The 57,671-nt window shown below is 70.9% G+C and carries 46 protein-coding genes and 1 tRNA gene (1 of these 47 running past the window's edge); 16 read left to right on the forward strand and 31 right to left on the reverse strand.

Annotation, left to right across the window (positions count from 1 at the left end):
- Positions 1–10 precede the first annotated feature (10 nt).
- From ACFYWS_RS18835 to ACFYWS_RS18845, 3 genes are all read right to left on the reverse strand, one after another.
- Positions 11–83, reverse strand: a tRNA-His gene (locus ACFYWS_RS18835).
- 122 nt (positions 84–205) lie between these two features.
- Complete coding sequence (gene orn / locus ACFYWS_RS18840; protein WP_389277413.1) at positions 206–808, reverse strand: oligoribonuclease; 603 nt, start codon at positions 806–808, stop codon at positions 206–208.
- A gap of 48 nt (positions 809–856) precedes the next feature.
- Positions 857–2,065: a helix-turn-helix domain-containing protein gene (locus tag ACFYWS_RS18845; RefSeq protein WP_389277416.1), complete on the reverse strand. Its 1,209-nt coding sequence runs from the start codon at positions 2,063–2,065 to the stop codon at positions 857–859.
- A 1,068-nt stretch (positions 2,066–3,133) separates the two neighbouring features.
- Here ACFYWS_RS18845 and ACFYWS_RS18850 point away from each other — a divergent pair.
- The gene (locus tag ACFYWS_RS18850) at positions 3,134–3,658 is read left to right on the forward strand and encodes a universal stress protein (protein WP_389277419.1); all 525 of its coding nucleotides are present in this window, start codon (positions 3,134–3,136) and stop codon (positions 3,656–3,658) included.
- Between the two features lie 216 nt (positions 3,659–3,874).
- Here ACFYWS_RS18850 and glmS read toward each other — a convergent pair whose 3' ends face one another.
- Complete coding sequence (glmS, locus tag ACFYWS_RS18855) at positions 3,875–5,692, reverse strand: glutamine--fructose-6-phosphate transaminase (isomerizing) (RefSeq protein ID WP_389277422.1); 1,818 nt, start codon at positions 5,690–5,692, stop codon at positions 3,875–3,877.
- Between the two features lie 36 nt (positions 5,693–5,728).
- Positions 5,729–5,986: a hypothetical protein gene (locus ACFYWS_RS18860; protein ID WP_389277426.1), complete on the reverse strand. Its 258-nt coding sequence runs from the start codon at positions 5,984–5,986 to the stop codon at positions 5,729–5,731.
- Positions 5,987–6,189: 203 nt separating this feature from the next.
- Here ACFYWS_RS18860 and ACFYWS_RS18865 point away from each other — a divergent pair, with 203 nt between their 5' ends.
- Positions 6,190–7,770, forward strand: a complete 1,581-nt coding sequence (locus ACFYWS_RS18865; RefSeq protein WP_389277429.1) for a purple acid phosphatase family protein — start codon at positions 6,190–6,192, stop codon at positions 7,768–7,770.
- 228 nt (positions 7,771–7,998) lie between these two features.
- Here ACFYWS_RS18865 and ACFYWS_RS18870 read toward each other — a convergent pair whose 3' ends face one another.
- From ACFYWS_RS18870 to ACFYWS_RS18920, 11 genes are all read right to left on the reverse strand, one after another.
- Positions 7,999–8,883, reverse strand: coding sequence for a DUF4429 domain-containing protein (locus tag ACFYWS_RS18870; protein ID WP_389277432.1), 885 nt, complete (start codon positions 8,881–8,883; stop codon positions 7,999–8,001).
- Positions 8,884–8,904: 21 nt separating this feature from the next.
- Entirely contained in the window at positions 8,905–10,680 is a 1,776-nt protein-coding gene (locus ACFYWS_RS18875; RefSeq protein WP_389277435.1) for an IucA/IucC family protein, read from the reverse strand.
- The gene (locus ACFYWS_RS18880) at positions 10,677–11,228 is read right to left on the reverse strand and encodes a GNAT family N-acetyltransferase (RefSeq protein WP_389277438.1); all 552 of its coding nucleotides are present in this window, start codon (positions 11,226–11,228) and stop codon (positions 10,677–10,679) included. Before ACFYWS_RS18880 ends, ACFYWS_RS18875 begins: the two co-directional genes overlap by 4 nt.
- A complete protein-coding gene (locus ACFYWS_RS18885; RefSeq protein WP_389277441.1) occupies positions 11,225–12,499 on the reverse strand; it encodes a lysine N(6)-hydroxylase/L-ornithine N(5)-oxygenase family protein in 1,275 nt (424 codons plus the stop codon). The genes ACFYWS_RS18880 and ACFYWS_RS18885 overlap by 4 nt, the downstream gene beginning before the upstream one ends.
- Positions 12,483–13,925 carry a lysine decarboxylase DesA gene (desA, locus tag ACFYWS_RS18890; protein WP_389277444.1) on the reverse strand — a complete coding sequence of 481 codons (1,443 nt, stop codon included), beginning with the start codon at positions 13,923–13,925 and terminating at the stop codon, positions 12,483–12,485. Before desA ends, ACFYWS_RS18885 begins: the two co-directional genes overlap by 17 nt.
- 171 nt (positions 13,926–14,096) lie before the next feature.
- Positions 14,097–14,951: a siderophore-interacting protein gene (locus tag ACFYWS_RS18895; RefSeq protein ID WP_389277447.1), complete on the reverse strand. Its 855-nt coding sequence runs from the start codon at positions 14,949–14,951 to the stop codon at positions 14,097–14,099.
- Between the two features lie 4 nt (positions 14,952–14,955).
- A complete protein-coding gene (locus ACFYWS_RS18900; RefSeq protein ID WP_389277450.1) occupies positions 14,956–16,002 on the reverse strand; it encodes an ABC transporter substrate-binding protein in 1,047 nt (348 codons plus the stop codon).
- A gap of 141 nt (positions 16,003–16,143) precedes the next feature.
- Positions 16,144–17,304, reverse strand: a complete 1,161-nt coding sequence (locus ACFYWS_RS18905) for an acyl-CoA dehydrogenase family protein (protein WP_389277453.1) — start codon at positions 17,302–17,304, stop codon at positions 16,144–16,146.
- 7 nt (positions 17,305–17,311) lie between these two features.
- Positions 17,312–18,274: a hydroxymethylglutaryl-CoA lyase gene (locus ACFYWS_RS18910; RefSeq protein WP_389277456.1), complete on the reverse strand. Its 963-nt coding sequence runs from the start codon at positions 18,272–18,274 to the stop codon at positions 17,312–17,314.
- Positions 18,271–20,199, reverse strand: a complete 1,929-nt coding sequence (locus ACFYWS_RS18915) for a biotin carboxylase N-terminal domain-containing protein (protein WP_389277459.1) — start codon at positions 20,197–20,199, stop codon at positions 18,271–18,273. The genes ACFYWS_RS18910 and ACFYWS_RS18915 overlap by 4 nt, the downstream gene beginning before the upstream one ends.
- 15 nt (positions 20,200–20,214) lie before the next feature.
- A complete protein-coding gene (locus ACFYWS_RS18920) occupies positions 20,215–21,837 on the reverse strand; it encodes a carboxyl transferase domain-containing protein (protein ID WP_389277462.1) in 1,623 nt (540 codons plus the stop codon).
- Between the two features lie 86 nt (positions 21,838–21,923).
- Here ACFYWS_RS18920 and ACFYWS_RS18925 point away from each other — a divergent pair, with 86 nt between their 5' ends.
- From ACFYWS_RS18925 to ACFYWS_RS18940, 4 genes are all read left to right on the forward strand, one after another.
- Positions 21,924–22,517 carry a TetR/AcrR family transcriptional regulator gene (locus ACFYWS_RS18925; protein ID WP_389277465.1) on the forward strand — a complete coding sequence of 198 codons (594 nt, stop codon included), beginning with the start codon at positions 21,924–21,926 and terminating at the stop codon, positions 22,515–22,517.
- Between the two features lie 130 nt (positions 22,518–22,647).
- On the forward strand, positions 22,648–23,805 hold the full coding sequence (locus ACFYWS_RS18930) for an acyl-CoA dehydrogenase family protein (protein ID WP_389277468.1): 1,158 nt from the start codon (positions 22,648–22,650) through the stop codon (positions 23,803–23,805).
- Between the two features lie 35 nt (positions 23,806–23,840).
- On the forward strand, positions 23,841–24,713 hold the full coding sequence (locus ACFYWS_RS18935) for an acyl-CoA thioesterase (RefSeq protein ID WP_389277471.1): 873 nt from the start codon (positions 23,841–23,843) through the stop codon (positions 24,711–24,713).
- A gap of 20 nt (positions 24,714–24,733) precedes the next feature.
- On the forward strand, positions 24,734–25,720 hold the full coding sequence (locus ACFYWS_RS18940) for a cation diffusion facilitator family transporter (RefSeq protein WP_389277474.1): 987 nt from the start codon (positions 24,734–24,736) through the stop codon (positions 25,718–25,720).
- Positions 25,721–25,858: 138 nt separating this feature from the next.
- On the opposite strand, the gene ACFYWS_RS18945 is transcribed toward ACFYWS_RS18940, so the two are convergent.
- Positions 25,859–26,662, reverse strand: coding sequence for a phosphatase (locus ACFYWS_RS18945; RefSeq protein WP_389277477.1), 804 nt, complete (start codon positions 26,660–26,662; stop codon positions 25,859–25,861).
- A gap of 76 nt (positions 26,663–26,738) precedes the next feature.
- Entirely contained in the window at positions 26,739–28,151 is a 1,413-nt protein-coding gene (locus ACFYWS_RS18950) for a PucR family transcriptional regulator (protein ID WP_389277480.1), read from the reverse strand.
- A gap of 205 nt (positions 28,152–28,356) precedes the next feature.
- On the opposite strand from ACFYWS_RS18950, the gene ACFYWS_RS18955 reads away from it, so the two are divergent.
- The 3 genes from ACFYWS_RS18955 to ACFYWS_RS18965 are packed head-to-tail and all read left to right on the forward strand — an operon-like array spanning position 28,357 to position 32,543.
- A complete protein-coding gene (locus ACFYWS_RS18955; RefSeq protein ID WP_389277483.1) occupies positions 28,357–29,832 on the forward strand; it encodes a sodium:solute symporter in 1,476 nt (491 codons plus the stop codon).
- Positions 29,833–29,877: 45 nt separating this feature from the next.
- Complete coding sequence (gene speB / locus ACFYWS_RS18960; RefSeq protein ID WP_389278816.1) at positions 29,878–30,873, forward strand: agmatinase; 996 nt, start codon at positions 29,878–29,880, stop codon at positions 30,871–30,873.
- A complete protein-coding gene (locus tag ACFYWS_RS18965; RefSeq protein ID WP_389277486.1) occupies positions 30,870–32,543 on the forward strand; it encodes a thiamine pyrophosphate-binding protein in 1,674 nt (557 codons plus the stop codon). Before speB ends, ACFYWS_RS18965 begins: the two co-directional genes overlap by 4 nt.
- 12 nt (positions 32,544–32,555) lie before the next feature.
- On the opposite strand, the gene ACFYWS_RS18970 is transcribed toward ACFYWS_RS18965, so the two are convergent.
- Complete coding sequence (locus ACFYWS_RS18970) at positions 32,556–33,350, reverse strand: endonuclease I family protein (RefSeq protein ID WP_389277489.1); 795 nt, start codon at positions 33,348–33,350, stop codon at positions 32,556–32,558.
- Positions 33,351–33,504: 154 nt separating this feature from the next.
- On the reverse strand, positions 33,505–35,775 hold the full coding sequence (locus ACFYWS_RS18975; RefSeq protein ID WP_389277492.1) for an ArnT family glycosyltransferase: 2,271 nt from the start codon (positions 35,773–35,775) through the stop codon (positions 33,505–33,507).
- A gap of 134 nt (positions 35,776–35,909) precedes the next feature.
- Here ACFYWS_RS18975 and ACFYWS_RS18980 point away from each other — a divergent pair, with 134 nt between their 5' ends.
- From ACFYWS_RS18980 to ACFYWS_RS18990, 3 genes are all read left to right on the forward strand, one after another.
- Positions 35,910–36,923, forward strand: a complete 1,014-nt coding sequence (locus ACFYWS_RS18980) for an esterase-like activity of phytase family protein (RefSeq protein WP_389277495.1) — start codon at positions 35,910–35,912, stop codon at positions 36,921–36,923.
- A 72-nt stretch (positions 36,924–36,995) separates the two neighbouring features.
- Positions 36,996–40,712 carry an ABC transporter ATP-binding protein gene (locus tag ACFYWS_RS18985; protein ID WP_389277498.1) on the forward strand — a complete coding sequence of 1,239 codons (3,717 nt, stop codon included), beginning with the start codon at positions 36,996–36,998 and terminating at the stop codon, positions 40,710–40,712.
- 102 nt (positions 40,713–40,814) lie between these two features.
- A complete protein-coding gene (locus ACFYWS_RS18990; protein ID WP_389277501.1) occupies positions 40,815–41,246 on the forward strand; it encodes a hypothetical protein in 432 nt (143 codons plus the stop codon).
- A 6-nt stretch (positions 41,247–41,252) separates the two neighbouring features.
- Here the strand turns inward: ACFYWS_RS18990 and ACFYWS_RS18995 are convergent, their stop codons facing one another.
- The 5 genes from ACFYWS_RS18995 to ACFYWS_RS19015 all read right to left on the reverse strand — a co-directional run bounded on the left by ACFYWS_RS18995 (position 41,253) and on the right by ACFYWS_RS19015 (position 46,698).
- Complete coding sequence (locus ACFYWS_RS18995; protein WP_389277504.1) at positions 41,253–41,873, reverse strand: hypothetical protein; 621 nt, start codon at positions 41,871–41,873, stop codon at positions 41,253–41,255.
- 127 nt (positions 41,874–42,000) lie between these two features.
- Positions 42,001–43,809: a glycoside hydrolase family 3 protein gene (locus tag ACFYWS_RS19000; RefSeq protein ID WP_389278819.1), complete on the reverse strand. Its 1,809-nt coding sequence runs from the start codon at positions 43,807–43,809 to the stop codon at positions 42,001–42,003.
- 374 nt (positions 43,810–44,183) lie between these two features.
- Complete coding sequence (locus tag ACFYWS_RS19005; protein WP_389277507.1) at positions 44,184–44,984, reverse strand: sugar phosphate isomerase/epimerase family protein; 801 nt, start codon at positions 44,982–44,984, stop codon at positions 44,184–44,186.
- Positions 44,985–45,001: 17 nt separating this feature from the next.
- Positions 45,002–45,937, reverse strand: a complete 936-nt coding sequence (locus ACFYWS_RS19010) for a GNAT family N-acetyltransferase (RefSeq protein WP_389277510.1) — start codon at positions 45,935–45,937, stop codon at positions 45,002–45,004.
- Between the two features lie 128 nt (positions 45,938–46,065).
- Positions 46,066–46,698 (reverse strand): TetR/AcrR family transcriptional regulator, encoded by a 633-nt coding sequence (locus ACFYWS_RS19015; RefSeq protein WP_389277513.1) that lies wholly within the window; start codon positions 46,696–46,698, stop codon positions 46,066–46,068.
- A gap of 120 nt (positions 46,699–46,818) precedes the next feature.
- Between ACFYWS_RS19015 and ACFYWS_RS19020 the strand changes: the two genes are divergently transcribed.
- Positions 46,819–47,130, forward strand: a complete 312-nt coding sequence (locus ACFYWS_RS19020; protein WP_389277516.1) for an HGxxPAAW family protein — start codon at positions 46,819–46,821, stop codon at positions 47,128–47,130.
- Between the two features lie 155 nt (positions 47,131–47,285).
- Here the strand turns inward: ACFYWS_RS19020 and ACFYWS_RS19025 are convergent, their stop codons facing one another.
- Positions 47,286–48,332, reverse strand: a complete 1,047-nt coding sequence (locus ACFYWS_RS19025; RefSeq protein ID WP_389277520.1) for a LacI family DNA-binding transcriptional regulator — start codon at positions 48,330–48,332, stop codon at positions 47,286–47,288.
- A gap of 207 nt (positions 48,333–48,539) precedes the next feature.
- Between ACFYWS_RS19025 and ACFYWS_RS19030 the strand changes: the two genes are divergently transcribed.
- From ACFYWS_RS19030 to ACFYWS_RS19040, 3 genes are read left to right on the forward strand one after another with little or no spacing between them, the layout of a single operon-like run.
- A complete protein-coding gene (locus ACFYWS_RS19030; protein WP_389277523.1) occupies positions 48,540–49,697 on the forward strand; it encodes a Gfo/Idh/MocA family protein in 1,158 nt (385 codons plus the stop codon).
- Positions 49,694–50,848, forward strand: a complete 1,155-nt coding sequence (locus tag ACFYWS_RS19035; protein WP_389277526.1) for a dihydrodipicolinate synthase family protein — start codon at positions 49,694–49,696, stop codon at positions 50,846–50,848. The genes ACFYWS_RS19030 and ACFYWS_RS19035 overlap by 4 nt, the downstream gene beginning before the upstream one ends.
- The gene (locus ACFYWS_RS19040; RefSeq protein ID WP_389277530.1) at positions 50,845–51,690 is read left to right on the forward strand and encodes a sugar phosphate isomerase/epimerase family protein; all 846 of its coding nucleotides are present in this window, start codon (positions 50,845–50,847) and stop codon (positions 51,688–51,690) included. The genes ACFYWS_RS19035 and ACFYWS_RS19040 overlap by 4 nt, the downstream gene beginning before the upstream one ends.
- 177 nt (positions 51,691–51,867) lie before the next feature.
- On the opposite strand, the gene rbsD is transcribed toward ACFYWS_RS19040, so the two are convergent.
- The 5 genes in view from rbsD to ACFYWS_RS19065 are tightly spaced (at most 58 nt apart) and all read right to left on the reverse strand, a layout consistent with a single transcriptional unit that may run on beyond the window.
- A complete protein-coding gene (gene rbsD / locus ACFYWS_RS19045) occupies positions 51,868–52,257 on the reverse strand; it encodes a D-ribose pyranase (RefSeq protein WP_389277533.1) in 390 nt (129 codons plus the stop codon).
- A complete protein-coding gene (locus tag ACFYWS_RS19050; RefSeq protein WP_389277536.1) occupies positions 52,254–53,153 on the reverse strand; it encodes a ribokinase in 900 nt (299 codons plus the stop codon). Before ACFYWS_RS19050 ends, rbsD begins: the two co-directional genes overlap by 4 nt.
- A gap of 58 nt (positions 53,154–53,211) precedes the next feature.
- Positions 53,212–55,158 carry a substrate-binding domain-containing protein gene (locus ACFYWS_RS19055; RefSeq protein WP_389277539.1) on the reverse strand — a complete coding sequence of 649 codons (1,947 nt, stop codon included), beginning with the start codon at positions 55,156–55,158 and terminating at the stop codon, positions 53,212–53,214.
- A complete protein-coding gene (locus tag ACFYWS_RS19060) occupies positions 55,148–56,701 on the reverse strand; it encodes a sugar ABC transporter ATP-binding protein (protein WP_389277542.1) in 1,554 nt (517 codons plus the stop codon). Before ACFYWS_RS19060 ends, ACFYWS_RS19055 begins: the two co-directional genes overlap by 11 nt.
- A protein-coding gene (locus tag ACFYWS_RS19065) for a LacI family DNA-binding transcriptional regulator (RefSeq protein WP_389277545.1) crosses the window boundary here: on the reverse strand, positions 56,698–57,671 show its 3' portion. The gene runs 55 nt beyond the window's last position; 974 of the gene's 1,029 nt are visible here — the last part of the coding sequence; its start codon lies beyond the right edge, outside the window; its stop codon occupies positions 56,698–56,700. Before ACFYWS_RS19065 ends, ACFYWS_RS19060 begins: the two co-directional genes overlap by 4 nt.

Genomic DNA, 57,671 nt, shown 5'->3' on the forward strand with positions numbered 1-57,671 from the left:
GATCATTCAGGGTGAGTGACGGGACTTGAACCCGCGGCCACCTGGACCACAACCAGGTGCTCTACCAACTGAGCTACACCCACCATGTCCGGTCGTTTGTCTTTCTTCCGACCGGCCGAGAAAAAGTGTACAGGGTCCGAAGGGGTGCTCGCGCACACCTTTTCCCGAGCGGGTCCGGACCCCGTACACAGGGGCTTACGAGGGGTTATTCCGCAGGCAGGACGTACTTTGCCGCGATCGACTTCGCGGTGTCCGAGTCGGGCCCCGGCTGCGGGACGAAGACCGCCTCGCGGTAGTAGCGGAGCTCGGCGATGGACTCGCGGATGTCGGCGAGCGCCCGGTGGTTGCCGTTCTTGTCCGGACTGTTGAAGTACGCCCTCGGGTACCAGCGCCTGGCGAGCTCCTTGACCGAGGACACATCGACGATCCGGTAGTGGAGGTACTCCTCCAGCGTCGCCATGTCACGCAGCAGGAATCCGCGGTCGGTACCGACCGAGTTCCCGCAGAGCGGGGCCTTGCCCGCGTCCTTGACGTGCTCACGTACGTAGGCCAGGACCTGCTCCTCGGCGTCCGCGAGCGTCGTGCCGCCCGCCAGCTCGTCGAGGAGACCCGAGGCGGTGTGCATATTGCGCACCACCTCGGGCATCGTCTCCAGGGCCTCGTCCGGCGGGCGGATCACGATGTCCACACCGTCGCCGAGTACGTTCAGCTCCGAGTCGGTGACCAGTGCGGCCACCTCGATGAGCGCGTCGTTCGCCAGCGAGAGACCGGTCATCTCGCAGTCGATCCACACCATGCGATCGTTCATGCGCCCAACCCTACGGGTCCGACCTTCCCACTGGCAGACGGCGGGCGTCTACGAAGCCGTGCGCGGGCCCGGCAGGCCCGAATGGCCCGTCGGCATCGAGGCCGCGTGCGGGCCGAGCGCGGAGGCGGCCGCCGTGCGCCGGGACTGCGCGGGGACCGGCGGCCCCTCGGCGCCCGGCACGCCCGCGAGCTCGATCGACCTGTCGGGCCTCTCCGGTTTCGCCTGGCTCTCGCCCTGCTGCGGCCTGCGCGCCCGGTACGCCGCCCGGTACGCGGCCGGGGACGAGCCCAGCTGCCGCCGGAAGTGCCCGCGCAGTGCGACGGGGGAGCGGAAGCCGCAGCGGCCCGCCACCTCGTCGACCGAGTAGTCGGAGGTCTCCAGGAGCCGCTGCGCCTGGAGCACCCGCTGCGTGATCAGCCACTGGAGCGGGGCGGACCCCGTCAGCGACCGGAAGCGGCGGTCGAAGGTGCGGCGGCTCATATAGGCGCGGGCGGCCAGCGTCTCCACGTCGAACTGCTCGTGCAGGTGCTCCAGGGCCCAGGCGACGACCTCGGCCAGCGGGTCCGCACCGATCTCCTCGGGTAAAGACCTGTCGAGGTAGCGCTCCTGGCCGCCACTGCGGCGCGGCGGGACCACCAGTCGGCGGGCGAGCGCTCCGGCCGCCTCGTTGCCGTGGTCCGTGCGCACGATGTGCAGACAGAGGTCTATTCCGGCCGCGGTGCCGGCGCTCGTCAGTACGTCGCCGTCGTCCACGAAGAGCTCGCGCGGGTCCACGTGGACCGACGGATAGCGCTTGGCGAGCGTCGGCGCGTACATCCAGTGCGTGGTCGCCGGACGGGCGTCCAGCAGGCCCGCGGCGGCGAGCACGAAGGCCCCCGTGCAGAGGCCGACGATGCGCGCGCCCTCCTCGTGGGCGCGGCGCAGCGCGTCCAGCGCCTCCTCCGGTGGCGGAGAAGTGATGGACCGCCAGGCGGGCACGACGACCGTGCCCGCTCGCGATATCGCCTCGAGCCCGTGCGGCGCGGTGAGTTCGAGTCCCCCCGTGGTCCTCAGGGGTCCCTCTTCGCCGGAGCACACGAGCAATCGATAGCGCGGAACTCCCGCGTCCTGCCGGTCGATGCCGAACACGGAGAGTGGAATGGAACTCTCGAAGATGGGTCCGCCGCTGAACAGCAGCACCGCGACGATCTCTCGTCGACGGCGCCCCGACAGCTTGCGAGCCGCCGCCTCCGGCGCGGTGGTGGCGTCGTGGCTCATGCTGCTAAGCCCCCCTCGGTGATCCCGGCTCCCTCAATATTCTGACGGGTTGTTCGCTCCTGCACGTTTCCCCTCGGTGATGCACGAAGTCCCCCGCCGCCTTCAGATCAGACAGTCATGATCGAATCTACTGCGTCCCATGGTGCCGTCGTGACCAGTTAAGAACCTGACAGATTGTCGACAAGGCAACTTGGCGTGAAGCATTCGATCACGAAGCGTCGCACTCAGGGGCGTTGCTGGGAAGTGGGCCTCAACTCCGTGGCCGGTCCCCGTAGGGCGGAAGCGGCTTTCGCCGTGCTTTCCGCCCTGGTGGCACGGGGGTTGGGGGAGGCGGAACGCAAGGGAAGGCCCGCTGAACCAAGTTGGCTGAAAATTATCGGAGCGTCGCGTTGAATCCGGTCAGCCAACCGGCGTATCCCACCCGGCCGGACGCCCGCGGTCCCGCGCGTCAGGTCCGGTCCCGTCGTCCCGAACACGATGCGCCCGGCAATGTTCACTGTGCAACTGTGCAGCCCCGCGCTCCGACTGCCGAAGGAGCACCCGGCACGCCGCGGTGACCGCGGCGAGACCCAGGGCCGCGCCGGCGCCGCCCGCGGCGGAGGAGCCGTACCAGACGAGTGCGAGCGGCACCAGCACGCAGCTGAACGCGGCCCAGCGAGCGGGCAGGGGTGTGTCGGGGCGGGCCGCGACGCTGGGTCGCCGGGCGGTGGTCGATCCGGGCACTGAGCGCTCCCTGTGTCTTTCGGTACGCGAGTTCAACGCCGCCGATCGGCCGGGGTCACTTGGCCGGAGGACGGCAGACGCCCAGTTGAGTGCGCAATCCGCCTGTACGGGGCAGCAACCATTGCCATACGGGCCACCCCTCGGGCATGCTCCCCTGAACGTGGCGGAGCGAGACCATCGACGAACGAAGGCGCGGCTCTGGGCCCAGGAGCAGAGTCTGGGCAGAGGAGGAGTGTCGCCGTACCCTTGGGGGTATGGGGTTGGGAAGATGATTCCCGGACACAGCTCCGCCGATCAGTTGTCGTCCCCTCTTTTGAGGCCCACGAGGTACACGCCGAGACACTCATGGCCGGTCACGAAATCCCCGAACCCGCGGACCGCAAGCGGCAGGTCGCCGACCCCAAGGCGACGCCCCGAGCGGCGGAAGAGACACGTCAAGCCTGTGACCCCGCGTTCAAGCACGGTGTCGTCGTCGGTTTCGACGGCTCGATGTCGAGCGAGCGGGCGCTGGCGTACGCGATCGGCATGGCCCACCGTTCGGGCTCGGGGCTGATCATCGTCCATGTGGCCAACCGGCTGCCCACCACGGTGTGGGCGGGCTGTGAACCGCCCGTGTTCGTGGACGTGCCGGACCACCGGACGGAAGTCCTGGGGCTCGAACTGGCCTGTGCGGAGTATCTGTCCGAGGTGCCGTGGATCCTCGTCGAGCGTGGTGGCGACATCTGTCACGAGCTGGAGGAGGTCGGGCACGAGTACTCGGCCGACGCCATCGTCGTGGGCTCGACCCACGGGCTCGTCGGGCGGCTCTTCGGCTCGGTCGCGGGGCGGCTCGCGCGGCGCGCGCAGCGGCCCGTCATCGTCATCCCGTAAGTCCCCCAAGTCTCCGAAGGGGACCGGGAGTTGGATAAATCTACTCCCGCGTAGAGGTGCTTTGTGCCCTTGTGAAGGGTACATACGGGTTGCCGGTCGGTGGGTGACGGCTACCGGCTGAGGCCAAGGACCGGGGCAATGGGCGGCCCCGGTCCTCACGAAACGGGCCCCGTGCGCATGGTGGCGCGTACGGGGCCCGTTTGCGTGTCGTGATGCCTACTCGACCGTGACCGACTTCGCCAGGTTGCGGGGCTTGTCGATGTCGCGGCCGAGGGCCAAGGCCGTGTGGTAGGCGAGGAGTTGGAGGGGGATGCCCATCAGGATGGGGTCCAGCTCGTCCTCGTTCTTCGGGACGACGATCGTGCGGTCGGCCTTCTCCTGCTCCTGGTGGGCGACCGCCAGGATGCGGCCGGAGCGGGCCTTGATCTCCTCCATCGCGGCGCGGTTCTTCTCCAGCAGGTCGTCGTCGGGGACGATCGCGACCGTGGGGAGGGCCGGCTCGATGAGGGCCAGCGGGCCGTGCTTCAGCTCGGACGCCGGGTACGCCTCGGCGTGGATGTACGAGACCTCCTTGAGCTTCAGGGACGCCTCGCGGGCCACCGGGTAGCCCCGGACGCGGCCGATGAACATCATCGAGCGGGCGTCCGCGTACTCCTCGGCGATCTTCTTGATCTCCGCTTCCTGCTCCAGGATCTCGGTGATCTGGGCCGGCAGCTTGCGCAGGCCCTCGATGATGCGCTTGCCGTCGGCGACCGAGAGGTCGCGGATGCGGCCGAGGTGCAGGGCGAGCAGAGCGAAGGCCACCGTGGTGTTGGTGAAGCACTTGGTCGAGACGACGCAGACCTCGGGGCCCGCGTGGACGTACACGCCCGCGTCCGACTCACGGGCGATGGCCGAGCCGACGACGTTCACGACGCCGAAGACGCGGGCGCCCTTGCGCTTCAACTCCTGGACCGCCGCGAGGACATCGTAGGTCTCGCCGGACTGGGAGACCGCGATGTAGAGGGTGTCGGGGTCCACGACCGCGTTGCGGTAGCGGAACTCGGAGGCCGGCTCGGCGTCCGCGGGGATGCGGGCCAGCTCCTCGATCAGCTGGGCGCCGATCAGACCCGCGTGGTACGAGGTGCCGCAGCCGAGGATCTTCACGCGGCGGACCGTGCGGGCGTCGCGGGCGTCCAGGTTGAGGCCACCCAGGTGCACCGTGGAGAACCGGTCGTCGATGCGGCCGCGCAGCACGCGGTCCACGGCGTCGGCCTGCTCGGAGATCTCCTTGTGCATGTACGTGTCGTGGTCGCCCATGTCGAAGGAGGCGGCCTCGAGGTCCACGGTGGTCGGCTCGTTGGCGGTGCGGGTGCCGGCCGTGGTGTACGTACGGAAGTCGTCGGCCTTGAGCGTGGCCATCTCGCCGTCGTCGAGCGTGACGATCTGGCGGGTGTGGGTGATCAGCGCGGCGATGTCCGAGGCGACGAACATCTCCTTGTCGCCGATGCCGAGGACGACCGGCGAACCGTTGCGCGCGACCACGATGCGGTCCGGGAACTCGGCGTGCACGACCGCGATGCCGTACGTGCCCTCGACCAGGTGCAGCGCCTCGCGGACCTTGTCCTCCAGCTCGGGCAGCTGGGAGCGGGCGATGAGGTGGGTGAGGACCTCGGTGTCCGTCTCGGAGCGGAACTCGATGCCCTCGGCGGTCAGCTTCGCGCGCAGTTCGGAGGCGTTGTCGATGATGCCGTTGTGGACGACCGCGACCAAGCCGTCGCCCGACATGTGCGGGTGCGCGTTCTCGTCGGACGGGGCGCCGTGCGTGGCCCAGCGGGTGTGGGCGATGCCGGTGGTGCCCTTGAAGCGGGCCGGGACCTTCGCCTCCAGGTCGCGCACCCGGCCCTTGGCCTTGACCATCTTCAGGCCGGTGGCCTTGGGGCTGGTGATGACGACGCCCGCGGAGTCGTAACCGCGGTACTCCAGGCGCTGCAGCCCTTCGAGAAGGAGCGGCGCTACGTCACGCTTGCCGATGTAACCGACGATTCCGCACATAAGTGGTGTTGATCCCCTCGGGTAGTGGGTCCGCGGTCAGCCGTAGACGATGCGGCGCAACTGCCGGAGCGAGAGCTCCGGCGGCGCCACCGCCCGGTACCGCAGGTCCGCCGTGATCTGTTCGAAGATCTCCGCGTTCACCAGGCCCTGACCCTGGAGTTCGCGGTGCCGGCGGCGGACGTAGTCCTCCGCCGACTCGTCGAAGTAGGCGAGCACGTCCTGGATCACCCGCAGCGCCTCGCCCCGGCTCAGGGCGCTGCTGCGCGTCAGGTGATCGACAAGTTCCTCGTGCACGCAGCCGATCCTCGGGGGTGCGGGGTGGTTTTGCAAGAATCCTGCCCGATATCGGGCAGAGATTCGCTCGGGTGGAGGTGGTTGGGGTCGCGGGGCTCTGCCCCGGACCCCGCTGGCTCTCGTCCCCAGAGCGGGCTTGATTGTGTGGCCGTGTTCATGTGGCGTCTTCCTGGTGGATAGGTGGCTCGGCCATCTTTCCGGGCATGGACATTCCACGTATGGGCGTACCCGCCGAGCTCGCCGACCGGCCCCTCGCCGAGCAGCACGAGTATCTGCGCGGCCGGTTCTCGCGGCGCACCGTGATGCGCGGCGGGGCCGTCACGCTCGGCGCGGTCGCGGGCGGGATCTTCGTGCCGGGCGCCGCGAGTGCCGCCGCTCCGGCGAGTCCGGCGGCGGCCGTCACGGAGGCCGTCGACGGCGCGCTCGTCGCGCCCTTCGGCCGGCACCTCGCGTACGGCGACGACGCGCGCACCGAGATGACCGTGTCCTGGCAGGTGCCGGTCGCGGTGAAGGACCCGTTCATCCGGATCGGGGCCAGTGCCGGTGAGTTGTCGCGGAAGGTCCCGGCGGAGCTGAAGGCGCTGTACACGCCGGCGGGCGTCGGGACGAGCGCCGACCACACCCAGTACTACGTGCACGCCCGGCTGAGCCACCTCAAGCCCGGCAAGACGTACTACTACGGGGTCGGCCACAAGGGCTTCGACCCGGCGTCGCCGAGGTTCGCGGGCACGATCGGCACGTTCACCACTGCTCCTGCCCGTTCGCAGCCGTTCACGTTCACCGCCTTCGGTGACCAGGGCGTCAGCTACCACGCGCTCGCCAACGACAGCCTGATCCTCGCGCAGGGCCCGGCCTTCCATCTGCACGCGGGCGACATCGCGTACGCGGATCCCTCCGGGCAGGGCAAGACCAGCGACACGTTCGACGCGCGGACCTGGGACCAGTTCCTCGCGCAGACCGAGACCGTCGCCAAGTCCGTGCCGTGGATGGTGTCGTACGGCAATCACGACATGGAGGCCTGGTACTCGCCGAACGGGTACGGGAGCCAGGAGGCCCGGTTCGCGCCGCCGGCCAATGGGCCCGACCCGAAGAACCTGCCGGGCGCCTACTCCTTCGTGCACGGGAACACGGCCGTCGTCTCGCTCGACGCGAATGACGTGTCGTATGAGATTCCGGCGAATCTGGGAGTGAGCGGGGGGACCCAGACGACGTGGTTCGAGCGGCAGTTGAGGAAGTTCCGGGCTGCCGGGTCCGGGATCGACTTCGTTGTTGTCTTCTTCCATCACTGCGCCTACTGCACCGCCACCGCGCACGCCTCGGAGGGGGGTGTGCGCAAGGAGTGGGTGCCGCTGTTCGAGCGGTACACCGTCGACCTCGTGATCAACGGGCACAACCACGTCTACGAGCGTACGGATGTGTTGAAGGGCGACAAGGTCAGCAAGGAGCTGCCCATTGGCGGGACGGCCTACCCGGAGACGGACGGGGTCGTGTACGTCACGGCGGGGGCGGCGGGCAAGGGGCTCTATGAGTTCCCGGTCGAGGACTCGTACGAGGGGCACGAGAAGCGGGTCGATCCGTTCGCGTCGTATGTGACGCGGGACGGGGGCGGCAAGGAGGCGGTGACCGTCGACTGGTCGCGGGTGCGGTATACGGATTATTCGTTTCTGCGGGTGGATGTGGAGCCGGCGTCCGTGGGGCGTACGGCGAGGTTGACCGTGCGGGGGCTCTCCGAGGCGGGGGTGGAGGTCGACCGGTTCGTGGTCGCGCGTCGGGTGCGGGCGTAGGGGTTGCGGTCGCGGGGCTCTGCCCCGGACTCCGCTGCTCAATCGCCGCAGGGGCTTGAAGTACGGACTCCGCTGCTCAATCGCCGCAGGGGCTTGAAGTACGGACTCCGCTGCTCAACCGCCGCAGGGGCTTGAAGTACGGACTCCGCTGCTCAATCGCCGCAGGGGCTTGAAGTACGGACTCCGCGCCTCAATCGCCGCAGGGGCTTGAAATACGGACCCCGCGCCTCAATCGCCGGCGGGGCTTGAGAGGCGCTTCAGGACCGCTGCCTTCGCCAAAGAGAACTCCTCCTCCGTCAGGACGCCCTGGCGGTGGAGGTCGCCCAACTCGCGGAGGCGGCGGAGGAGGGCGTCGTGGGCGTCCTCGGTCGGGGCCTGCTCCACGGCCGGTGCCGCGGCGGGCTCACCCGCCGGTCCCGGATGGGGGAGGCGGGCCTGGACCGCCGCTGCCACGAGGGACATCAGGGGGTCCTTCTTGAAGCCCCACAGTTCGATGGAGTTGGGGTCGTACTTCGGTGGCGCCTTTGTCGGTGACGAGCGGACCGTGAAGCGCAGGCAGCCGTTCTCCAGACCGATCGCCGGCTGCCACTCGACCGCCGTGATGTCGCCGAGCGCGAGCACCCGCGTGCCCGCGGAGGACTTCGCCTCCTCGGTCTTCCAGTTCCACTCCAGACGTACGCGCTCCCCGTCGAAGCTCGCCGTGCCGTCCCCGGCGGAGACGGAGAGCGGCACGGCGGGCCCCGGCAGGAGGTACGTGGAGCAGGGCGAGGTGGGCACCTCGTCCAGGAGCAGCCCGTTGCGGACCTCGTCCACGAAGTACTCGGCGACCCCGTACCGGTCGGACTCGACGGCCAACTGGTACGGGTCCGCCCCCTCCGGCAGCTTGCCGCCGGTCGCCTGGAGCAGCGGGTCCGCCCCGTCGCGCAGCCGCAGCCGCAGGCGGCCCGACTTCTTGCCCTGCTCGAAGGAGACGCCCGCCAACGCGGCCAGCGGCACGGTCAGTTCACCCAGCGCACTGCGCAGCAGGTGCACGCCTTTGTCGCGCCCCGGCACGAGCCGCAGCGTCTCCCCGTCGAACGTCCACGTACCGTCGCGCTGGATGATTTCCGCCATGCCGCAATTCTGGCAGCAGGCCTACGCGATCGGGTTCTCCAGGTCGCCCACCAACTGCAGCGCACCCGACGGGTCCGCCAGATCGACCATCTGCTCGTTGTTGCGCAACTGCAGGCGGTTGAGGGCCGAGAGGGAGAACTGCGGGGCGAACATGTCGAACCGCTCGAACTTCTCGGCCAGTTGGGGCATCGCCGCCTGGTAGTCGCGCACGCACTCCGCGACCGCCGACCAGAACGTCTCCTCGGTCACGACACCGTCCTCGACGAGGTTCGCCGCGAGGAAGCGGAAGAAGCAGTCGAAGACGTCCGTGAAGATGGAGAGGAGCTTCATGTCGTCGGGGACCTCGGCCTTGATCCGCTCCACGGCGGGCGGCAGGACCGCTTCCGGGTCCATCACCGCGATCTCCTCGGCGATGTCCTTGAAGATCGACCGCTTGACGACGCCCTGCTCGTCCAGGACCAGGATGACGTTCTCGCCGTGCGGCATGTACACCAGGTCGTAGGCGTAGAAGCTGTGCAGGAGCGGCGTGAGGTAGGACTTCAGGTACGGCTTCAGCCACTCGCGGGGAGTGAGGCCCGAGCGCTCGATGAGGGCGCCCGCGAAGGATTTGCCCTCGCGGTCCACGTGCAGGAGGGACGCCATCGTCGCCAGGCGCTCGCCGTCCGCGAGCGAGTTCACCGGGGACTCGCGCCACAGCGCCGCCAGCATCTTGCGGTACGGCGAGTAGCGGTCCGTGGCGGCCTCGTACTCCAGGTGCCGGTAGCCGACGGCCGCGCGCTCGCGGATGATGGTCAGGCCGGTGTCCTTGAGCACCTCGTCGTTCTCGATGAGCCCGGCCAGCCAGTCGTTGATCGCGGGCGTCGCCTCCATGTACGCCGCCGAAAGGCCGCGCATGAAGCCCATGTTGATGACCGAGAGGGCCGTCTTCACGTAGTGCTTCGAGGGGGCGCTCTTGTTGAAGAACGTGCGGATCGACTGCTGCGCCAGGTACTCGTCGTCGCCCTCGCCCAGCCACACCAGGTTCTGCTGCGCGATCTCGGCCGCGAACGTGACGGACAGCTTGTTCCACCACTGCCACGGGTGGGTGGGGATGAGGAGGTAGTCGGCCGGGTCGAGGCCCTTCTCGCGCAGGACCGCGTCGAAGCGTTCCAGGGTGGCCTCGCCCAACTCGGCGCGCAGGAACGACTCGTAGTCGAGACCCATGCCCGCCGTGAAGGCCGCGCGCTCGCGGCTCGCCGCCAGCCAGACCAGCCGGACGGGGCTCGCGGTCTCGGGGGCGTACGAGAGGTACTCGTGGATGCCGAAGCCGAGCCGGCCGTTGTTCGCGACGAAGCAGGGGTGGCCCTCGGTCATGCCCGTCTCGATCGCCTGGAAGTCGCCGGAGGCGGCGAGTTCGGCGGAGGACAGGTACGGCTTCGTCAGTTTGAAGCAGGTGCCGGAGAGCGTGGAGGAGATCTCCTCCAGGTAGACCGGCAGGGTCGCGTCGCTCAGGCCCAGGCTGTCCTTCAGCTCGATGAAGAACTGCAGGGCGTTCAGGGGGAGTTCGGCGCCGTCGCGGTGGCGGGTGATCGAGTCGGCGGACACCTGCCAGTGGTCGAGGCGCAGGCGCCGGGCGGTGAACTCGTAGCGGGTCAGGCCGTCGTCGCTGAGGACGGAGAACCGGTCGGGGCCCGCGGCGGCCTCGGGTATGAGGAGCCGCTCGTGGCTGAACTCGGCCAGGGCCTTGCGGATGAGGAGGCGGTTGGCCTCGGCCCAGCGCTCGGGGGAGAGGTGGGTGGCGGCGTCGGTGATGCTCATGCTGCGGTGGTCCTTCCCGTGGCCGCTTCGAACTGGGCGCGCGTGCAGAAGCTCAGCAGCGCCTTCTTTTCCGGCTTGTCGATCTCCCGCTCGGGGACGAAGCCGACGGCTTCGTTCAGGGCGTGAACCGCCTTGTTCCCGACGTCGGGTTCGACGACGACGCGCTTGACCGACTGGTCGGCGAAGAGGTGCTCCATCACCGTCGTGATCACGGCGCGCGTGAAGCCCGGGACACGGACGTCGGAGGGCGCGGTGAGGAAGTGCATGCCGATGTCGCCGGGCTCGGGCTCGTACAGGCCGACCAGCTCGACGTACCGCGGGTCGTAGCGCTCCATCAGGAACGCCGGTTCGCCGTCGTGCAGGCCGAGGAAGGCGTCGTGGTGCTCGTGCGCCGCGATGGACATGTACTCGCGCTCGACGTCCTGGAGCCTGGCCTCCTGCATCAGCCAGAAGGCGGCCTTGGGGTCGGTGACCCAGCGGTGCAGCAGTTCGGCGTCGCCCTGGGGGTCGACGGGCCTGAGGGTCAGTTTTCCTACGGTGGTGCTCATGCTGCGAACTCCTGGAACGCGATGGTCTTCTCGACGGGGTAGTACTCGGTGCCGAGCAGCTCGCCGATGATGTAACTGTTGCGGTAGGCGCCCATGCCCAGGTCGGGGCTGGTGATCGAGTGCGTGTGCACGGACGCGTTCTGCACGAAGATGCCACGCCCGGTGGTGTCGATCGAGTAGTTGCGGGCGACGTCGTAGCGGCCCCGGCCGTCCCAGCGGATGCGGTCCTTGACCGGCTCCAGGAAGGCGGGAGTGGCGTACTTGTAGCCGGTGGCGAGGATCAGGCCCTCGGTCTCAAGCTCGAACTCCTTGTCCTGCTCCTCCTGGTGCAGGCCGAGGGTGTACGTGCCGTTGTCGTAACTCGCCGTGCGCAGCGCCGAGTTGGTGAGAAGCCGCGTCGGCACGGGGCCGCTCAGGCCCTTCTGGTACAGCAGGTCGAAGATCGAGTCGATCAGCTCGCCGTCGATGCCCTTGAACAGGCCCTTCTGCCGCTCCTCCAGGGAGTAGCGGGTCTGCTCCGGCAGCTTGTGGAAGTAGTCGATGTAGTCCGGGGACGTCATCTCCAGCGTGAGCTTGGTGTACTCCAGCGGGAAGAAGCGCGGCGAGCGCGTCACCCAGTTCAGCCGGTAGCCGTGCACGTCGATCTCGCCGAGGAGGTCGTAGTAGATCTCCGCGGCGGACTGCCCGGAGCCGACCAGCGTGATCGACTTCTTCTTCTGGAGCTGCTGCTTGTGCTGCACGTAGCGGGAGTTGTGGATGACCCCGTCGCCGCCGAGCCCCTGGCACGCCTCGGGGACGTACGGCGGGGTGCCGGTGCCGAGGACGAGGCGGCGGGCCCGGTGGGTCTCGCCCTTGTCGGTGTGCACGAGGTACAGCTCGGCCGCCTCGTCGTAGCGCACGTCGGTGACGGTCGTCGAGAAGCGGATGGACGACAGCTTGGCGGCCGTCCAGCGGCAGTAGTCGTTGTACTCGACGCGCAGCGGATAGAAGTTCTCGCGGATGTAGAACGAGTACAACCGCCCCGATTCCTTCAGGTAGTTGAGGAAGGAGTACGGCGAGGTGGGGTCGGCGAGCGTCACCAGGTCGGACATGAACGGGGTCTGGAGGTGGGCGCCGTCGAGGAACATCCCCGAGTGCCACTCGAAGTCCGGCTTGGACTCGATGAACAGTCCGTTCAGCTCGTCGATCGGCTCGGTGAGCGCGGCCAGACCCAGGTTGAAGGGGCCGAGGCCGATCCCGATGAAGTCGTACGGTTCAGGATGCGCGGTCAAGGGAGTCTCCCAGGTACTGCTCGGCGTGGCCGGCGATGAGGTCGAGGACGGCCGAGATGTCGTCGAGCGTCGTCTCGGGGTTGAGCAGGGTGAACTTCAGGTATTGGCGATCGCCCACCTTGGTGCCCGCGACGACGGCGTCGCCGGAGGCGAACAGGGCCTTGCGGGCGTAGAGGTTGGCGCGGTCGATCTCCGCGGGGTCGGTGGCATCGGCCGGGATGTAGCGGTAGACGAGCGTGGACAGGCTCGGCTCCACGACCACGTCGAAGCGCGGGTCGGAGGCGAGCAGCTGCCAGCCCTCGTACGCCAGGTCGCACACCTCGTCGAAGAGGGTGCCGATGCCCTGGGCGCCCATCACGCGCAGAGTCATCCACAGCTTGAGCGCGTCGAAGCGGCGCGTGGTCTGGAGGGACTTGTCGACCTGGTTGGGGATCCGCTCGGCGACGGTGCGGCGCGGGTTGAGGTATTCCGCGTGGTACGTGGCGTGCCGCAGGGTGGCTCCGTCGCGGACCAGGATGGCGCTCGAACTCACCGGCTGGAAGAAGGACTTGTGGTAGTCGACGGTGACCGAGTCGGCGCGCTCGATGCCGGTGAGCCGGTCGCGGTTCTTGTTCGACACGAGCAGTCCGCAGCCGTACGCGGCGTCGACGTGCATCCATGTGTCGTACTGGGCGCACAGCTCGGCGATCTGGGGGAGCGGGTCGATGGAGCCGAAGTCGGTCGTCCCGCCGGTCGCGACGACGGCCATGGGGACGAGGCCGTTCTCGCGGCAGCGTCGCAGCTCGGCGGCGAGGGCCACGGTCTGCATGCGCTTCTCACGGTCCACCGGAATGGAGACGACCGCTTCCGGGGCGAGGCCGAGCAGGGTCGCGGACTTCTTGACGCTGAAGTGGCTGACCTCGGAGGCGAAGACGCGGAGTTTGGACAGGTCCTGCGACTTGGCCTCCTCGCGGGCGAGCAGCAGCGCCTGAAGGTTGGACTGCGAGCCGCCGGAGGTGAACACGCCGTCGGCCGCGGGGCCGAGGCCGATCCGTCCGGCGGTCCAGTCGATGAGCTTGCGCTCGATGAGCGTGCCGCCCGCGGACTGGTCCCAGGTGTCGAGCGAGGAGTTGACCGCGGCGAGGACCGCCTCGCCGACCACGGCCGGGATGACGACCGGGCAGTTGAGGTGGGCGAGATAGCGGGGGTGGTGGAAGTAGACGGCGTCGCGGAGGTAGACGTCCTCCAGCTCGTCCAGGGCGGCGATGGTGTCCTGGAGCGGCTCGTCCAGGTCGACGGCGTCGACGGTGGGGGCAAGAGCGTCGGGGGTGACACCGGTGAACGGCCTTGTGGTGGTGGCGAGTCTGGCCGCCACCCGCTCGACTCCCTCGGTCACGGAGCTGCGGTACAGCTCCGCGGTGGTGTCGTTGAGCAGGTGCGAGCGCATGAACGGTTCCTCCGGGTGGGGTGGGGTGGTTCCCGGGTGGGGCAGGAAAGGGGCGGGGTCGCGAACCCGTTGATTAGGTTAGCCTAACCTAACTTTGGCTCGCGACCCCGCCCCCTGTTCTGTGGCTGGAATGGCTGGAATGTTCTGTTGTGAGCAGTGCGGGCGGGGGCGTCACGCGGCGCGCAGCGCGTCCTCGCTCATGCCGCGCCGCCAGTAACCGACGAACCTCACCGCACGCTTGTCGTAGCCGCGTTCACGCACCAGGTGCCGCCGCAGCTCCTTCATCGCCCCGGACTCGCCCGCCAGCCACGCGTACGGGCTCACGGCGTCGGGGAGTTGGGCCGCGCGCACCGCGTCCAGCGCGGAGGGCGCGCCCTCGTCACGCACCAGCCAGGTCACGGAGACATCCGCGAGCGTGATGATCGGCTGGATGTCGTCGCGGTGCGGGACCTCCAAGTACACGTGCGCCGAGACGTGTTCGGGCAGCCAGGCCAGCACGCCGAGCGCCGCGGGAAGCGCCGTCTCGTCGCCCCACATGAGGATGTGGTCGAAGTCGTCCTGGGGCTGGCAGCGCACCGCGGCGTTGTCGGCGATCGCCGGGCCGAGCACGACGGCACGGTCGCCGGGGGCCGCGGCGCGGGCCCAGCGGCAGGCGGGGCCCGAGGTCGACGGGTCGTCGTCGTGCAGCACGAAGTCGATGTCGACCTCCTCCGCGGGGAAGCGGCGCTGGCCGCTCAGCGTGTACGAGCGCATGACCGCGCGCTCGTCGTCCGGGATCGCCCGGTACGCCGCGTGCCAGGCCCGGCCGTCGTCGAGGCCCATCGGCGGGAGCACGGGGGCGTCCTGGCCGGGGTGCGGAAGGAAGAGGGAGAGGGACTGGTCCCGGCCGCCGCCGTGGAAGTCGGCGAGGTCGGGCCCGGTGAAAGTGACCCTGAGCAGCGACGGACCGAGCCGCCGGGTGCGGACCACTCGCAGATCGAAGAATCGGAAAGGGGCTACAGCGGGGGCTTCGGTCGTCGCCGTCATGAGGTCAGGACACCTTCTTCGCCGTCTCGATGGCCTTCGCGAGGTTCTCCAGCATGGGAGCGCACTTGTCGTAGGAGAGGATCGGCTCGGGGGAGCGGGTGATGACCTGGCCCGCCTTGACCGCCGGCAGCTTCTTCCAGGTCGGCTCGTCGATGTCGGCGGGCTGAATCGCCTGGGCACGGTCGTCCATCATGATGATGTCGGCCTTGTGCTTGTTGACGTTCTCCCAGCTCAGGTTCTCGAACCAGCCGCCGGACGCCTTCTTCGCGCCCTCCGAGGGCTCCACGAAGTTCACGCCGAGCGCCTTGAAGTACTCAAGGTCGATGGAGAGGTTCGTGCCCGAGACGTAGAAGATGTCGGGGCTCGCGCTGCCCGCGAGCACCTTGATGTCGGGGTGTGCCTTCGCCGCCTTGCGCAGCCGGGCGGCGGCGTCCTCGAAGCGCTTCTTGGCCTTGACGACCTTGTCGGCCTTCAGGTCGGCGCCGAGCGATTCGGCCAGCTTGTAGACGTGCTCGAGCGGTGTCGTCAGCTGGCGGTCGTAGACGGAGATGCCGGCGCTCGGGGCGAGCTTGGCGATCTTCTTGGCGGACTCCTCGGGGACGTACCAGAGGGTGCCCGCGCCGTCGAAGATCGTGGTGATGAGCACCTCGGGGGCGAGCCCCGCGTACTTCTCGATGTTGAACTGGCCCCACTCGTTGCCGATGACCGTGACCTTGTCGACGGGCATGTCGCCGGCCTGGACGTCGGGCTTGCCGCCCTTCGTGGTGGTCGGGCCGAAGACGCCCTTGACCTGGATGCCGTAGTCGTAGAGGGCGGCGCCCACGCCGGTGAAGGCCACGATGTTCGTCGGGATCTTGTCCAGCTTCACGGTCTTGCCGCGGTCGTCCTTGTACGACCAGGGGCCGGACTTCTTCGCGGTGTCCGCCGAACTCGAGCCGCCGTCTTTGGAGCCCCCGTCGCCGCAGGCGGCGAGCGCGGCGCCGAGGCCGATGGCGCCGGTCGCGGCGAGGATGCCGCGGCGGGTGGGGCGGGACAGTCGGGCGTTGGGCATGACGGACAACCTTTGGACGTGCCGTAGCGGCGACCGGGCGGGTTCGTAAACTCAGGGTAGGTTAACCTAAGTTCCCCGGTTTTAATCAAGCCCCTGCGGCGATTGAGCAGCGGGGTCCGGGGCGGAGCCCCGTGGCCTGGCCTACGTGGTCAGGCCCAGCTCCCGCGCGATCAGCATCCGCTGCACCTCGCTCGTGCCCTCGCCGATCTCCAGGATCTTGGAGTCGCGCCACATGCGGGCCACCGGGTACTCGTTCATGAACCCGTACCCACCGTGGATCTGCGTCGCCTCCCGCGCGTTGTCCACCGCGACCGTCGACGAGTACAGCTTCGCGAGCGCCGCCTCCTTCTTGAACGGCTCCCCGCAGACGAGGCGGGACGCCGCGTCCCGCCAGGCGAGCCGCGCCGTGTGCGCCTTCATCTCCATGTCGGCGATCTTGAACTGGATCGCCTGGTAGCCGCCGATGGTGCGCCCGAAGGCGCGCCGCTCCTTGGCGTACTTCACCGACTCGTCGACGCAGCCCTGCGCGAGCCCGGTGGCAAGGGCGGAGATCGCGACGCGCCCCTCGTCGAGGATCCGCAGGAACTGGGCGAAGCCCCGGCCCTCCGTGCCGAGCAGATTCGCGGCCGGCACCCGCACATCGTCGAAGTGCAGCTCACGCGTGTCCGACGCGTTCCACCCCACCTTCGAGTACGGGGCCGCCACCGTGAAGCCCGGCGTCCCGGACGGCACGATGATCGAGGAGATCGCCGGGCGGCCGTCCGCCGTGCGGTCGGTCACCGCCGTCACCGTCACCAGGCCCGTGATGTCCGTGCCCGAGTTGGTGATGAAGCACTTCGTGCCGTTGATGATCCAGTCGCCGGTCTCCTCGTCCCGCACGGCCGTCGTGCGGGTGCCGCCCGCGTCCGAACCCGCCTCGGGTTCCGTGAGCCCGAACGCGCCGAGGACCTCGCCCGCGCACAGCTTCGGCAGCCACTCCCGCTTCTGCTCCTCCGTACCGAAGAGGTGGACCGGCATGGCGCCGAGCGAGACCCCGGCCTCCAGCGTGATCGCGACCGAGGAGTCGACGCGCGCCAGCTCTTCCAGTGCGATGCCGAGCGCCAGATAGTCGCCTCCCATGCCGCCGTACTCCTCCGGGAACGGCAGCCCGAACAGGCCCATGCGGCCCATCTCGCGGACGATCTCGTAGGGGAACTCGTGCCGCTCGTAGAAGTCGCCGATCTTCGGGGCGACGACCTCGTGCGCGAACTCCTCGACGGTGCGGCGGAGTTCCTCGTGCTCGGGGGAGAGGTGGTGATCCATGGCTGCCTCACTGCTCCTGTGGGGGCTGTGCGAGTGCGGAAACGGTGCGGGACGGGCTCGGTCGGCCCAGGTGCCCGGCCATCCACCTGCTGGTGTCGGTGAGAAGGCCGAGGTCGACCCCGGTCTCGATGCCGAGTCCGCGCAGCATCCAGACGAGGTCCTCGGTGGCGAGATTGCCGGTGGCGCTCTTCGCGTACGGACAGCCGCCGAGGCCGCCCGCGGAGGCGTCCACCGTCGTCACGCCGTGCTGCAACGCCGCCAGGGTGTTGGCGAGCGCCTGGCCGTACGTGTCGTGGAAGTGCACGCCGATCGCGGTCGTCGGCACGCCCTGCGCGTTCAGCTCCGACAGGAGCGCCTGTACGTGTCCGGGTGTCGCCACGCCGATGGTGTCGCCGAGGCTCAGTTCGTCGCAGCCCATGTCCATCAGGGCCTTGGCGACGGAGACGACCTGGTGGACGGGGACCGGGCCCTCCCACGGGTCGCCGAAGCACATGGAGAGGTAGCCGCGGACGTGCGCCCGGTGCTTCTTGGCGTCCGCCACGACCGGCTCGAACACGGCGAGGGACTCGGCCACGGTGCGGTTCAGGTTCGCCTTGGCGAAGGACTCGGTGGCGCTGGCGAACACGGCGACGCGGCGCGCGCCGAGGGTCAGGGCCCGGTCCAGGCCGCGCGCGTTCGGTACGAGGACGGGCAGGTGGACGCCGGTCCCGAGGTCCTGGACGAGCGGGAACAGGTCCTCCGCGTCCGCCAGTTGGGGCACCCACTTGGGGTGCACGAAGCTCGTGGCCTCGATGGTCGTGAGACCGGACCGCGCCAGGCGGTGGATGAAATCCGCCTTCACCTCGGTGGGTACGGCCCGCTTCTCGTTCTGCAGCCCGTCGCGCGCTCCCACCTCGTGGATCCGGACGCGGGCCGGGAGGTCCTGGGTGGGGACGACCATGGGGAGCGGGGGCGCGGGCGTGGCGGTCATCGCGCGGCCACCTCGCCCTCGGCCGTCTCCTCGGGAGCGACGACGGCCAGCACCTGGTCCATCGCCACCGTCGTCCCCGGCGACACGTCCAGCTCCGTCACCGTGCCCGCGTGCGGGGACGTGATCACGTGTTCCATCTTCATCGCCTCCACCACCAACAAGCTCTGCCCCGCCGCCACTTGGTCGCCCACCGCCACCTTCACCACGGTCACCGTGCCGGGCATCGGCGCCATCAGGGAGCCCGCGCCGCCGGCCCCTGCCCCCGTCAGGCTCGCCGCCACCGGGTCGTGGTCCCGTACGTGCCAGGCGTCGCCGTCGCGCGCCAGCCAGTCACCCGCGGTCGCGGTGAGGCGGACGGGCGTGGCCGGCGCGCCGTCGACCAGGACCTCGGCGCCGCGCACCCGGACCTCGACCGGCTCGTGGCCCGAGACCCTCAAGGGGTGCACGGTCCACGCCGGTTCACCGCCGAGCCGCCAGCCGGTGGGCCGGTCGAACGGGTCCGTCCAGCCCCCGGTCGCGGCCGGGGCCAGCCGCTCCTGGCGCAGCACGCCCGCCGCCGCGTAGATCCCCGCCGGGACCTCCGCGGCGACCAGCTCGTCCGTCACGCGCTCCACGAGCCCCGTGTCCAACTCGCCCGCCACGACGTCCGGATGGGCGAGCAGGCGCCGCAGATACCCGGCGTTCGTCGGCACGCCGAGCGTCACCGTGCGGGCGAGCGCGGCCCGCAGCCTGCGCAGCGCCGTGTCCCGGTCGGGGCCGTACGCGATGATCTTCGCGAGCATCGGGTCGTAGAGGCTGGAGACGACGGTGCCCTCGGTGAGCCCGGAGTCGACCCGGACGCCTTCGCCCTCTGGTTCGCGCAGGGCCAGCACCGTGCCACCGGAGGGGAGGAAGCCGCGGGAAGGGTCTTCGGCGCAGAGCCTCGCCTCCACCGCGTGCCCGGTGAGCTCGATGTCCTCCTGGGCGAAGGCCAGTTGCTCGCCCGCCGCCACCCGCAGTTGCCACTCCACCAGGTCGACGCCCGTGACCAGCTCCGTCACCGGGTGCTCGACCTGGAGGCGCGTGTTCATCTCCATGAAGAAGTACGCCGCCGGGTCTTCGCCGGGCACGATGAACTCCACCGTGCCCGCGCCCCGGTAGCCGCAGGAACGCGCGGCCTCCACGGCCGCCGCGCCCATCGCCGCGCGCGTGGCCTCGTCCAGGAGCACCGAGGGCGCCTCCTCGACGATCTTCTGGTGGCGGCGCTGGAGGGAGCACTCGCGCTCACCCAGGTGCACCACGTTCCCGTGGCCGTCCGCCAGGACCTGGATCTCGATGTGGCGTGGCCGGTCGACCCAGCGCTCCACGAGGAGCGTGTCGTCACCGAAGGAGGTGCGGGCCTCGCGCCGGGCGGCCGCGATCTCCTCCTCCAGGGTGGTCAGATCGCGGACGAGCCGCATGCCCTTGCCACCGCCGCCCGCGCTCGGCTTCAGAAGGACCGGAGCGCCCAACTTCCTGGCCGCTTCGGCGAGTTCCGGGTCACGGCCGCCCGGTACCACCGGCACTCCGGCCGCGCTCACCGTCTCCTTGGCGCGGATCTTGTCGCCCATCAGCGCGATCGCCTCTGCGGGCGGGCCGATGAAGACGAGACCCGCCTCCTCGCAGGCCCGCGCGAACGCCGCGTTCTCCGCGAGGAAGCCGTATCCGGGGTGCACCGCCTGCGCCCCGGTCGCCGCCGCGGCCTCAAGGAGGCGCTCCGCCACCAAGTAGCTCTCGGTGGCCGCCGGCGGCCCGATCCGCACCGCCTCGTCCGCCTCGCGCACATGCCGCGCGTCCGCGTCGGCGTCGCTGTACACGGCCACCGAGCGGATGCCGAGCGCCCGCAGCGTACGGATGACACGCACCGCGATCTCGCCCCGGTTGGCCACAAGTACCGTCTCGAACACTTCTCGCTCCGCCCCTCACATCCGGAAGACACCGAAGCCGGCGGACTTCTCCGGCAGCGGCGCGTTGGCACACGCGGTCAAAGCCAGGCCGAGGACCTGGCGGGTCTCCATCGGGTCGATCACGCCGTCGTCCCAGAGCCGGGCCGTCGCGTAGTAGGCATTCCCCTGCGACTCGTACTGGTCGCGGATCGGCGCCTTGAACGCGTCCTCTTCCTCGGCCGCCCACTGTTCGCCGCGGGCCTCCAACTGGTCGCGCTTCACGGTCGCGAGCACCGAGGCGGCCTGCTCGCCGCCCATCACGGAGATCTTCGCGCCGGGCCACATCCACAGGAAGCGGGGACTGTAGGCCCGGCCGCACATCGAGTAGTTGCCCGCGCCGTACGACCCGCCGATCACCACGGTCAGCTTCGGCACGCGCGTACAGGCCACCGCCGTGACCATCTTGGCGCCGTGCTTGGCGATCCCGCCCGCCTCGTAGTCACGCCCGACCATGAAGCCCGAGATGTTCTGGAGGAAAAGCAGCGGGATGCCGCGCTGGTCGCACAGCTCGATGAAGTGGGCGCCCTTCTGGGCGGATTCGGAGAACAGGATCCCGTTGTTCGCGACGATGCCGACCGGGTGCCCGTGGATCCGCGCGAACCCGGTGACCAGCGTCTGCCCGTACTCGGCCTTGAACTCGGCGAACCGCGAGCCGTCCACCACGCGCGCGATGACCTCCCGTACGTCGTACGGAGTGCGGGAGTCGACCGGCACCGCGCCGTAGAGCCCCGCCGGGTCCACCTTCGGCTCGATGGCCGCCTTCACCGCCCACGGCAGCGGGCCGCGCTCGGGCAGCGTGGAGACGATCGTGCGGACGATCCGCAGCGCGTGCGCGTCGTCCTGCGCCAGATGGTCCGTCACGCCCGACACCCGCGAGTGGACCTCGCCGCCGCCCAGCTCCTCGGCCGTCACCACCTCGCCCGTCGCCGCCTTCACCAGCGGCGGGCCGCCCAGGAAGATGGTGCCCTGGTTGCGGACGATCACGGCCTCGTCGCTCATCGCCGGGACGTACGCCCCTCCCGCCGTGCACGACCCGAGGACCGCCGCGATCTGCGGGATGCCCGCGCCCGACATCCGCGCCTGGTTGTAGAAGATCCGTCCGAAGTGCTCGCGGTCCGGGAACACGTCGTCCTGCATCGGCAGGAACGCGCCGCCGGAGTCCACCAGGTAGACGCACGGCAGCCGGTTCTCCAGGGCCACCTCCTGCGCGCGCAGGTGCTTCTTCACCGTCATCGGGTAGTACGTGCCGCCCTTGACCGTCGCGTCATTGGCGACGATCACGCACTCGCGGCCGCTCACCCGCCCGATCCCGGCGATCACACCCGCGGCAGGCGCCTGCCCCTCGTACATTCCCTCCGCCGCCAGCGGCGCGAGCTCGAGGAACGGGGAGCCGGGGTCGAGCAGCGCGTCCACCCGGTCCCGCGGCAGCAGCTTGCCGCGCGCCGTGTGCCGCGCCCGCGCCTTCTCGCCACCGCCGAGCCGGGCCGCGGCGAGCCTGGCGCGCAGCTCCTCGCCGAGCGTCCGGTGCGCCGCCTCGTTGGCCCGCCAGGCCTCCGACGCGGGCTCCGCCGCGCTCGTCAGCTCCGGTGCGTCCCGCATCCCGCGGCCCCCTCATGTTTGTTAATGAGCGTTAACCGATTTCCATCAGGTTAACGCTCGCTAACGTCCCTGTCTAGAATTGCTTCATGGCCACGAGAACCGACGCCCCCACCCGCCGCGAGCAGATCCTCAGGGAGGCCGCGCGGCTCTTCGCCGAGCGCGGGTTCCACGGCGTGGGTGTGGACGAGATAGGGGCGGCGGTCGGCATCAGCGGCCCCGGCCTGTACCGGCACTTCGCCGGCAAGGACGCGATGCTCGCCGAGCTGCTCGTCGGGATCAGCGGACAGCTGCTCACCGGCGGCAAGCGGCGCGTCGCCGAGGCGGAGCACGGTCCTGAGGCGCTGCTCGACTCGCTCATCGAGGGGCACATCGACTTCGCGCTCGACGACCGCGACCTGATCACGCTGCACGACCGGGAGCTCGACCGGCTGCGCGACAGCGACCGCAAGCTGGTGCGGCAGTTGCAGCGCCAGTACGTGGAGTTGTGGGTGGAGGCGGTGCGCAAGGTCTGTCCCGAGCTGGTGGAGGCGCACGCGCGCGTGGCCGTGCACGCGGTCTTCGGGCTGCTGAACTCGACGCCGCACCTGAGCCGCCCCGGCTCGCTGCCCGGCAGGACGGCGACCGCGCGGATGCTGCACAAGCTGGCGCGTGGCGCGTTCGCGGCGGCTGCCGCAGAGTGAGGTCGGTGTCGGCCGCGGAGTGACCTGTATCTCTGGACGCTCCAGGCGACTCGCGGGTAACCTGCGTCTGAGCAAGCGCTTAGTCGCATGCTCGACCGTCCGCACACTCGTCGTAGAGGGAGAGTTCTCCGTGCGCCGTACCGTTTTTGATGAGGACCACGAGGCGTTCCGGGAGACCCTGCGCGCCTTCATCGAGGCCGAGGTCGTCCCCCACTACGACGAGTGGTTCCAGCAGGGCATCGTGCCGCGCGAGCTCTACACGAAGCTGGCCGACCTGGGCCTGTTCGGCATCAACGTGCCCGAGGAGTTCGGCGGCGCCGGCCTGGACACCCACAAGTTCGAGGCCATCCAGAACGAGGAGTGCGCCCGCGCGGGCGTGAACTTCGGTGGCTCCGGTGTGCACGTGCTGCTCGCCCTGCCGTACATCAAGATGCTCGCCACCGACGAGCAGAAGAAGCGCTACCTGGAGAAGTTCGTCACCGGTGAGGAGATGTGGGCCCTCGCCATGACCGAGCCGGGCACCGGCTCCGACCTGGCCGGCATGAAGACCACGGCCAAGCTCTCCGACGACGGCACGCACTACGTGCTCAACGGCTCCAAGACGTTCATCACCGGCGGCGTGCACGCCGACCGTGTCATCGTCTGCGCCCGCACCGACGCGCCGACCTCCGAGGACCGCCGCCACGGCATCTCCCTGTTCGCCGTCGACACCAAGTCCGAGGGCTACTCGATCGGCCGCAAGCTCGACAAGCTCGGCCTGCGCACGTCCGACACCGCCGAGCTGGCGTTCGTCGACGTGAAGGTCCCTGTCGAGGACCTCCTCGGCGAGGAGAACAAGGGCTTCTACTACCTCGGCAAGAACCTGCCCTCCGAGCGCTGGGGCATCGCCTACGGCGCGTACGCGCAGGCCAAGGCCGCCGTCCGGTTCGCCAAGGAGTACGTCCAGGACCGCACCGTCTTCGGCAAGACCGTGGCGTCGTTCCAGAACACCAAGTTCGAACTGGCCGCCTGCCAGGCCGAGGTGGACGCCGCAGAGGCCGTCGCCGACCGCGCCCTGGAGGCCCTCGACGCCGGTGAGCTGAGCGCCGCGGAGGCCGCCTCCGCGAAGCTGTTCTGCACCGAGGTCGCACACCGCGTCATCGACCGCTGCCTCCAGCTGCACGGCGGCTACGGGTTCATGAACGAGTACCCGATCGCCCGCCTCTACGCGGACAACCGCGTGAACCGCATCTACGGCGGCACCAGCGAGATCATGAAGTCGATCATCGCGAAGAACATGGGCCTGTAACCAGCAGAGAATCTTTGCTCGGTACAACTGATCCCATGCACAAGGCACTCGAATCCCTCCTCGATCTGCTCGACCTTGAGCAGATCGAGGAGGACATCTTCCGCGGCCAGTCCCGGTCGTCCGTCGTCCCGCGCGTCTTCGGCGGGCAGGTGGCCGCCCAGGCGCTGGTCGCGGCCGGGCGCACCGTCCCGGCCGACCGGCACGCCCACTCCCTGCACGCGTACTTCCTCGTCGCCGGGGACCCGGGCGCGCCCATCGTCTACACCGTCGACCGGATCCGCGACGGCCGCTCCTTCACCACCCGCCGCGTCGTCGCCGTCCAGCACGGGCAGCCGATCTTCCACCTCTCCGCGTCCTTCCAGACGTACGAGGAAGGCCTCGACCACCAGGCGGACATGCCGCCCGCGCCCGACCCGGAGTCGCTGCCGACCGCCGAGGAGATGCTGCCGCGCTACGTCGACGGCGTCCTGAAGCCCGACGTCGTCCAGCGCCTGCTCGAAGCGCGGGAGGCCGTCGACCTGCGGTACGTGGACGCGCCGCCGTTCGCCTTCGTCGGCGACCCGCAGCCCCCGCGGTCCCAGGTCTGGTTCCGCGCGCGCGGCAAGCTCGCGGACGATCCGCTGCTGCACGTGTGCCTCGCGACGTACGTCTCCGACATGACGCTCCTCGACTCCGTGCTGCTCGCCCACGGGCGGGGCGGCTGGGCCGTCGGCGATGTCGTGGGCGCGTCCCTGGACCACGCGATGTGGTTCCACCGGCCGTTCCGGGCCGACGAATGGCTCCTGTACGACCAGGAGTCGCCGTCCACGTCCGGCGGGCGCGGGCTCGGGCAGGCCAGGATCTACACGCAGGACGGACGGCTCGCGATCACCGTCATCCAGGAGGGTGTCGTTCGCGTTCCGCGTTGATCGGACATACCGTCACGTACATGGATGTACGGGTGGACGATGGTGGGCGCGGCAAGGAAGAAGCGGGCGGGGAGAGCGTCTTCACGGTGATCGTCGCCGCCGTGGCCAACCTGGGCATCGCCCTCGCGAAGGCCGTCGCCGGCGTCCTCAGCGGCTCCAGCGCGATGCTCTCCGAGGCCGCGCACTCCTTCGCCGACACCGTCACGGAACTGCTGCTGCTCACCTCCTTGAAGCGCAGCGACAAGCCCGCCGACGAGGAGCATCCGCTCGGCTACGGAGGCGAGCGGTACGTCTGGTCGCTGCTCGCGGCCGTCGCCACGTTCGTCGGTGGCGCCGTCTTCTCCCTGTACGACGGGATCCACACGCTCGTCGCGGGCGAGGAGCTGGGCGATCCGCTGGTGTCGTACGTGGTGCTGGGTGTCGCCTTCGTGCTGGAAGGGTTCTCGCTGCGCACCGCGGTCAAGCAGGCCCGGGGCGAGGCGGACCGGGTGCGGGTGTCCTTCGGTACGTATCTGCGGCACACGCCCGACACGGCGGTGAAGGCCGTCGTACTGGAGGACAGTGCGGCGCTCGCCGGTCTGGTGCTCGCGGCGGGCGGGCTGCTCGGCTCGCAGGTCACCGGGTCGGGGGCGTGGGACGGGGCGGCGTCGCTGTGCATCGGCGTGCTGTTGCTGTGGGTGGCGTGGGTGCTCGGGCGGTCCAACGCGGAGCTGTTGGTGGGGCGGCCGTTGCCGAAGCCCTTCCGGGACGAGATCCGGCAGATCCTGCTCGGGGTCGAGCACGTCGAGGCGGTGCTTGAGCTGACGACGCTGGTGCAGGGGCCGCGGGAGGCGCTCGTCGCGGCGAAGGTCGATTTCCGGGATGCGTCCACCGCGGCGCAGATCGAGTGGGCCTGTGAGGATGCGGCGCGGCGGATCCGGGAGAGGTTTCCCGCGGTGCGGAGGGTGTTTCTCGACCCGACCCCGGGGTTCGCGGCGCGCCGCACGGAGGGGCTCAATCCGTGGTGAGCCATTCTTTTGAGCCCCTGCGGCGATTGAGCAGGCGGCGCCGTGGTTGACGGCTCGGGGCTCTGCCCCGGACCCCGCTGCTCAATCGCCGCAGGGGCTTAATTGGCTCAACCGGCGCTGGGACAGAGAAGCATGGCGCTACTGGTTGAGGCCCGCCGCGTCCAGTAGATACGCCGTCATCGGGTCGTAGTGCCTCGGGCTCGTGACGTGGTCGTCCAAGGGGACCGTCACCTGCATCGTGCCCTCGGACTCGCCCACGAACAGCGCCGGGTCGTTGGAGTCCGCGTAGCCGACGGAGTCCAGGCCGCGCTGGGCCGCGCAGCCCGCCCAGCCGTGGTCGGCGACGACCAGGTCGGGCAGCGGGCGGCCCTCGCGGGCGAGGCCGTCGAGGATCGCGGCCATGGGGTCGGGGGAGTGGGTGTGCCACAGCGTGGCGCCGCGCTCCAGCATCGCCACGTCCGCGAACTGGAAGACCATGCCCTCGTCCGTGGCCAGGCCCTCCGGGATGACCATGATCTCGCAGCCGGCCGCGCGCAGCGCCGTCGCCGTCGCGCGGTGGACGTCCAGGAGGCCGCCCGGGTGGCCCGTGGCGAGCAGCACGCGCTGGCGGTCCTCCGCGGCCTTGCGCAGGCGCGTCGCCATGCGGTCCAGGGCGTCGACCGTCAGTTCCGGGTCGATGGTGTCCTGGCCGGAGCGGTGCCCGGCGTCGGGTACGACGCCGCAGCGTTCGGCCATGACGGCGAGCACGTCCTGCTCGTCCGTCCAGCGGTCACCGAGTTCCAGGCCCAGCCAATAGTGGCGGTCGCCGTTCGCGAGCCTTCGGTAGTGCGAAAGGTTGTTCTCACGTGGGGTGGCCACGTCGCCCGCGATCCGGGTGCGGACGAGGTGGTCGACGAGGGCGGCACGGGTCGGCGTATCGCTGGGCAGTCCGGGTATCGGCATACGCCCATTGTGCCGGGGCCCCCGGCGGGCCGTTGATCGGTTCCGGGGAGTGGACCCCGGAGCGGACCCCGAGGTGTCACGACATGTGGCGGAGCGCGAACCAGAGTTCCATGCGGGTGTCCGGGTCGTCGAGGTCCGTCTCAAGGAGCGTGGCGCACCGGGCGATGCGTTGGCGGGCCGTGTTGCGGTGGATGGTGAGGGCGAGGGCGGTGCCTTCCCAACTGCCGTGCAGGGAGAGCCAGGTGCGCAGGGTTTCCACAAGGGCCGGCTTGCCGGACAGGGCGGACAGGGCCGGCGCCGGGGTGTCGTCCGGGCGGTGGTGGGCCAGCGGGCTGCGGGTCGCCCGTGCTCGGGTGAGGGCGTGGGCCGCCTGGGCGTCGGCGAGCGGCAGGTCACGGGCGAGGGCCGGGGCGCTGACGCCGAGCACGTGGCCCGTGTGCGCCGTGACGTCCTGGTCGGACGGGACCAGGGCCCGCGTGAGCGAGTCGTCCGTGGCGGTGGAGGTCAGCGGAGTGGACAGGTCCGGGGCCGGGCGAGGCGTCACGGGGCGGGCGTGGATCACCCGCCAGGTGGTGTCCGCGCCCAGCAGGTCCGTCGCCGCCTGCGCGGGTTCCGCGCCGAGGAGGAGGTCGACCAGGGTCGCCGCGCGGCGCGTGTCACCCGCCGAGCGGTGTTCGCCGGTGAGGAGCGACAGGAGCACCACCGCCGCTCCCGCGATCGTGTGGTCGCCCGGCGAGCGGGCCTGCGTCGCGAGGCCGAGCGCGCCGCCCGGCTGGAGCGCGTACGCCGACAGGTGCGTGCCGCCCACCGTGTCCGCCGCCGACGACGGGGTGGGGAAGAGGTGCGTGGCGTGCGGGCGGACCACCGCCGTCAGTTCGGCGAGCGCCTCGCGCACGGCGCGCGGGGGGCGCGCCCCCGCGTGGTGCGGCTCGTCGCCCTCCGGGGTCACGGCCACCGCGAACCCGCCGGTGCGCTGGGCGAGTTGACGCAGGACGGAGGGGAGCGGGTCCGGTCGCGCCGCCGCCGACGCCAGGGCCTGCTGTGCCTCCGTGACCCGGCGCAGCTCGGCGTTCCTGGCCTGCGCCATCAGCTCCCACACGGCCCGCGCGATCCCGCTGAACGTGGTCCGCGGCGGGACCTCAAGGAGCGGGATCCCGCGGCGCTCGCAGGCCGCGACAAGCTCCGGCGGCACCGTGTCGAAGACCGGCGTCACACCGAAGCCGAGCGCCACCGCGCCGCCCCGCGCGACCCGCTCCGCGTACTCCTCGAAGTAGCCGCCGGCAGGCCCGGCGGGCGCGTGCACGCCCGCCGTCAGCAGCAGCTCGCCGCCCAGCAGGTACGGCTCCGGGTCCGTCAGCTCCGACGTGTGCGCCCCGTGCACGAGGACGTCCGTCACGTCGGGCCCCGCGATCCGGCGAAGGCCCAGGTCGGCGCGGGCGAGCACCGCGGCGAGCGGAACACCCTGCGTGGGCGGTGCGGTCACGGTCACCTGTGGATGATCCCTCTGTTCTAATCCTGATCGGTGGATGAAACGTACACTTCAGTGCCGCTTTTCGGCCACCTAGATTTCTTCCGACCGGTGGGTGCGGGTACGGGCGGATGTCCCCGACACCCCCAGGAGCCCAACAGGGGCTCCGCAGCCGGACACCCCCTTGCACGACACGCCACCGAGGTGGACGAAGGAGGACAGCCGTATGGCCGTCGACTACATCGTGATCGCCGTCTACCTGGGCGGGATGCTGGCGATGGGCTGGTGGGGCATGCGCCGCGCCAAGTCCAAGAGCGACTTCCTGGTCGCCGGACGCCGCCTCGGCCCCGCCATGTACTCCGGGACCATGGCGGCCGTCGTGCTCGGTGGCGCCTCCACCATCGGCGGCGTCGGCCTCGGCTACCAGTACGGCCTGTCGGGCGCCTGGATGGTGTTCACCATCGGCCTCGGCATCCTCGCCCTGTCGCTCTTCTTCTCGGCGCGCATCGCCCGGCTGAAGGTCTACACGGTCTCCGAGATGCTCGACCTGCGCTACGGCGGCGGCCGGGCCGGCATGATCTCGGGCGTCGTGATGTGGGTGTACACGCTGATGCTCGTGGTCACCTCCACCATCGCGTACGCGACGATCTTCGACGTCCTCTTCGACGTGCCGCGCACGCTGGCGATCGTCGTCGGCGGCACCATCGTCGTCGCCTACTCGACGCTCGGCGGCATGTGGTCGATCACCATCACCGACATGGTGCAGTTCGTCGTGAAGACGATCGGTGTGCTGCTGATCCTGCTGCCCGTCGCGGTCATCAAGGCCGGTGGCTTCAGCGAGATGAAGGCCGCGCTCCCGACCTCGTACTTCGACCCGCTGGGCATCGGCGGCGAGACGATCTTCACCTACGTGCTGATCTACACGTTCGGCATGCTCATCGGTCAGGACATCTGGCAGCGCGTCTTCACGGCCCGCAACGACAAGGTCGCCCGCTGGGGCGGCACCGTCTCCGGCGTCTACTGCCTGCTCTACGCGATCGGCGGCGCGATCATCGGCACCGCCGCCAAGGTCATCTACCCGACCGGCCTCGGCCAGGCCGACGAGGCGTTCGCGCAGATCGTCAAGGACGAACTGCCCGTCGGCGTCCGCGGGCTCGTGCTCGCCGCCGCCCTCGCGGCCGTCATGTCGACCTCGTCCGGAGCGCTCATCGCCTGCGCCACCGTCGCCAACAACGACATCTGGAAGCGGCTGCGCGGCATCAAGGCGGACGATTCGCCCGAGTCCGAGCACGACGAGGTCAAGGGCAACCGGTTGTTCATCCTCGGCCTCGGCATCGTCGCGATCATCATCTCGATCATCCTCAACAACGTCGTCGAGGCGCTGACCGTCGCCTACAACCTGCTCGTCGGCGGGCTGCTCGTGCCCATCCTCGGCGGGCTGCTCTGGAAGCGCGGCAACGTCAGCGGCGCCCTCGCCGCCGTCACCGTCGGCGGCCTCACCGTCATCGGCGGGATGTGGCGCTACGGCATCCTCGCCAACGAGCCCGTGTACTACGGCCTGGTCGCCTCACTCGTCGTCTACGTGATCGTGTCCCTGGCCACCCGGCCCACCGACGCCGCCGTCCTCGCCAACTGGCGCGAGCGGCTCGCCGGACGCGGCGCCGAGGAGCCCGAGCCGGCTCCCGCCGCCGCGGCGCAGTAACAGCGGTACCGCAGTAACCCTCGTAGGAAAGAAGGCATGCGCGCAATGAACAGCAACGAGACGCCCCGCGTTCCCAACGGCCCCGCCGGAGCCGTAGGACCGGTCGACTCCTCCCGCGTCCCGCGCTACGCGGGCCCGGCGACGTTCGCCCGCCTGCCCCGGCTCGACGAGGTGGACGCCGCCGACGTGGCGGTCGTCGGCGTCCCCTTCGACACCGGAGTCTCCTACCGGCCCGGCGCCCGCTTCGGCGGCAACGCGATCCGCGAGGCCTCCCGCCTGCTGCGCCCCTACAACCCGGCGCAGGACGCGTCCCCGTTCGCGCTCGCGCAGGTCGCGGACGCCGGTGACATCGCCGCCAACCCGTTCAACATCAACGAGGCCGTCGACACGATCGAGGCCGCCGCGGACGACCTGCTCGGCTCCGGCGCCCGCATGATGACGCTCGGCGGCGACCACACCATCGCGCTGCCGCTGCTGCGCTCGGTGGCGAAGAAGCACGGCCCCGTCGCCCTGCTCCACTTCGACGCGCACCTCGACACCTGGGACACGTACTTCGGCGCCGAGTACACGCACGGCACGCCGTTCCGCCGCGCCGTCGAGGAGGGCATCCTCGACACCTCCGCCCTCTCCCACGTCGGCACGCGCGGCCCGCTCTACGGCCGCTCCGACCTCACCGAGGACGAGAAGCTCGGCTTCGGCATCGTCACCTCCGCCGACGTCTACCGGCGCGGCGCCGACGAGGTCGCCGACCAGCTCCGCCAGCGCATCGGCGACCGCCCGCTGTACATATCCATCGACATCGACTGCCTCGACCCGGCCCACGCGCCCGGCACCGGCACCCCGGAGGCGGGCGGCATGACCTCCCGCGAGCTCCTGGAGATCCTCCGCGGGCTCTCTTCGTGCAACCTGGTGTCAGCGGACGTCGTCGAGGTGGCGCCCGCGTACGACCACGCGGAGATCACGTCCGTCGCCGCCTCGCACACCGCGTACGAGCTGACGACGATCATGTCCCGCCAGATCGCGGAGGACCGGAACAAGTGACGCACGACCACGACCTTGAGCTGACGCCCACCCCCGAGCAGATCGAGGCGGCGCTCAACCCGCCCGCCGGGCGCAACGGCGGCGACCTCGTCGTCGAGACCCTGCACGGCCTCGGCGCGGCCACCGTCTTCGGCCTTCCGGGACAGCACGCGCTCGGCATGTTCGACGCGCTGCGCCGGTCGTCGCTCAGGTACGTGGGGCTGCGCGTCGAGAACAACGCCGGGTTCGCGGCCGACGCGTACGGCCGGGTCACGGGAGAGGTGGCGCCGCTGCTGCTCTCCACCGGTCCCGGTTCGCTGATGTCGCTCGCCGCGCTCCAGGAGGCGGCCGCGGCGTCGGCCCCCGTGCTCGCGATCGGCAGCCAGATCCCGGTCGCCGGGCTCGGCGGCGGCCGCCACGGCTATCTGCACGAACTCCGTGACCAGCAGGCCTCGTTCCGGGACGTGGTCAAGTCCGTCCACACCGTCCGTACGCAGTCCCAGATCCCGTCGGCGATCGCCGCGGCCTGGGAGTCGGCGCTGAGCGCCCCGCACGGCCCGGTGTGGGTGGAGATCCCGCAGGACGTGCTCCTCGCGGAGACGACCCTCCCCGTCGTCACGGCGGTGGACGCGACCCCGCACGATCTCGTCCCGCGCCCCGAACTCACCGCCGTGGCCGCCGACTTGCTCGCCAACGCCGAGCGACCGGCGATCATCGCGGGCGGCGGCGTCGTCCGCGCGGACGCGACGGGCAAGCTGCGCGCGCTCGCCGAGCGGATCAACGCCCCCGTCGTCTCCACCTTCGGCGGCAAGGGCGCCTTCCCCTGGGAGCACCCGCTGTCGCTCCAGTCCTGGATGGAGGACCGGCACACGACGGACTTCCTGGAGGACGCGGACGTCCTGCTCGTCGTCGGCTCCGGGCTCGGCGAACTCTCCTCGAACTACCACACGTTCAAGCCGCGCGGCCGTGTCATCCAGATCGAGGCGGACGCCGGAAAGCTGGAGTCCAACCACCCGGCCCTCGGCATCCACGCGGACGCACGTCTCGCGCTCCAGGCGCTGGTCGAGACGGTCGCCGAACGCCCGGACGACACGCCCCCCGCGCGCGTCGCGGCGGTTCTGAAGGCCGTACGGGAACGTATCGACGCGCAGGAACTCACCCTGGAGCAAGAGGTGTTGGCGTCGGTGCGCGAGGCGCTGCCGGCCGCGTCCCCGTCCTTCTGGGACATGACGATCCTCGCGTACTGGGCCTGGTCCGCGTGGCCGGGAGCCCTGCACTCGGCGCAGGGCGCGGGCGGCCTCGGCTACGGGTTCCCCGCCGCCATCGGCGCGTCCGCCGCCGACCCGACGACGCCCGTCCTCGCGGTCTCCGGCGACGGCGGCGCCATGTACTCCATCGCCGAACTGGCCACGGCGAAGCAGTACGACCTGAACGTCACCTGGCTCATCGTCGACGACGGCGGCTACGGCATCCTCCGCGAGTACATGACGGACGCCTTCGGCGAGGCGACGGCGACCGAACTGGCCCGCCCCGACTTCGTGGCACTCGCCGAGTCGTTCGGCGTCCCGGGTGTCCGTACGACCCCGGAAACGCTCAAGGACGACCTCGCGGAGGCCTTCGCGGCGCCGGGGCCACGCGTGGTGGTGCTCCCGGCGCTGCTCAGGATGTTCGCGCCGACTCACCTGGGGTGAGTCGGGCCGCGCCTACCAGATCGATTCGACCCACTCCGGGTGGTCGATGAACGGGTTGCGGTTGTGCTGGTAGGTGTCGTAGATGACCTCGTTGCGGTTCTGCTCGAAGGCGTCGGGCGGGTCCTCGTCGCTCCACTTCTTCAGGACCGAGAGCTTGCCGATGTACGGCGAACTCCCGTTGTCGACCGAGTCGTTGGGCTCCAGGTCGGCGAAGGAGTCGTCGCCTTCGTAGCGGACCGCCATGTAGAGGATCATGCGGGCGACGTCGCCCTTGACGGCGTCGCGCGGTTCGAAGGAGTCGGCGTCCGTGAGGTTGCCGGGGGCGCCGTCGACCGCGCTGCCGCCCGCGTCGAAGTCCTTGTTGCCGCGGATCGAGTTGACCGTGACGTCCTCGGGGCGCAGATGGTGCAGGTCCGTGCCGGGGCCCGTCGCGGTGCCGAAGTCGCCGTGCGACTTGGCCCAGACGTGCTCGCGGTTCCAGTCGCCGCTGTCGCCGCCGTTGGCGGACTTCGCGCGTGAGGTGCCGCTGTACAGCAGGATCACGTTGGAGCTGTTGGCCGGGTCCTGGTCGGTGGCCTTCAGGGCGTCCCAGACCGCGTCGTAGGAGAGCTTCGTCTGGTCGCTGATGATCGTGTGCAGTGCGCTCTTCAGCTCGGTGCCGGTCTTGCCTTCGGCGTCCTGGTAGTACGTGTCGTCGTACGCGGCGGGCGGGGTCGCCGTCGCCGTCGCTGTCGCCGCGGGGAGGGTGAGGGCGGCCAGTACGGCCGCGGTGGTGAGGGCGAAGGTGCGTATGTGGATTCCGGGCATGTGGGGTGTCCGTCCGTTCTACGCGGGTTGATTTGGTGGAACGGAGCGTGACATGAACACGTATGGATTGGGTGAATGCGGGGCGTCGATCGTGTGACGACCAAAGGCCCCTGACTGGTTGTCAGTGGCCTTTGGTGTGAGGAGGGTTGCCGGGTCAGTTCACGTCGGACGGGTCCAGTCGGTACAGCGACGGGGAGTCGGTCGAGTCGCTGGACTTCTTGCTGTACTCGCTCGACTTCACCGCCGTGCCGTGCTTCTTCACCCACGTGGTGACCGCGGAGCTGACGTCGTTGCCGCCGCCCATGCCGCTCTCGCCGACCTGGATGTAGTGCAACTGGCCGCTCGCGACCAGCTTCTTGAGCTTGGCGACGGTCATGCCCTTGTCGGAGCCGGTGAAGCCGTACATCGAGATGACGGGCTTCTTGGTGCTGAGGATGATCTGCGCGGCGGACTGCGAATTGGACACCGCGAGCAGCCACTTGGCGCCGTCCTGGTGCTTCTCCAGGTACGAGATCAGGTCGCTGGAGACGTTGCCTCCCATACCAGCGGCTCCGCCGGGGCGGCCGGTTTCCTGCTTGTCGGAGCCGGGTCCCTGGCCGCCGTCCTGCTGGGAGCCGCCTTCCCGGGGGCCGCCCTCGGGTGCCTCGTCGCTGCCGGGCGCCTCGTCGCCGCCAGGCATCTCGCCCGCGCCGGGCATCGAGCCGCCGTCCTGCTGGGAGCCGCCTCCCTGCTGGGAGCCGCCTTCCCGGGGGCCGCCCTCGGGTGCCTCGTCGCTGCCGGGCGCCTCGTCGCCGCCGGGCATCTCGCCCGCGCCGGGCATCGAGCCGCCGCCCTGCCGCGAACCGCCCCCTGGCATCTCCCCGCCACCCGGGAATCCGCCACGACTGCCTCCGCCCCCACCGGGACCCCCCATGCCGCCACCCGTCGACGGCCCGGCCGTCGGGTTGGAGCCGCCCATGCCGCCGCCCGCTCCGGAGGAGAAGGGTTCAGCGAAGGAGTACGCCGCCGGGCCCGCCACCGACGCGACGACCGCCGCCGCCACGGCCACCGCGAGCAGCCGCAGCCGGCGCCCCGTCGACGTACGGAAGACGAGCAGGCCCGCGATCGCGGCCGCCATGACGAGCGCGATCACCGGCCACAGCCAGCCGTTCCAGCCGGAGGCGCGGCGCAGCAGCACGGCCGACCAGATCCCGGTCACGGCGAGCGCCACCGGCAGCACCCACGCCCACCGCTTGTCCGTACGGAAGGCGCGCAGCAGCATCACGCCGCCACCGCCGCACAGCGCCGCGATGCCGGGGGCGACGGCCGTCGTGTAGTACGGGTGCATGGTGCCTTCGGCCGTGGCGAAGGTGACGTAGTGCAGGAGCAGCCAGCCGCCCCACAGCACGAGCGCGGCGCGCGTGAGGTCGGTGCGCTTGGCGCGTCCGCACAGCACCAGACCGCCGACGAGGGCGATCGCCGCGAACGGGATCAGCCAGGAGATCTGGCCGCCGAGCGTGTCGTTGAAGAGCCGGCCGAGGCCCGCCGTGCCGGAGAAGCCGCCGCCTCCGCCGCCACCGCCCCCGCCGTTGCCCTCGCCGCCGAGGATCCGGCCGAAGCCGTTGTAGCCCATGATCAGGTCCCAGGCCGAGCCGTCCGTCGAACCGCCGATGTAGGGGCGGCTGTCGGCCGGTACGAGGGAGACGGCCGTCGCCCACCAGAGGCTGGAGACCACGAGCACCACGGCGGCCAGCGCCAGGTTGCGGGCCTTCTTGGCCCAGCCAAGGTGTGACGCGTACACGTACACCGCGAAGACCACGGGCAGCGCGATGCAGCCCTGGAGCATCTTGGTGTTGAAGGCGAGCCCGAAGCAGGCAGCCGAGGCGAGCAGCGGCAGCAGCCTTCCGTCCCGGGTGGCGCGCAGCGCGAGGGCCGCGCCGCCCACCATCAGCAGCACCAGGAGGGTGTCCGGGTTGTTGTCCCGGTTGATCGCGACGGTGATCGGGGTCAGCGCCAGGACCAGCGCGGCGATCGCGGCGGCCGCGTGGCCCCACACCCGCTTCACGCAGGAGTGCAGGATCCAGATCGAGCCGAGCCCGGCCGCGACCTGCGGCAGCATCATCTGCCAGGTGCCGAAGCCGAGGATCCGGCAGGACAGGCCCATCGTCATCAGGGAGAACGGCGGCTTGTCCACGGTCAGGAAGCTGCCCGCGTCGATGGAGCCGAAGAACCAGGCCTTCCAGCTCTGCGTGCCGCTGTAGACGGCGGCGCTGTAGAAGCTGTTGAGGCCGGACGAGGACAGGTTCCAGGCGTACAGCACCCCGGCGAGCACGAGGATCGCGAGCAGCGCCGGCAACGACCAGCGTGGCGCGCGGTGCGCGGTCGGCGGGTCCGCCGCGGGTGGTGGCGCGGGGGCGGGGGAGTGCGGTTCGGTCGTGGTGGTCACGACTGCACCGTGCACGGCCGCAGTGGGCGCGCGCTGTGCCGAAGCTGGGCGTCACCTGTGGATACCGGCCGGTGGCCCGCATCGTTCAAGAAAAGTCCGCCCGGGCGTCGCCGGCCGCGGCCTACCGTGACCCCATGTCGCGCAGATCAGCACGTTCCGTACTTGCCACCGTCGCCGTGACGGCCGCCTGCCTGACCGCCTCGGGACCGGCCTCCGCCGCCTCACCGGCCGCCGGGAACTGCTCCCCTTCCGTGTCGGTCACCGGCTACTCCGACGCCCTCGACAAGACGACGTACGACGGCACCTTCGTCGGCAACATCTCCGCGCTCGCCACCGACCGGGGCGGGCGCCTCGCCGCGCTCTCCGACCGCTCGTCCCTGTTCGCCCTGGACGGGCGCACGCTCGCGCCCCGCTCCGTGGCGCCGCTCGCCGACGAGAAGGGGGCCGCTCTCGACTCCGAGGGCCTGGTCGTCGACCGCGACGGCACGTACCTCGTCACCTCGGAGACCGAGCCCTCGATCCGCCGCTACGACCGCTCGGGCGCCCGCGTCCTCGACCGCCTCCCGGTCCCCGCCGCGCTCCAGGACCGCGCCCGCACCAACGCCTCCTTCGAGGGACTGACCCTGCTGCCCGGCGGCCGCACCATCCTCGCGTCCATGGAGTCCCCGCTCACCGGCGACGAGGCCAACCGGCTCCAGACCTGGCAGCGCACGCGCGCCGGCTCCTTCGCACCCGCCGCCCAGTACGGCTACCGCACCGACCCGGACCTCGGCATCTCCGAGGTCACCGCGGCCCCCGACGGCCGCCTCCTCGTCCTGGAACGCGGCTTCACCAGCGGCGTCGGCAACACGATCCGGCTGTACGCCGCCGAGCTCCGCGGCGCCACCGACACCTCCGGCATGGAGACCATCGGCGCCGGTACCCGCCTCGCCCACAAGACGCTCCTCGCCGACCTGGCGAACTGCCCGTCCCTCGGCGCCCCCGCCCACCAGCCGCAGCCCAACCCGCTGCTCGACAACATCGAGGCGATGGCCGTCACCGGCCGCGGACCGCACGGCGCCCTCCGCCTGCTCCTCGCGAGCGACGACAACCAGAGCGCGAACCAGATCACCCGCTTCTACTCGCTGCGGATTGTTACAGCGGGATGAAATCCGCCCCCGCTCGCGTTGGCCCTTCGGCAGCTCAGGGCGAGAGGTCAAGCGAGCGGGAGGCGGCACGGAGTGGCGGAACAACGGGGCTGGGCGAAACGACTGGCGGGATACGCGTGGCGGCATCCCAAGGACGTCGTCCTCGCGCTCGGGGCCTCGCTCGGCGGCATGGGCGTCATGGCGCTCGTCCCGCTGATCACGAAGGTGATCATCGATGACGTGATCGGTAACCACTCCCGGTCCATGGCCGTGTGGGCGGGCGCGCTCATAGGCGCGGCCGTCGTCGTCTACGTCCTCGCGTTCGTCCGCCGCTACTACGGCGGCCGGCTCGCCCTCGACGTCCAGCACGATCTGCGGACCGAGATGCACGGGTCGATCACCCGGCTCGACGGCAGGCGCCAGGACGAGCTGTCGACCGGTCAGGTCGTGGGGCGCGCGACCAGCGACCTCCAGCTGATCCAGAGCCTGCTCTTCATGCTCCCGATGACCATCGGGAACGTTCTGCTGTTCGTCATCTCCCTGGTGATCATGGCGTGGCTCTCGCCGCCGCTGACCCTGGTCGCGCTCGCCGTCGCCCCTGCCATCTGGTTCATCGCCAAGCGCAGCCGCTCCCGGCTGCACCCCGCCACCTGGTACGCGCAGGCGCAGGCCGCCGCCGTGGCCGGGGTCGTCGACGGGTCCGTCAGCGGCGTCCGCGTCGTCAAGGGATTCGGGCAGGAGGAGCAGGAGACCGGGAAGCTCAAGACGGTCGGCCGCAGGCTCTTCGCCGGACGGCTGCGGACGGTCCGGCTGAACTCGAAGTTCACCCCCGCGCTCCAGGCCGTGCCCGCCCTCGGGCAGGTCGCCATGCTCGCCCTCGGCGGCTGGCTCGCGGTGCACGGGCAGGTCACGCTCGGCACGTTCGTCGCGTTCTCCTCGTACCTCGCCCAGCTCGTCGGCCCCGTCCGGATGCTCGCCGTCGTCCTCACCGTCGGGCAGCAGGCCCGCGCCGGTGTCGAGCGCGTCCTCGAACTGATCGACACCGAGCCGAGCATCGTCGACGGAACCAAGGAACTTCCCGCGGACGCCCCCGCGACCGTCGAGTTCGACGACGTGTCCTTCGCGTACGCGGACGCCGAACACCCCGTGCTCGACGGCCTCTCCTTCGAGATCAGGGCCGGTGAGACCCTCGCCGTCGTCGGCTCGTCCGGTTCCGGCAAGTCCACCGTGTCGCTGCTGCTGCCGCGCTTCTACGACGTCTCGCACGGCGCCGTCCTCGTCGGCGGGCACGACGTGCGCGAGCTGACGACGGAGTCCCTGCGCTCCGCGATCGGGCTCGTCCCGGAGGACTCGTTCCTGTTCTCCGACTCCGTGGGCTCCAACATCGCGTACGGCTTCCCGGACGCGACGCGGGAGCAGATCGAGCAGGCCGCGCGCACCGCGCAGGCCCACGGGTTCATCAGCGCCCTGCCCGAGGGATACGACACCAAGGTCGGCGAGCACGGCCTCACCCTCTCCGGCGGCCAGCGCCAGCGCGTCGCGCTCGCCCGCGCCATCCTCACCGACCCGCGCCTCCTCGTCCTCGACGACGCGACGTCCGCCGTGGACGCCCGCGTCGAGCACGAGATCCACGAGGCGCTCGGTCACGTGATGGCGGGCCGCACCACGCTGCTCATCGCGCACCGCCGCTCCACCCTCGGCCTCGCCGACCGGATCGCCGTCCTCGACGGCGGGCGGCTCGCCGCGATCGGCACGCACGAGGAACTGGAGGCGGCGTCGCCGCTCTACCGGCGCCTGCTCACCGACCCCGACGAGCTGGGCGGAGTGTCGCCAGGACACGTCCCGCCCACGGTCCACGAAACAGAGGACACCTCCGTACGGGACGAACTCGACGCCGAGTTCGACGCCGAGCGCGGCGTCACCCCCAGGCTGTGGACGGGCGACCGCGAGCCGCGCGACGCCGCGCTCGCCGGGACCCCCGCGACACCCGAACTCCTCGCGCAGGTCGACGCGCTGCCACCGGCCACCGACGCCCCCGACGTCGACGAGACGCGGGCCGTCACGGCCGAGGAGTCGTACGGTCTGCGCCGCCTGCTGCGCGGATTCCGGGCGCCGCTGCTGATCAGCCTCGGACTCGTCGCCGTCGACGCGGGCATGGGCCTGCTGCTGCCGATCCTGATCCGGCACGGCATCGACGAGGGCGTCTCGCAGCTCGCGATCGGCGCGGTGTGGGTGGCGGCCGCACTCGGGCTCGTCGCCGTGCTCGTGCAGTGGGCCGCGCAGTTCGGTGAGACGCGGATGACGGGACGTACGGGCGAGCGCGTCCTGTACTCGCTCCGCCTGAAGATCTTCTCCCAGCTCCAGCGGCTCGGACTCGACTTCTACGAGCGGGAGTTGACGGGTCGCATCATGACCCGGATGACCACCGACGTGGACGCCCTGTCGACGTTCCTGCAGACCGGGCTCGTCACCGCGTTCGTCTCCCTCGTCACGTTCTTCGGCATCATGGTCGCGCTGCTCGTCATCGACGTACAGCTCGCGCTGGTCGTCTTCGCGACGCTGCCGCCGCTGATCATCGGGACGTTCTTCTTCCGCCGCTCCAGCGTCAAGGCGTACGAGCTGGCGCGCGAGCGGATCTCCGTCGTGAACGCCGACCTCCAGGAGTCGGTGGCCGGGCTGCGGATCGTGCAGGCCTTCCGGCGCGAGAAGGACGGCAGCGCGAAGTTCGCGGCGGGCAGCGCCAGTTACCGCAAGGCGCGCATCCGCGGCCAGTGGCTGATCTCCGTGTACTTCCCGTTCGTACAGCTCCTGTCGGCAGTGGCCACGGTGGCCGTGCTCGCCGTGGGCGCGAACCGGGTCGACGCGGGCACCCTCACGACGGGGGCGCTCGTCGCGTACCTGCTCTACATCGACCTGTTCTTCGCGCCCGTGCAGCAGCTCTCCCAGGTCTTCGACGGCTACCAGCAGGCCACCGTCTCGCTCGGCCGCATCCAGGAACTGCTGCGCGAGCCGACGTCGACGAAGAACGCCGAGCGGCCGCGCGAGGTGCCGTCGCTGCGCGGCGAGATCGCCTTCGAGGACGTGGACTTCGCGTACGGCGACGACGAGACGGCCCTGAGCGGAGTGGACCTGCGCATCCCCGCCGGGCAGACCGTCGCGTTCGTCGGCGAGACCGGCGCGGGCAAGTCGACCCTCGTCAAGCTCGTCGCCCGGTTCTACGACCCGACGGGCGGCCGGGTCACCGCCGACGGCATCGACCTGCGCGAACTCGACCTCACCGCCTACCGGCACCGGCTCGGCGTCGTCCCGCAGGAGGCCTATCTCTTCCCCGGCACGGTCCGCGACGCCATCGCCTACGGCCGCCCCCGGGCGAGCGACGCCCAGGTGGAGGCGGCGGCGCGGGCCGTCGGCGCGCACGAGATGATCGCGACGCTCGACGGCGGCTACCTCCACGAGGTCGCCGAGCGCGGCCGCAACCTCTCCGCCGGGCAGCGGCAGTTGATCGCCCTGGCCCGCGCCGAGCTCGTCGACCCGGACATCCTCCTGCTCGACGAGGCGACCGCCGCCCTCGACCTCGCCACCGAGGCCCAGGTCAACCAGGCCACGGACCGCATCTCCGGCAAGCGCACGACCCTGGTCGTCGCCCACCGCCTGACGACGGCGGCGCGCGCGGACCGGGTGATCCTGATGGATCACGGACGCGTGGCGGAGGACGGGACGCACGACGAACTGCTGCGACTGGGCGGGAAGTACGCCACGTTGTGGAAGACGTTCCTGGGGGAGCCGGTGGAGGCCGGCTCCTCGACGTGACGGACGTGACGGACGTGACGCACGGAAGCACGCAACCGTCCGGCCGCCGTGCCGCGTCAGTCCAGCAGTACGCTGGTGCCGATGTGACGGGAGGGGGCTGCGGTGCGCGAACAGGGCCCAGGGGCCGGTGAGGGCGACATACGCACGCCGCGCGGGCCGCGCCGGACGCTCGCGCCGGCGCTGTCCGTCCTCGTCGTCGCGGGCCTGCTGGTCCTCGGCGGGCCCACGGTCACCGGCGTGCAGGCCGCCTCGCTGTGCGGCGGGCACAAGGCCCGGACCCTGAGCTTCGAGACGGGCCGCACGGTCCTCTACAAGAACAGCGGCTACGTCTGCGCCGTCACGTACGCCAAGCGCACGGGCGCCCGCCGCACCATGTCCGTCAGCGTCCAGGCCCGCGGCAACCTGGCCGTCGCCGACAAGGGCCGCTACACCCGGCACGCGGGCCCGGTCACCGTGCACGCGGGACACCGCTGCGTCCGGGTGAAGGGCTCCGTCGGCACGAAGTCGGTGCGCACCGGCTGGATCCTGTGCTGAGCGCCCTCACGCCGTGACCGCGCACCCCACCGGCCTGCTGCCGCCCAGGGTCACGTAGAGCGAGGTCGACGGCGGGCACGCCGAGCGGGACGGCACCGCCGTGACGACCCTGTACTGCGGGGCGCGTCGGCCCGTGCCCGCGCAGGCCGTCTCCCGCACCTGGCCCTTGCCGGCCGCCGTGAGGCAGTCGCCGACGATCGTGCGGGGGCCGCCGCCGGCGCCCGGGTCGCCGGGGTGCGGGTTGTCCAGATTGCGCATGCAGGCGTAGCCGCGGTCCACGGAGCCGTCACCGTTCTCGTCCGCCGCGGGCCGGTTCTCGCTGACGTGCAGCACGAAGTCGGTGCGGGCCGGGCACGCGGGCCCGTCCGACGTCTCCCCGTTGTGCCGGGCGACGACCCGGGCCACGGCCCGCTCGCTGCGGCACGGCACCTCGTTGAACGACGCGCGCCCGCGCGAACTGCACTCGTCGGCCGCGAGGAACACCGCCCCGTACCCGGTGGACGCGCGCGAGGACGGCCGGTCACCGGAAGAACCCGAGGAGCCCGGGGAGCCCTGGCATCCGGTGAGCGCGAACGCGAGTGCCAGCACCGGCACCGCGCACACCCCACCGATTGACCGCCCAAACATGGCAAAACCCCCCGACGTCCCGGCCCAGCGTGACCCGTGGCGGCGGGCACACGCCAGGTGTGCGGGGGGCTTTGCGCCAGTTGGCGGGGGCGTGCGCCGATCATGGCGTACGCCCCCTACGGACGGGTCAGTACGACAGCCCGTAGCCGATCGGGTAGAGGACCTGCGCGGGATCGTCGGCCTTCTGCACCGGCACCGGCAGCTTCCCGCGCGGCTCCACCTTCCCGGCCAACACCCGCACGGCCGCCCGCAGTTCGACATCGATCCACGAGTACGCCGCCACATGCGCGTCGGCGTCGGGCAGTTGGGCCACGTCGTACGGGTTGCGCATGGACAGCGTCACGACCGGCACCCCGGTCCCGGCCACCGCCTTCACCAGCGACTGCTGCGCGCTGCCCGCGGCGACGTTGTACGTGCCGATGACCACGGCGTCCTTGCCCTTCGCCGCCGCCACGGCCTGCGCGATCGTCGCCTGGGTGGGCGCCGTGCCCGTCGCGAGCACCGTGGCGGTGAAGCCGAGTCCGGTGAGCGCCGCGCCGATCACGGTGGTCGGCGGGCCGTCGCTGAGGGACGGGGAGGCGGGGTTGGCGCCGAGCACGAGGATGTTCTTGTGCGTGCGGCGGTTGAGCGGCAGCAGCCCCTTCTTGTTGACCAGGAGCGTCGTCGTGCGCTCGGCGATCCGGTCGGCCGCGGCGAGGTGCGCGGGGGTGCCGACGGTGCGGTCGACGCCCGCCCGCGAGACGTAGGGCTCCTTGAGGAGCCCCAGCTTCGACTTCAGCCGCAGCACGCGCAGGATCGACTCGTCGAGCCGCGCCTCGGTCAGCTCACCGCCCCGTACGGCTTCGAGCACCGCGTTCCACGAGACCGACAGGTCCGGCGGGTTGAGCAACTGGTCGACGCCCGCCTTCAGCGCGAGCACCGGCACCCGCTCGTCGCCGTACTTCGTCCGTACGCCCTCCATGCCGAGCGAGTCGGTCACCACGACGCCGTCGTAACCGAGCTGCTCGCGCAGGATCCCGGTGAGGATGGGGCGGGAGAGCGTCGCGGGGTCCTCGCTCGGATCGAGCGCGGGGACGACGATGTGCGCGGTCATGATCGAGTCGATGCCGGCCGCGATCGCCGCCTTGAACGGCGGCGCGTCCAGCTGCTCCCACTGCTCGCGGGTGTGGCTGATGTACGGGATTCCGGTGTGGCTGTCCGTCGCCGTGTCGCCGTGTCCGGGGAAGTGCTTGGCCGTCGAGGCGATGTGCGAGGACTCATAGCCCTTGACCTGAGCCGCCACGAGCCCGGCGACGGCCTGCGGGTCCGCGCCGAAGGAGCGGACGCCGATGACGGGGTTGGCCGGGTTGACGTTGACGTCGGCATCGGGCGCGTAGTCCTGCCGGATGCCGATGGCGCGCAGCTCGGCGCCGGCGATCTGCCCCGCCTTGCGGGCGTCGGACCGCGAGCCGCCCGCGCCGAGCGCCATCGCGCCGGGGAGCAGGGTGGCGGGCTTGCCGACGCGGGCGACGATGCCGTGCTCCTGGTCGGTGGAGATCAACAGCGGTATCCGGGAGGGCTGTTGGAGGCCCGCCTTCTGGATCCCGTTGCTCAGGTCGGCGATCTGGTGCGGATCGCGCACGTTGTGCGCCCACGCGAAGTAGATGATGCCGCCGAGCTTGTACTTCTCGATGAGCTCGGCGGCGGTGCGGACGCCGAGCTCCTTGAGGTTGGCGTCGATGTCGGCCTGGTCGGGAGCGGTGGCCGAGTGGCCGTACACCCGCATCACGAAGAGCTGGCCGACCTTCTCCTCCAGTGACATCCCGGAGATGATCTTCTTGAGGGCCTGGTCGGACGCGGGGGCGCCCGCGGCCTGCGCGGTGGTGGCGCTGAGGCCGGCGGCTGCGGCGCCGAGGGTGGCGGCGGCGAGCACGGTACGTCTGGACAGTGGCACGATCGCTCCTTCCGGAGGAGGCGCGGACCCTGAAAATAACTTCCGCGCGCAACGGATATCCGGAAAATTTCTGCCAGTCAAGAGTCCGTGCAGGTACGGGAGTTGACGGAAGGCCACTACGGGGAGGGCCGTCACCGGCACTTTGGAGGGGGCGCACCGGTGACGGCGACGCTGCCGGCCGCAGGCGGCGGAGAGGGTTCGTCAGCGTTCGCAGCCAGCAGCGATGCCGACACCGCACTGCGGTGACTCTCCGGCAGCGTGTCCTTCTGACGGAAGCATGCTGCCCCGGGTTCCCGGAATTTGTGGATTTCGTGAAATCGGTGCGCAGGTGGTGAACGGGGCGGTGGTGGCGGCCCCGTTCAAGCCCCGCTCTTGGACTACGCCGACTCGTTCAGCAGGCGCGCAACGTGCTCCCGCCCCGCCCGGAGCAGGCCCGGCAGGGGGGCCGCCGACTCGTACCACCGCGCCTCGTACTCCCAGCACAACCACCCGTCCCACCCCTCCCGGCTGAGCACCTCCACACACTCGGCCAACGGAAGCACCCCGTCCCCGAGCGGCAGCGGCACCGTGTCGTCGGGTCCCGCGATGTCCTTGACCTGTACGTATCCGAGGAAGGGGGAGAGCGCCGCGTACGAGGCCACGGGCTGCTCGCCGCCGAGCCACGTGTGCATCACGTCCCACAACGCGCCCACGTTGCGGTGCCCGACGGTCCCGAGGATGCGGGACGCGGCCGCTCCGGTCCGATGCGAGTCGTGCGTCTCAAGCAGCACCCGGACCCCGCGGTCGGCCGCGTACTCGGCGGCGACGCCCAGGCGCCGCGCCGCGGTGGCATCCGCCTCCTCGGGCCCCTGCTCGTCGCCCCCGCCCGGGAAGACGCGTACGTACCGGGAGCCCAGGTCGTGGGCGAGATCCACCAGGGCCCGCACGTCGTCGAGCACCGGGCCGTCCTCGCCCGGCGCCGCCACGCGCGCGTACCCGGCCACGCCGAGTACCTCCACCCCGGCGCTCTTGAACCGGGCGGCGGCGTCGGCCCGTTGCTCACGGTCGATCCCCGGATGCACCGGCTCCTCGGGGTGAGCGCGCAGTTCGACGCCGTGATACCCGTGCGCGGTGGCGAGCGCGAGCACGTCGTCGAGAGGGAGACCGGGGACACCGAGGGTGGAGAACGCCAGCTTCATGGCCCGGACCCTACCCGTCAGTCCGCCGTCCTATGGAGGGCCAGTTTCCAGTCCTGGCCGATCAGATCCGCGCCGAAGGAGCGGTGCGGCTTCTCACCGACGAGGACGAAGCCGTGGCGCTGGTAGATCGAGCGGGCGGACTTGAGGACGTCGTTCGTCCACAGGACCATCTCGCGGTAGCCCACGCCCCGCGCGAAGTCGATGCACGCGCGCACCAGCCGGTCGCCGATCCCGAGCCCACGCGCCTCCGGCTCGACGAGCAGCAACCGCAGCCGCGCCGTGCCCGGCGCCTCGTCGCGTACGCACATCACGCAGCCCACCGGCCGGCCGTCCAGCTCGGCGATCCACACCCGCTCCAGGTGTGGATCGTGGTCCTCGGCGAAGTCGGCGACGATGCGCGCGACCAGGCCCTCGTAGTCCGTGTTCCAGCCGAACTCGGCGGTGTACAGCGCCGCGTTGCGCGCGACGATCCAGCCCAGGTCGCCGGGGCCCGGCTCGCGCAGCAGGACGTTCTCGGGGTGTGGGGCGGCGCGGCCGTCGCCGAGGATCTCGCGGACGGTGCGCAGCGCATCGGACAGCCGGTCGCGGTCGGCGGGCGGGACGGTGGTGAGGAGGGTGCCCATCGTTTCCCGGGTGCGTTCGTCGAGCAGCTGCGCGGCGCTGCGGCCGCGTGCGGTGAGGGTGATGCGGCGGCGCCGCGAGTCCCTCTCGGACGAACCCCGCTCGACCAGTCCTTCCCGTTCGAACTTGCCGAGGATGCGGCTCAAGTAGCCCGCGTCCAGGTTGAGTTGGATGCGCAGGTCGGCCGCGTCGACCTTCTCCGTGTGCGCCAGCTCGTACAGCACGCGGGACTCGGTGAGGGTGTACGGGGCGTACAGGTGGCGGCTGTAGTCGAGCGCGCCGATCACGTTCGTGTAGAAGCGGTTGAAGGACCGGATGTCCTGCACGGTCATGGGTCACCTCGCGGCTCGGATCATTGACTCAGTCAGAGGTTCGCGGTGGTGCCCACAGTACGCCGGGGGTGGGGGCGCGTCCACGCGATCGGGTGCGGCGACACGGCGCCCCGCGGGACCACTGGGCGTCAGTCCCGGTCTCCCGGCCACGCCGCCAGCGCGAACTCGGCCACCCGCGCCAGCTCCTGCGCGTCGGCGCCGTCCCGCGCGCGCTGCGACAGGCCCTGCACGACGGCCGCGAAGTACGAGGCGAGCGCGGCCGGGTCCGTGTCCTTCGGCAGCTCGCCCGCCGCCCGGCCCTGGCGCAGCCGCTCCTCGAAGGAGGCGACCCCGGCGTTGCGCACGTCGCGCAGGAATGCGGCGACCTCCGCGTCCTGCTCCGTCACGTTGGTCGCCGCGCTGTTGGCCAGGCAGCCCGCGGGGTGCGAGGGGTCCGCGTAGACGCGGGCGGCCTCGCGCAGGATGCGGGCGAACGCCCCGTACGCCGTCGCCTCCTCGGCGAGCGCCACGCCGACGAAGGCGCCGACGGGGGACCGCCCGTAGACCTCGACGGCCTCCTTGAACAGCGACTTCTTGTCCCTGAACGCGGCGTACAGGCTGGCCGGGCGGATGCCCATGGCCGTGGTCAGCTCGCCCACCGACGTCGCCTCGTAGCCCCGCTCCCAGAACAGCCGGACGGCTACGGCCAGCGCCGCGTCCCGGTCGAACGTGCGCGGCCGTCCGCGCGGCCGGGCCTTTCCCTCAGTCGTACCGCCAGTCATGCCGCCACTGTATCGGCTCTTCTTGAGCGAGCACTCAAGAAGAGTGCTACCGTCCCATCGACTTATTTTTTAGTCATCGCTCAACAAATACTGGCGATCGCGGGACCGGAGGCATGACACATGGTGGCGACGGACGAAGGACACACCCTCGCCGGCTGGACCGGCTGCGCGCTCGCCGCGATCGGCGCCGCGACCGCGGGCCTGGGGATCATCGGCTGGCGCCCGGGCATCTGGCTCGGCCCCGCGCTGCTGGCCCTGGCCGCGCTGCTCACCTGGGCCCTGCACCTCGCGGGCTGGGGAAAGCCGCCGGGTCCGCGGCTGAGGGGCCAACGCCCCATCGGCGTACGGGATCTGACGGCCAGTGGGGGACACGCGGACTGTGTCGGATGCCGGCTGGCGGGGCGCGGGGCCCGTACGGTCGCGTCCCGATAGGGGGCTGGGGGCTTCGGCTCCGACAGGGTCCGCGGATCCGGCAGGTCCGCCGCTCCGACAGGGGCTGCGAGCAGGGTCTACGCGCGCGGCCCGGAAGAGGCTGCGAGCAGGGCCTACGCGACCCGGAAGGGCCTGTGCTCGCGGCCCGGAAAGCCCTACACGCGCGGCTTCCCCGTCGACCCCCGCACCACCAGCTCCCCGCGCACCTCCACGATCCGTCCCTTCGGCGCCGGCTCCCGGCCCATCGCGATCCGGCCCGCCCGCGCGGCCGCCTCGGCCAGCGGGAGGTGGAACGTCGTCAGCGGCGGGGCGGCGTCGATGCTGAAGGGGAGGTCGTCGAAGCCGACCACCGAGACGTCCTCCGGAATGCGCAGGCCCGCCTCCCGCAGGGCCGCGCACGCGCCGAGCGCCACGCTGTCGTTCGCCGCCACCACTGCCGTCAAGTCCGGCTCCCGGCGCAGCAGTTCGGCCGTCGCTCCGTAACCCGACGTGCGGTCGTACGAGCCGTGCGCCACAAGACCGTCCGACTCGCCCACCCCGGCGGCGGCCAGCGCCGCGCGGTGGCCCTCAAGGCGGTGGCGGGTCGTCGTGCGCTCCTCGGGTCCCGCGACGTAGCCGATCCTGCGATGGCCGAGCGCCAGCAGATGCTCCGTCAACTCCCGTGCCCCGCCCCGGTTGTCGAAGGTAAGCGCCACCGCGTCCGTGTCCGGCACCGGCGGCCTTCCGCACAGCACCACCCGCGTCCCGGCCTCCGCGAGCCGCCGCAACTTGGCGGCCACGGCCGCGACATGGGCCTCGTTCTCGATCGCCCCGCCCGTGAGCACGACCGCCGCCGCGCGCTGGCGCTGGAGCAGGGTGAGGTACGTCAGTTCGCGCTCCGGCTCCCCGCCCGTGTTGCAGACCACCGCGAGCCGCTCGCCGCCCGCCCGGCCGCCGGGCCCGACGATCTCCGACTGCACCGCGGAGGCCATGATCCCGAAGAACGGGTCGGCGATGTCGTTGACGAGGACCCCGACCAGGTCGGAGGTGGCGGCGGCGAGGGCGCTGGCCGGGCCGTTGAGCACGTAGTCCAGATCGTCCACGGCCTTGAGCACCCGCTCGCGCGTGCTCGCGGCGACGGGGTAGTTCCCGTTCAGCACACGCGAGACGGTGGCGGGGGACACCTGCGCGCGGGCGGCCACATCCGCCAAGGTCACGGTCATCGAGTCAGCCTCCGGGAAGGGTCCCGGGTCCGCGGTAAGGCCCCCGTGGTCCCCGGTCTCGTATCCGCTCTTGTCCGAGCGGCAGTCCAGAGGCTAGCTTCTCCTTATGTAGAAAGCGCTTGCTACGAAAGATTCAGCAAGCGCCACCCCGCGTATGCGGCAATACGTGGGGCACAAGTGGCCGGCCGGCCGGAGGAAGGGACTCACGTGACACGCAAGACGGTGCGCATCGCCATGAACGGTGTGACGGGGCGCATGGGCTACCGCCAGCACCTCGTCCGCTCCATCCTCGCGCTGCGCGAGCAGGGCGGACTCGACCTCGGCGACGGCACGGTGCTGTGGCCCGAACCGGTCCTCGTCGGGCGCCGCGAGCACGCTCTGAAGGCGCTCGCCGAGAAGCACGGCCTCGACCCGGCCAACATCTCCACCGACATCGACGCCGTCCTCGCCGACGACAGCATCGACATCTTCTTCGACGCCGCGATGACCTCGGGCCGCGAGGAGATCCTCAAGAAGGCGATCGCCGCCGGAAAGCACATCTACACCGAGAAGCCGACCGCCACGGGCCTGGAGGGCGCCATCGAGCTCGCCCGCCTCGCGCGCGCGGCGGGCGTCAAGTCCGGTGTCGTCCAGGACAAGCTGTTCCTGCCGGGCCTGCTGAAGCTGAAGCGGCTCATCGACGGCGGCTTCTTCGGGCGGATCCTCTCCGTGCGCGGCGAGTTCGGCTACTGGGTCTTCGAGGGCGACTGGCAGGAGGCCCAGCGGCCGTCCTGGAACTACCGCTCCGAGGACGGCGGCGGCATCGTCGTCGACATGTTCCCGCACTGGGAGTACGTCCTGCACGAGCTGTTCGGCCGCGTGACCTCCGTCAACGCGCTCGCCGCCACCCACGTACCGACCCGCTGGGACGAGAACGGCAAGCCCTACGAGGCCACCGCCGACGACTCCGCGTACGGCATCTTCCAGATCGAGGGCGGCATCGTCGCGCAGATCAACTCCTCGTGGGACGTGCGCGTCAACCGCGACGAGCTGGTCGAGTTCCAGGTCGACGGCACGGAGGGCTCCGCCGTCGCGGGCTTGCGCAACTGCCGTGTCCAGCACCGCAGTTCCACGCCGAAGCCCGTCTGGAACCCGGACCTCCCGGCGACGTACTCCTTCCGCGACCAGTGGCAGGAAGTCCCGGACAACACCGAGTTCGACAACGGCTTCAAGGTTCAGTGGGAGCTGTTCCTCCAGCACGTCTACGCGGGCGCCGACTACCACTGGGACCTGCTGGCCGGCGCGCGCGGCGTGCAGATGGCCGAGCTGGGCCTGAAGTCGTCCGCCGAGGGCCGCCGCCTCGACATTCCGGAGATCTCCCTGTGACCATCCATCTCCCGGACTCCGCAGGCCGGTTGAAGGCGTACGAGCCGCGCGCCGAGCCCCTCACCTTCGACACCGGCGCACCGCTCGCCTCGCGCGTCGTGTTCTCCGCCGCGCACGTCGTCGCCGACCCGCTCGCCGACACCACCCCCGACTCCCCGGCCGCCGTCGACTGGGACGCCACCCTCGCCTTCCGCCGCCACCTGTGGTCGCACGGCCTCGGCGTCGCGGAGGCCATGGACACCGCGCAGCGCGGCATGGGCCTGGACTGGGCGGGCGCCGCCGAGCTGATCCGCCGCTCGTCGGCCGAGGCCAAGTCGGTCGGCGGCCGGATCGCGGTCGGCGTCGGCACCGACCAGATCGCGCCCGGGGCCTCCCTCGCCGAGGTGCGGGCCGCGTACGAGGAGCAGCTCGCGGTCGCGGAGGAGGCAGGCGCGCAGGTCATCCTGATGGCCTCGCGCGCGCTCGCCGCGGCCGCCACCAGCCCGCAGGACTACGCCGAGGTCTACGGCCATCTGCTCCGGCAGGCCACCGAGCCCGTCGTCCTGCACTGGCTCGGCCCGATGTTCGACCCGGCCCTTGAGGGCTACTGGGGCTCGTCCGACCTCGACGCCGCCACCGACACCTTCGTCGAGATCATCAAGGCGCACTCCGACAAGGTCGACGGCATCAAGGTCTCGCTCCTCGAAGCGCAGCGCGAGATCGACATCCGCCGCCGCCTCCCGAACGGCGTGCGCTGCTACACCGGCGACGACTTCAACTACCCGGAGCTGATCGCAGGCGACGACCGCGGCTTCAGCCACGCGCTGCTCGGCATCTTCGACCCGCTGGGCCCGCTCGCCGCGAAGGCCGTGCGCACCCTCGACACGGGCGACGTCCAGGGCTTCCGTGAACTCCTCGACCCGACCGTCGAGTTGTCCCGCCATCTGTTCCAGGCGCCGACCCGCTTCTACAAGACCGGCGTCGTCTTCCTCGCCTGGCTCTCCGGCCACCAGGACCACTTCGCGATGGTCGGTGGGCAGCAGTCCTCGCGCTCGTTGCCGCACTTCGCGCGCGCCTACGAACTCGCCGACCAGCTGGGCCTGTTCCCGAAGCCGGAGCTCGCCGAGGTCCGCATGAAGAACCTGCTCGCCCTGTACGGAGTGACCTCATGAGCGGCACGACCTTTACCGCGGACCCCCGCTTCTCGATCAACCAGATGACGGTGAAGCAGCTGAGCCTGCCCGAACTCGTCGACGCCTGCCGCGAGTTGGGTGTCCGGCACCTCGGGACCTGGCGCGCGCCCGTCCAGGAGTACGGCGTCGACGCCGCGGCGAAGCTGCTGCGCGACGCCGGGCTCAACGTCACCACGCACTGCCGGGGCGGCTTCCTCACCGCGATCGACGAGGCCGAGCGCAAGGCCGCGATCGAGGACAACAAGCGGGCCGTCGACGAGTGCGCGACCCTCGGCACGAACGTCCTGGTGCTCGTCTCGGGCGGCCTCCCGGCGGGCTCGTACGATCTCGGCGCGGCCCGCGAGCGCATCGGTGACGCGCTCGTCGAACTCGCCCCGTACGCCGCCGAGCGCGGCGTACGGCTCGCGATCGAGCCGCTGCACCCGATGTACGCGTCCGACCGCTGCGTCGTCTCGACGCTCGCGCAGGCCCTGGACATCGCCGAACGCTTCCCCGCCGAGCAGGTCGGCGTCTGTGTGGACACGTACCACATCTGGTGGGACGACCAGGCGCCCGCGCAGATCGCGCGGGCCGGGGCGCAGGGGCGTATCGCGACGTTCCAACTGGCCGACTGGACAACCCCGTTGCCCGAGGGCGTACTCAACGGGCGCGGCCAGATCGGCGACGGCGCGATCGACATGCGGTACTGGCGCGGTCTCGTCGAGGCGCAGGGGTACACGGGGCCCATCGAGGTCGAGCTGTTCAACGACGGTCTGTGGGCCCGCGACGGGCGCGAGGTGCTGGCGGAGACGGCGGAGCGGTTCACGCGGCACGCCGCTTAGAAGTTTTCTCCGCAATCACTACAACCCTCCGCGCCGCCTGCGTGTCGTACTGGGTGTCGGAACACCCAGGGGGGGATCTGGGGGGATTCGGGAGTTCCGGCGCAGGAGGGGGAAAGCCCGAGGGGCCCGGTCCGCGGACCGGGCCCCTCGTAGCGCGTCACGGCAAAGTACCCGTGGTCAGAAGAAGACCCCGCAGCGCAGCAGCACATTCGCGTACGGGCGCGCCTCACCCGTGCGTACGACGAGACGGGCGTGCGCCGACAGCGCCTTCAGCTCCTCGTGCGTGACGAAACCGAGGGGCTTCAGGCGGTCCTGGAGGAGTTCGGCGGTGTCCGGGTTCGCGTCCCGGACCTCGCGGGCCGCCGTGGCCGCCTCCACCACCAGCTCGTCGAGCAGCCCGTCCAGCACCTCGGCGAAGGACGGCACCCCGGCCCGGAAGGCGAGGTCGACGACGCGGGGGCCCGCCGGGATCGGCATGCCCGCGTCGCAGATCAGCACCCCGTCGCCGTGCCCCAACTCCGCAAGGGCGCCCGCCAGATGACGGTTGAGTATTCCGGCCTTCTTCACAGGGACGCGACCTCCTCGGAGGTCGGGTACGAGGCCTGCGCGCCCTCCTTCGTGACCGCCGCGGCGCCGACCTTGGCCGCGTAGGCGGCGGCCTTGGCGAGCGGCTCGCCGGTGCCGAGCCGCCACGCGAGCGCCGCCGTGAACGCGTCACCGGCGCCCGTCGTGTCGACGGCCTTGACCTTCACCGCCGCCACCCGCTGCGAGCCGTTCGCGTCGGCGACCAGCGCGCCCTCGGAGCCGAGGGTGACGACGACCGAGCGCGGGCCGAGCGTGAGCAGCTGCCGCGCCCAGTCCTCGGGGTCGTCGCCGAGGTCCGTACCGGCGATGACCTTCGCCTCGTGCTCGTTGACGATCAGCGGGTCGCAGGCCGCGAGCACCTCGTCGGGGAGCGGGGCGGGCGGCGAGGGGTTGAGGACGAGGCGGGCGCCGTCCGCGAGATTGCGGACCACCTCCGCGACCGTCTCCAGCGGGATCTCCAGCATCATCGAGACGACCCGCGCCCCCGCGAACAGCTCGCCCGCGGCCCGTACGTCCTCGGGCGTGAGCCGCCCGTTCGCGCCCGGCGAGACCACGATCGAGTTGTCGCCGGACGGGTCGACGGTGATCAGCGCGACCCCGGTGGGAGCCCCGCCGACCAGCACGCCGGACGTGTCCACGCCCGCCGCCTCCATCGAGTCCCGCAGCAGCCTGCCGTGCCCGTCGTCGCCGACCCGCGCGAGCAGCGCCGTGCGCGCGCCCAACTTGGCGGCGGCGACCGCCTGGTTGGCGCCCTTGCCGCCGGGGTGGGTCGTCAGGTCGGAGCCGAGGACGGTCTCGCCCGCGCCGGGCCGCCGGTCGACGCCCACCACCAGGTCGGCGTTGGCCGACCCCACGACGAGGAGGTCGTACGTGTTCATCCTGTGCCTTTCTTCGTACGTCACGCCAAAGGGTACGAGCGCGCAGCTCTGCGTCGCCTCACTTGAAGTCGGCGACGTTCTTCGCCGTGACGACCTTCACCGGCACCTTCACGGCCGAGGAGATCTTCTTGTCCTTCGCCGCGGAGATCGCGTTCCGCACGGCCATCTTCCCGAGCTCGCGCGGCTGCTGGGCCACGGAGGCGTACAGCGTGCCCGCCTTGACGGCCTTGAAGCCGTCGGGGGTGCCGTCGAAGCCGATGACGGGGACGGACTTGCCGGCCTTCGAACCGAGCGCCTTGATCGCGCCGAGCGCCATCTCGTCGTTCTCGGCGAAGACGCCGTCGACGTCGGGGTGCGACTGGAGCATGTTCGTCATGACGTCCAGGCCCTTGGTGCGGTCGAAGTCCGCGGGCTGCTTGGCGACGACCTCGATGCCCGGGTAGTTCTTGAGCCCGGCGGCGAAACCGGCGCCGCGCTCACGGCTGGCCGACGTACCGGCCTGGCCCTGAAGGACCGCGATCTTGCCCTTGCCGCCCAGCTTGTCGGCCATGACCTTCGCGGCCTGCTTGCCGCCCGCGACGTTGTCGGAGGCGACGAGGGTGGCGGCCTTGGCCTTGTTGACGCCGCGGTCGGCGGCGACGACGGGGATGTCGGCCTTGTTGGCGGTGCGCACGGACGGTCCGACGGCGTCGGAGTCGACCGGGTTCACGATGACGGCGCTCAGGCCCTCGCTGGTGAAGTTCTGGAGCTGGTTGGCCTGCTGCGAGGCGTCGTTCTGCGCGTCGGTGACGGTCAGCTCGACGCCCTGCTTCTTCGCCTCGGCCTGCGCGCCCGCCCGCATCTCCGTGAAGAACGGGTTGTTGAGCGTGGACACGGCCATGCCGAGCTTGAGGTCCTTACTTCCGCCGGAGGAGCCGGTGTTGTTCCAGACCGCGAGGCCGCCGACGATCGCGATGGCGACGACGGCCGCGATCACGTACTGCATCCGCTGCTTGGGGCCCCCGGTTCCGGCGCCCGCGGCGGCGGGCTGCGCACCCGCCTTGCGGCGCGCCGTGTCGAGCAGCACCGCGAGCGCGATCACGACACCGATGACGACCTGCTGCCAGAAGGCGGACACCGAAAGGAGGTTGAGGCCGTTGCGGAGCACGGCGAGGATCAGCGCGCCGATGAACGTGCCCGACGCCTTGCCCGTACCACCGGCGAGCGAGGCGCCGCCGATGACGACGGCGGCGATGGCGTCCAGCTCGTAGCCGTTCGCCGCCTGCGGCTGCGCGGAGGCGAGACGCGAGGCGAGCACGATGCCGGCGACGGCCGCGAACAGGCCCGACAGGCCGTAGATGACGAGCTTCTGCCGCTTGACGCGCAGACCGGAGAGGCGGGCCGCCTCCTCGTTGCCGCCGATCGCGTACATGGACCGGCCGATGAACGTACGGGCGAGGACGACCGCGGTGATGAGCCCCATCACGATCATCACGATGACGGGCACCGGCAGCCAGCCGCCGAGCGTGTCACCGAGCGTGGAGACCGAGTCGGGGAACGGGATCGGGGAGCCCTGCGAGATCACGAGCGAGAGCCCGCGCCCGACGGACAGCATCGCCAGCGTCGCGATGAACGGCGGGAGCTTGCCGTACGAGATGAGCAGGCCGTTGACGAAACCGCAGGCGATACCCGTGACGACGGCGAGCAGTACGGCTATCGCGACCGGCACGCCCTCGCTGGTGGCCGCCCAGGCGAGGACGGTCGCGGAGAGCGCCGCCACGGAGCCGACCGACAGGTCGATGCCCGCGGAGACGATGACGAAGGTGACACCGAACGCGAGGATCGCGGTGACGGCCGCCTGCACGCCGACGTTCAGCAGGTTCTGGGTGGTCAGGAAGTCGCCGGACATCAGCGACATGGCGATGACCAGGACGACGAGCGCGGTCAGCGCGCCGTTGTCGAGGAGCAGCCGCAGCAGGCTCCCGCTGTTCTTGGCCTGTGGGTTCTTGAGCGTCTCAGTGGTCACGGGAGCCCTCCTCCTCGTACGAGTCGTGGTTCTGGTTGTCGTGGGTTTGGTTGCTGACGGCGAGCGCCATCACGGAGTCCTGGGTGGCGTCCTCGGCGGCGAGTTCACCGGCGATGCGCCCTTGCGCCATCACCAGGACCCGGTCGCTCATGCCGAGGACCTCGGGGAGATCGCTGGAGATCATGAGCACGGCGTGCCCGGCGGCGGTCAGCTCGTTGATGAGCTGGTAGATCTCGACCTTCGCGCCGACGTCGATGCCGCGCGTCGGCTCGTCGAGAATCAACACCTTGATGTCGGCGAGCAGCCACTTCCCGATGACGACCTTCTGCTGGTTGCCGCCGGACAGGGTCCGCACGTGCTGGCCCAACCCGGCCATGCGGACGCCCAGTTGCTTCGCGATCCGCTCGGCGGCGTCGTGCTGGCCCTGCCGGTCGACGAACCCGGCGCGGGACGCCGTCCGCATGGTGACGAGCCCCAGGTTCTCCTCCACCGACTGGTCGAGGACGAGCCCCTGCCCCTTGCGGTCCTCGGGGACGAGTCCGACCCCGGCGGCCATCGCGGCGATGACGTCGTGCCGGGGCAGAGCCGTGCCCGAGACCTGGACGGAGCCCGAGTCGTACGGGTCGGCGCCGAAGACGGCCCGTACGACCTCCGTACGTCCCGCGCCCACGAGGCCCGCGATGCCGACGACCTCGCCGGCCCGCACCTCGAAGCCGACGTCGTGGAAGACGTCGTCCCGGGTCAGGCCCTCGACCTTCAGCAACGCGCGGGCGGCGTCCTGTCCTTCCGGGCGTTCGCGCGGGTACTGCTGGTCGATGGAGCGGCCCACCATGAGGCGGACGAGCTCGTCCTCCGGGGTGGCGGCGGGCACCTGGCCCACACTCCTGCCGTCCCGGATCACGGTCACCCGGTCCCCGAGCGCGGCGATCTCCTCAAGGTGATGGGTGATGAAGACAACCCCGACGCCGTCCTCACGCAGCTGCCGCACGATCGCGAAGAGCTTCTCGACCTCTTCGGAGGTGAGCACGGCGGTCGGCTCGTCCATGATGAGCACGCGCGCGTTCAGGCTGAGCGCCTTCGCGATCTCCACCATCTGGAGCCGGGCGATGCCCAGTTCGCGCACCCGCGCGCGTGGCGACACATTCACGCCTACGCGCGCGAGGAGCGCTTCGGCGTCGGACTCCATCGTCTTCCGGTCGATGAGACCGAACCTCCGCGGCTGGCGCCCCAGAAAGATGTTCTCGGCGACGGTCAGATCAGGAACGAGATTGAACTCCTGATAGATCGTCGCGATCCCGAGCCGTTCGGCATCCTGCGCGCCGTGGATACGGACCTGCTCGCCGCCGACGGTGATGCGGCCCTCGTCGGGCGTGTAGGCACCGGAGAGCATCTTGATCAGCGTGCTCTTCCCGGCCCCGTTCTCACCGAGCAGGACGTGCACCTCCCCGCGGCGCAGATCGAAGTCGACGCTGTCGAGCGCGACGACGCCGGGGAAGGTCTTCCGTATCCCTTCGATACGCAGCAACTCTTCGGAGCTGCTCATCCGTTGCTCCTCTCCATTGAGGTGGGCGTGTGGGGGTTCTCGCCGCAGGAGCGCCGTACGACGAGGTGGGCGGGGAGGGTGACCGACTCGGGCACCCGCCCCTCGATGCGGTCGACCAGGGCGCGCACGGCGGCCCGGCCGAGATCCTTGGTTGGCTGGGCGATCGCCGTGATCGGCGGATCGGTGTGCACGAACCACGGGATGTCGTCGAACGCGGCGACCGCGATGTCGTCCGGGACGCGCAGCCCGCGCGCGCGGATGGCGTCGAGCGCGCCGAGCGCCATGAGGTTGTCGGCCGCGAAGACGGCCTGCGGCGGCTTCGGCAGATCCAGGAACGCCTCGGTCACCCGCCGCCCGCTGTCCGCCTGGAAGTCGCCCTGCCCGATGTAGGCATCCGGCAGTTCCAGCTCGTACGAGGCGAGGGCCGCGCGGAAGGCGTCCACGCGCTCGCTGCCGGTCGTGGTGGCGGCGGGTCCCGCGATGATCGCGAGCCGCCGGTGCCCGAGCGCGTGCAGATGGGCGACGAGGTCCCGCACGGCGGCCCGCCCGTCGGAGCGCACCACGGGGACGTCGACACCGGGGATCCAGCGGTCCACGAAGACCATGGGGGTGCCGGCCCGGGCGGCGTCCAGCATCAGCGGCGACGCGCCGTCGGTGGGGGAGACCAGCAGCCCGTCGATTCGCCGGTCGAGCAGGGTGCGTACGTGGTGGTCCTGGAGCTCCGGCCGTTCGTCGGCGTTGCCGATGATCACGCTGTAGCCGAGCCCGCGGGCCTCGTCCTCGACGGAGCGGGCGAGCTCGCCGAAGTACGGGTTCAGCACGTCGCTGATGACCAGGCCGAGCGTGCGGGTCTGCGCGGTGCGCAGCGAACGGGCCACCGCGTTGGGCCGGTAACCGAGCGATTCCACGGCGGCCAGCACACGGGTGCGGGCGTCCGGGCTCACGGACGGATGACTGTTCAGAACACGGG

It is taken from the genome of Streptomyces sp. NPDC002795 (assembly GCF_042888725.1).
Classification (GTDB): Bacteria; Actinomycetota; Actinomycetes; order Streptomycetales; family Streptomycetaceae; genus Streptomyces.

Bases quoted from the DNA above. Each gene is read 5' to 3' on its own strand.
- ACFYWS_RS18980 (WP_389277495.1), top strand. From the start codon at position 35,910: ATGTCGCGCAGATCAGCACGTTCCGTACTTGCCACCGTCGCCGTGACG.
- ACFYWS_RS18865 (WP_389277429.1), top strand. From the start codon at position 6,190: ATGGACATTCCACGTATGGGCGTACCCGCCGAGCTCGCCGACCGGCCC.
- ACFYWS_RS18925 (WP_389277465.1), top strand. From the start codon at position 21,924: ATGGCCACGAGAACCGACGCCCCCACCCGCCGCGAGCAGATCCTCAGG.
- ACFYWS_RS18955 (WP_389277483.1), top strand. From the start codon at position 28,357: ATGGCCGTCGACTACATCGTGATCGCCGTCTACCTGGGCGGGATGCTG.
- ACFYWS_RS19050 (WP_389277536.1), bottom strand. From the start codon at position 53,153: ATGAACACGTACGACCTCCTCGTCGTGGGGTCGGCCAACGCCGACCTG.
- glmS (WP_389277422.1), bottom strand. From the start codon at position 5,692: ATGTGCGGAATCGTCGGTTACATCGGCAAGCGTGACGTAGCGCCGCTC.
- ACFYWS_RS18895 (WP_389277447.1), bottom strand. From the start codon at position 14,951: ATGACGGCGACGACCGAAGCCCCCGCTGTAGCCCCTTTCCGATTCTTC.
- speB (WP_389278816.1), top strand. From the start codon at position 29,878: ATGAACAGCAACGAGACGCCCCGCGTTCCCAACGGCCCCGCCGGAGCC.
- ACFYWS_RS19015 (WP_389277513.1), bottom strand. From the start codon at position 46,698: ATGACTGGCGGTACGACTGAGGGAAAGGCCCGGCCGCGCGGACGGCCG.
- ACFYWS_RS18920 (WP_389277462.1), bottom strand. From the start codon at position 21,837: ATGCGGGACGCACCGGAGCTGACGAGCGCGGCGGAGCCCGCGTCGGAG.
- ACFYWS_RS19025 (WP_389277520.1), bottom strand. From the start codon at position 48,332: ATGACCGTGACCTTGGCGGATGTGGCCGCCCGCGCGCAGGTGTCCCCC.
- ACFYWS_RS18880 (WP_389277438.1), bottom strand. From the start codon at position 11,228: ATGAGCACCACCGTAGGAAAACTGACCCTCAGGCCCGTCGACCCCCAG.
- ACFYWS_RS18910 (WP_389277456.1), bottom strand. From the start codon at position 18,274: ATGACCGCCACGCCCGCGCCCCCGCTCCCCATGGTCGTCCCCACCCAG.
- ACFYWS_RS18870 (WP_389277432.1), bottom strand. From the start codon at position 8,883: ATGGCGGAAATCATCCAGCGCGACGGTACGTGGACGTTCGACGGGGAG.
- ACFYWS_RS18995 (WP_389277504.1), bottom strand. From the start codon at position 41,873: ATGTTTGGGCGGTCAATCGGTGGGGTGTGCGCGGTGCCGGTGCTGGCA.
- ACFYWS_RS19060 (WP_389277542.1), bottom strand. From the start codon at position 56,701: ATGAGCAGCTCCGAAGAGTTGCTGCGTATCGAAGGGATACGGAAGACC.
- orn (WP_389277413.1), bottom strand. From the start codon at position 808: ATGAACGATCGCATGGTGTGGATCGACTGCGAGATGACCGGTCTCTCG.
- ACFYWS_RS18845 (WP_389277416.1), bottom strand. From the start codon at position 2,065: ATGAGCCACGACGCCACCACCGCGCCGGAGGCGGCGGCTCGCAAGCTG.
- ACFYWS_RS18905 (WP_389277453.1), bottom strand. From the start codon at position 17,304: ATGGATCACCACCTCTCCCCCGAGCACGAGGAACTCCGCCGCACCGTC.
- ACFYWS_RS18945 (WP_389277477.1), bottom strand. From the start codon at position 26,662: ATGCCGATACCCGGACTGCCCAGCGATACGCCGACCCGTGCCGCCCTC.
- ACFYWS_RS18850 (WP_389277419.1), top strand. From the start codon at position 3,134: ATGGCCGGTCACGAAATCCCCGAACCCGCGGACCGCAAGCGGCAGGTC.
- ACFYWS_RS19020 (WP_389277516.1), top strand. From the start codon at position 46,819: ATGGTGGCGACGGACGAAGGACACACCCTCGCCGGCTGGACCGGCTGC.
- ACFYWS_RS18940 (WP_389277474.1), top strand. From the start codon at position 24,734: ATGGATGTACGGGTGGACGATGGTGGGCGCGGCAAGGAAGAAGCGGGC.
- ACFYWS_RS18970 (WP_389277489.1), bottom strand. From the start codon at position 33,350: ATGCCCGGAATCCACATACGCACCTTCGCCCTCACCACCGCGGCCGTA.
- ACFYWS_RS18935 (WP_389277471.1), top strand. From the start codon at position 23,841: ATGCACAAGGCACTCGAATCCCTCCTCGATCTGCTCGACCTTGAGCAG.
- ACFYWS_RS18900 (WP_389277450.1), bottom strand. From the start codon at position 16,002: ATGCCCAACGCCCGACTGTCCCGCCCCACCCGCCGCGGCATCCTCGCC.
- ACFYWS_RS19010 (WP_389277510.1), bottom strand. From the start codon at position 45,937: ATGACCGTGCAGGACATCCGGTCCTTCAACCGCTTCTACACGAACGTG.
- ACFYWS_RS19040 (WP_389277530.1), top strand. From the start codon at position 50,845: ATGAGCGGCACGACCTTTACCGCGGACCCCCGCTTCTCGATCAACCAG.
- ACFYWS_RS18875 (WP_389277435.1), bottom strand. From the start codon at position 10,680: ATGAGCATCACCGACGCCGCCACCCACCTCTCCCCCGAGCGCTGGGCC.
- desA (WP_389277444.1), bottom strand. From the start codon at position 13,925: ATGCGCTCGCACCTGCTCAACGACACCACCGCGGAGCTGTACCGCAGC.
- ACFYWS_RS19005 (WP_389277507.1), bottom strand. From the start codon at position 44,984: ATGAAGCTGGCGTTCTCCACCCTCGGTGTCCCCGGTCTCCCTCTCGAC.